The 57,671-nt window shown below is 55.8% G+C and carries 55 protein-coding genes (1 of these 55 running past the window's edge); 12 read left to right on the forward strand and 43 right to left on the reverse strand.

Translation table 11 applies throughout. From position 1 onward, the window contains the following. Positions 1-72: 72 nt before the first annotated feature. Positions 73-570 (reverse strand): MgtC/SapB family protein, encoded by a 498-nt coding sequence (locus tag AAC076_RS13515; protein WP_339846552.1) that lies wholly within the window; start codon positions 568-570, stop codon positions 73-75. Positions 571-748: 178 nt separating this feature from the next. Between AAC076_RS13515 and AAC076_RS13520 the strand changes: the two genes are divergently transcribed. Both AAC076_RS13520 and AAC076_RS13525 read left to right on the forward strand, forming a co-directional pair. Continuing rightward, positions 749-1,051 carry a hypothetical protein gene (locus AAC076_RS13520; RefSeq protein ID WP_339846554.1) on the forward strand — a complete coding sequence of 101 codons (303 nt, stop codon included), beginning with the start codon at positions 749-751 and terminating at the stop codon, positions 1,049-1,051. 118 nt (positions 1,052-1,169) lie between these two features. Continuing rightward, the gene (locus tag AAC076_RS13525) at positions 1,170-2,366 is read left to right on the forward strand and encodes a CaiB/BaiF CoA-transferase family protein (protein ID WP_339846557.1); all 1,197 of its coding nucleotides are present in this window, start codon (positions 1,170-1,172) and stop codon (positions 2,364-2,366) included. Positions 2,367-2,676: 310 nt separating this feature from the next. Here AAC076_RS13525 and AAC076_RS13530 read toward each other — a convergent pair whose 3' ends face one another. The 5 genes from AAC076_RS13530 to AAC076_RS13550 form a co-directional block, all read right to left on the reverse strand. Then, entirely contained in the window at positions 2,677-3,882 is a 1,206-nt protein-coding gene (locus AAC076_RS13530) for a pyridoxal phosphate-dependent aminotransferase (protein WP_339846558.1), read from the reverse strand. Between the two features lie 13 nt (positions 3,883-3,895). Then, the gene (locus AAC076_RS13535; RefSeq protein ID WP_339846559.1) at positions 3,896-5,305 is read right to left on the reverse strand and encodes an amidase; all 1,410 of its coding nucleotides are present in this window, start codon (positions 5,303-5,305) and stop codon (positions 3,896-3,898) included. A 44-nt stretch (positions 5,306-5,349) separates the two neighbouring features. Next, a complete protein-coding gene (locus AAC076_RS13540) occupies positions 5,350-6,294 on the reverse strand; it encodes a D-2-hydroxyacid dehydrogenase (protein ID WP_339846561.1) in 945 nt (314 codons plus the stop codon). Between the two features lie 90 nt (positions 6,295-6,384). Continuing rightward, positions 6,385-7,521 (reverse strand): isocitrate/isopropylmalate dehydrogenase family protein, encoded by a 1,137-nt coding sequence (locus AAC076_RS13545; RefSeq protein WP_339846562.1) that lies wholly within the window; start codon positions 7,519-7,521, stop codon positions 6,385-6,387. A 4-nt stretch (positions 7,522-7,525) separates the two neighbouring features. Further along, complete coding sequence (locus tag AAC076_RS13550) at positions 7,526-8,986, reverse strand: NAD-dependent succinate-semialdehyde dehydrogenase (protein WP_339846564.1); 1,461 nt, start codon at positions 8,984-8,986, stop codon at positions 7,526-7,528. 179 nt (positions 8,987-9,165) lie between these two features. Here AAC076_RS13550 and AAC076_RS13555 point away from each other — a divergent pair, with 179 nt between their 5' ends. Together AAC076_RS13555 and AAC076_RS13560 are read left to right on the forward strand one after the other, a co-directional pair. After that, entirely contained in the window at positions 9,166-9,882 is a 717-nt protein-coding gene (locus tag AAC076_RS13555; RefSeq protein ID WP_339846565.1) for a YebC/PmpR family DNA-binding transcriptional regulator, read from the forward strand. Positions 9,883-9,936: 54 nt separating this feature from the next. Beyond that, positions 9,937-11,004, forward strand: a complete 1,068-nt coding sequence (locus AAC076_RS13560; RefSeq protein ID WP_339846567.1) for an endonuclease/exonuclease/phosphatase family protein — start codon at positions 9,937-9,939, stop codon at positions 11,002-11,004. 15 nt (positions 11,005-11,019) lie between these two features. Here the strand turns inward: AAC076_RS13560 and AAC076_RS13565 are convergent, their stop codons facing one another. From AAC076_RS13565 to AAC076_RS13580, 4 genes are all read right to left on the reverse strand, one after another. After that, positions 11,020-11,775, reverse strand: coding sequence for a glutathione S-transferase family protein (locus AAC076_RS13565; protein ID WP_339846569.1), 756 nt, complete (start codon positions 11,773-11,775; stop codon positions 11,020-11,022). A gap of 40 nt (positions 11,776-11,815) precedes the next feature. Further along, the gene (locus AAC076_RS13570; protein ID WP_339846571.1) at positions 11,816-12,505 is read right to left on the reverse strand and encodes an SDR family oxidoreductase; all 690 of its coding nucleotides are present in this window, start codon (positions 12,503-12,505) and stop codon (positions 11,816-11,818) included. Between the two features lie 127 nt (positions 12,506-12,632). Beyond that, the gene (locus tag AAC076_RS13575; RefSeq protein WP_339846573.1) at positions 12,633-13,610 is read right to left on the reverse strand and encodes a nitronate monooxygenase family protein; all 978 of its coding nucleotides are present in this window, start codon (positions 13,608-13,610) and stop codon (positions 12,633-12,635) included. Between the two features lie 122 nt (positions 13,611-13,732). Next, the gene (locus tag AAC076_RS13580; protein WP_339846576.1) at positions 13,733-14,638 is read right to left on the reverse strand and encodes a mechanosensitive ion channel domain-containing protein; all 906 of its coding nucleotides are present in this window, start codon (positions 14,636-14,638) and stop codon (positions 13,733-13,735) included. A gap of 312 nt (positions 14,639-14,950) precedes the next feature. Here AAC076_RS13580 and AAC076_RS13585 point away from each other — a divergent pair, with 312 nt between their 5' ends. After that, a complete protein-coding gene (locus AAC076_RS13585; protein ID WP_339846579.1) occupies positions 14,951-16,177 on the forward strand; it encodes a carboxylate--amine ligase in 1,227 nt (408 codons plus the stop codon). Between the two features lie 59 nt (positions 16,178-16,236). Then, complete coding sequence (locus AAC076_RS13590) at positions 16,237-18,258, forward strand: hypothetical protein (protein ID WP_339846582.1); 2,022 nt, start codon at positions 16,237-16,239, stop codon at positions 18,256-18,258. Between the two features lie 45 nt (positions 18,259-18,303). Here the strand turns inward: AAC076_RS13590 and AAC076_RS13595 are convergent, their stop codons facing one another. The 11 genes from AAC076_RS13595 to ffh form a co-directional block, all read right to left on the reverse strand. After that, positions 18,304-19,290 (reverse strand): MBL fold metallo-hydrolase, encoded by a 987-nt coding sequence (locus AAC076_RS13595; RefSeq protein WP_339846584.1) that lies wholly within the window; start codon positions 19,288-19,290, stop codon positions 18,304-18,306. Between the two features lie 171 nt (positions 19,291-19,461). After that, a complete protein-coding gene (locus tag AAC076_RS13600; protein ID WP_339846587.1) occupies positions 19,462-20,046 on the reverse strand; it encodes an exopolysaccharide biosynthesis protein in 585 nt (194 codons plus the stop codon). A gap of 134 nt (positions 20,047-20,180) precedes the next feature. After that, the gene (gene thrC, locus AAC076_RS13605) at positions 20,181-21,590 is read right to left on the reverse strand and encodes a threonine synthase (protein ID WP_339846590.1); all 1,410 of its coding nucleotides are present in this window, start codon (positions 21,588-21,590) and stop codon (positions 20,181-20,183) included. Between the two features lie 103 nt (positions 21,591-21,693). Beyond that, positions 21,694-22,998, reverse strand: coding sequence for a homoserine dehydrogenase (locus AAC076_RS13610; RefSeq protein WP_339846592.1), 1,305 nt, complete (start codon positions 22,996-22,998; stop codon positions 21,694-21,696). A gap of 80 nt (positions 22,999-23,078) precedes the next feature. Then, the gene (locus tag AAC076_RS13615; RefSeq protein WP_339846693.1) at positions 23,079-23,798 is read right to left on the reverse strand and encodes a thioredoxin fold domain-containing protein; all 720 of its coding nucleotides are present in this window, start codon (positions 23,796-23,798) and stop codon (positions 23,079-23,081) included. A gap of 46 nt (positions 23,799-23,844) precedes the next feature. Next, positions 23,845-24,756, reverse strand: coding sequence for a site-specific tyrosine recombinase XerD (gene xerD, locus AAC076_RS13620; RefSeq protein WP_339846695.1), 912 nt, complete (start codon positions 24,754-24,756; stop codon positions 23,845-23,847). Positions 24,757-24,892: 136 nt separating this feature from the next. Continuing rightward, a complete protein-coding gene (rplS, locus tag AAC076_RS13625; protein WP_339846595.1) occupies positions 24,893-25,240 on the reverse strand; it encodes a 50S ribosomal protein L19 in 348 nt (115 codons plus the stop codon). A 32-nt stretch (positions 25,241-25,272) separates the two neighbouring features. Next, positions 25,273-26,022: a tRNA (guanosine(37)-N1)-methyltransferase TrmD gene (trmD, locus tag AAC076_RS13630; RefSeq protein WP_339846597.1), complete on the reverse strand. Its 750-nt coding sequence runs from the start codon at positions 26,020-26,022 to the stop codon at positions 25,273-25,275. A 3-nt stretch (positions 26,023-26,025) separates the two neighbouring features. Continuing rightward, on the reverse strand, positions 26,026-26,568 hold the full coding sequence (rimM, locus tag AAC076_RS13635) for a ribosome maturation factor RimM (RefSeq protein ID WP_339846599.1): 543 nt from the start codon (positions 26,566-26,568) through the stop codon (positions 26,026-26,028). A 1-nt stretch (position 26,569) separates the two neighbouring features. Further along, positions 26,570-26,818, reverse strand: a complete 249-nt coding sequence (rpsP, locus tag AAC076_RS13640) for a 30S ribosomal protein S16 (RefSeq protein WP_339846601.1) — start codon at positions 26,816-26,818, stop codon at positions 26,570-26,572. Between the two features lie 160 nt (positions 26,819-26,978). Then, a complete protein-coding gene (gene ffh, locus AAC076_RS13645; RefSeq protein WP_339846603.1) occupies positions 26,979-28,376 on the reverse strand; it encodes a signal recognition particle protein in 1,398 nt (465 codons plus the stop codon). A 155-nt stretch (positions 28,377-28,531) separates the two neighbouring features. Between ffh and ccsA the strand changes: the two genes are divergently transcribed. Further along, on the forward strand, positions 28,532-29,332 hold the full coding sequence (gene ccsA, locus AAC076_RS13650; RefSeq protein ID WP_339846606.1) for a cytochrome c biogenesis protein CcsA: 801 nt from the start codon (positions 28,532-28,534) through the stop codon (positions 29,330-29,332). 37 nt (positions 29,333-29,369) lie between these two features. Further along, positions 29,370-30,671, forward strand: a complete 1,302-nt coding sequence (locus AAC076_RS13655) for an HlyC/CorC family transporter (RefSeq protein WP_339846608.1) — start codon at positions 29,370-29,372, stop codon at positions 30,669-30,671. A gap of 21 nt (positions 30,672-30,692) precedes the next feature. Here AAC076_RS13655 and purT read toward each other — a convergent pair whose 3' ends face one another. The 4 genes from purT to AAC076_RS13675 are packed head-to-tail and all read right to left on the reverse strand — an operon-like array spanning position 30,693 to position 33,215. Next, positions 30,693-31,874, reverse strand: a complete 1,182-nt coding sequence (gene purT / locus AAC076_RS13660) for a formate-dependent phosphoribosylglycinamide formyltransferase (RefSeq protein WP_339846611.1) — start codon at positions 31,872-31,874, stop codon at positions 30,693-30,695. Continuing rightward, entirely contained in the window at positions 31,871-32,083 is a 213-nt protein-coding gene (locus AAC076_RS13665; protein ID WP_339846613.1) for a DUF1289 domain-containing protein, read from the reverse strand. Before AAC076_RS13665 ends, purT begins: the two co-directional genes overlap by 4 nt. Positions 32,084-32,085: 2 nt before the next feature. Next, positions 32,086-32,610, reverse strand: a complete 525-nt coding sequence (locus tag AAC076_RS13670) for a gamma carbonic anhydrase family protein (RefSeq protein ID WP_339846616.1) — start codon at positions 32,608-32,610, stop codon at positions 32,086-32,088. Continuing rightward, positions 32,610-33,215, reverse strand: coding sequence for a CoA pyrophosphatase (locus AAC076_RS13675; protein ID WP_339846618.1), 606 nt, complete (start codon positions 33,213-33,215; stop codon positions 32,610-32,612). Before AAC076_RS13675 ends, AAC076_RS13670 begins: the two co-directional genes overlap by 1 nt. A 120-nt stretch (positions 33,216-33,335) precedes the next feature. Between AAC076_RS13675 and AAC076_RS13680 the strand changes: the two genes are divergently transcribed. Both AAC076_RS13680 and AAC076_RS13685 read left to right on the forward strand, forming a co-directional pair. Further along, positions 33,336-33,893 carry an NUDIX hydrolase gene (locus AAC076_RS13680; RefSeq protein ID WP_339846698.1) on the forward strand — a complete coding sequence of 186 codons (558 nt, stop codon included), beginning with the start codon at positions 33,336-33,338 and terminating at the stop codon, positions 33,891-33,893. After that, on the forward strand, positions 33,893-34,393 hold the full coding sequence (locus AAC076_RS13685; protein WP_339846621.1) for a L,D-transpeptidase family protein: 501 nt from the start codon (positions 33,893-33,895) through the stop codon (positions 34,391-34,393). Before AAC076_RS13680 ends, AAC076_RS13685 begins: the two co-directional genes overlap by 1 nt. A 55-nt stretch (positions 34,394-34,448) precedes the next feature. Here AAC076_RS13685 and AAC076_RS13690 read toward each other — a convergent pair whose 3' ends face one another. Both AAC076_RS13690 and AAC076_RS13695 read right to left on the reverse strand, forming a co-directional pair. Further along, positions 34,449-34,760 (reverse strand): YqfO family protein, encoded by a 312-nt coding sequence (locus AAC076_RS13690; protein ID WP_339846623.1) that lies wholly within the window; start codon positions 34,758-34,760, stop codon positions 34,449-34,451. Between the two features lie 57 nt (positions 34,761-34,817). Then, on the reverse strand, positions 34,818-35,678 hold the full coding sequence (locus AAC076_RS13695; protein WP_339846625.1) for a LysR family transcriptional regulator: 861 nt from the start codon (positions 35,676-35,678) through the stop codon (positions 34,818-34,820). 106 nt (positions 35,679-35,784) lie between these two features. Between AAC076_RS13695 and AAC076_RS13700 the strand changes: the two genes are divergently transcribed. Together AAC076_RS13700 and AAC076_RS13705 are read left to right on the forward strand one after the other, a co-directional pair. Further along, on the forward strand, positions 35,785-37,269 hold the full coding sequence (locus AAC076_RS13700) for an NADH-quinone oxidoreductase subunit L (protein WP_339846627.1): 1,485 nt from the start codon (positions 35,785-35,787) through the stop codon (positions 37,267-37,269). Next, positions 37,266-39,614, forward strand: a complete 2,349-nt coding sequence (locus AAC076_RS13705) for a DUF2309 domain-containing protein (RefSeq protein ID WP_339846630.1) — start codon at positions 37,266-37,268, stop codon at positions 39,612-39,614. Before AAC076_RS13700 ends, AAC076_RS13705 begins: the two co-directional genes overlap by 4 nt. Before the next feature lie 233 nt (positions 39,615-39,847). Here AAC076_RS13705 and AAC076_RS13710 read toward each other — a convergent pair whose 3' ends face one another. From AAC076_RS13710 to AAC076_RS13785, 16 genes are all read right to left on the reverse strand, one after another. After that, positions 39,848-40,936 (reverse strand): AAA family ATPase, encoded by a 1,089-nt coding sequence (locus AAC076_RS13710; protein WP_339846633.1) that lies wholly within the window; start codon positions 40,934-40,936, stop codon positions 39,848-39,850. Then, the gene (locus AAC076_RS13715) at positions 40,933-43,200 is read right to left on the reverse strand and encodes an ATPase, T2SS/T4P/T4SS family (protein WP_339846636.1); all 2,268 of its coding nucleotides are present in this window, start codon (positions 43,198-43,200) and stop codon (positions 40,933-40,935) included. Before AAC076_RS13715 ends, AAC076_RS13710 begins: the two co-directional genes overlap by 4 nt. Before the next feature lie 180 nt (positions 43,201-43,380). Continuing rightward, positions 43,381-44,457 (reverse strand): DUF2235 domain-containing protein, encoded by a 1,077-nt coding sequence (locus AAC076_RS13720; RefSeq protein WP_339846639.1) that lies wholly within the window; start codon positions 44,455-44,457, stop codon positions 43,381-43,383. A gap of 293 nt (positions 44,458-44,750) precedes the next feature. Continuing rightward, positions 44,751-45,257, reverse strand: a complete 507-nt coding sequence (locus AAC076_RS13725; RefSeq protein WP_339846642.1) for an RDD family protein — start codon at positions 45,255-45,257, stop codon at positions 44,751-44,753. A 91-nt stretch (positions 45,258-45,348) separates the two neighbouring features. Further along, positions 45,349-46,728 (reverse strand): C13 family peptidase, encoded by a 1,380-nt coding sequence (locus AAC076_RS13730; RefSeq protein WP_339846644.1) that lies wholly within the window; start codon positions 46,726-46,728, stop codon positions 45,349-45,351. Positions 46,729-46,936: 208 nt separating this feature from the next. Continuing rightward, positions 46,937-47,083: a hypothetical protein gene (locus AAC076_RS13735; RefSeq protein ID WP_339846646.1), complete on the reverse strand. Its 147-nt coding sequence runs from the start codon at positions 47,081-47,083 to the stop codon at positions 46,937-46,939. Between the two features lie 118 nt (positions 47,084-47,201). Continuing rightward, the gene (locus tag AAC076_RS13740; RefSeq protein WP_339846649.1) at positions 47,202-47,822 is read right to left on the reverse strand and encodes a hypothetical protein; all 621 of its coding nucleotides are present in this window, start codon (positions 47,820-47,822) and stop codon (positions 47,202-47,204) included. A 122-nt stretch (positions 47,823-47,944) separates the two neighbouring features. Beyond that, positions 47,945-48,583 (reverse strand): hypothetical protein, encoded by a 639-nt coding sequence (locus tag AAC076_RS13745; RefSeq protein ID WP_339846650.1) that lies wholly within the window; start codon positions 48,581-48,583, stop codon positions 47,945-47,947. A gap of 98 nt (positions 48,584-48,681) precedes the next feature. Beyond that, the gene (locus tag AAC076_RS13750; RefSeq protein WP_339846651.1) at positions 48,682-48,843 is read right to left on the reverse strand and encodes a hypothetical protein; all 162 of its coding nucleotides are present in this window, start codon (positions 48,841-48,843) and stop codon (positions 48,682-48,684) included. Positions 48,844-49,288: 445 nt separating this feature from the next. After that, positions 49,289-50,989, reverse strand: coding sequence for a flotillin domain-containing protein (locus AAC076_RS13755; protein ID WP_339846653.1), 1,701 nt, complete (start codon positions 50,987-50,989; stop codon positions 49,289-49,291). A 36-nt stretch (positions 50,990-51,025) separates the two neighbouring features. After that, complete coding sequence (locus AAC076_RS13760) at positions 51,026-51,676, reverse strand: YqiJ family protein (protein ID WP_339846654.1); 651 nt, start codon at positions 51,674-51,676, stop codon at positions 51,026-51,028. 1 nt (position 51,677) lies between these two features. Continuing rightward, entirely contained in the window at positions 51,678-52,349 is a 672-nt protein-coding gene (locus tag AAC076_RS13765) for a PspA/IM30 family protein (protein ID WP_339846655.1), read from the reverse strand. 793 nt (positions 52,350-53,142) lie between these two features. Continuing rightward, positions 53,143-53,652 carry a hypothetical protein gene (locus AAC076_RS13770; protein WP_339846656.1) on the reverse strand — a complete coding sequence of 170 codons (510 nt, stop codon included), beginning with the start codon at positions 53,650-53,652 and terminating at the stop codon, positions 53,143-53,145. Between the two features lie 467 nt (positions 53,653-54,119). Next, positions 54,120-55,682 carry a BCCT family transporter gene (locus AAC076_RS13775; RefSeq protein WP_339846658.1) on the reverse strand — a complete coding sequence of 521 codons (1,563 nt, stop codon included), beginning with the start codon at positions 55,680-55,682 and terminating at the stop codon, positions 54,120-54,122. Positions 55,683-56,717: 1,035 nt separating this feature from the next. After that, the gene (locus AAC076_RS13780; protein WP_339846661.1) at positions 56,718-57,158 is read right to left on the reverse strand and encodes a hypothetical protein; all 441 of its coding nucleotides are present in this window, start codon (positions 57,156-57,158) and stop codon (positions 56,718-56,720) included. Positions 57,159-57,240: 82 nt separating this feature from the next. Further along, on the reverse strand, positions 57,241-57,671 hold the 3' portion of the coding sequence (locus AAC076_RS13785; protein WP_339846662.1) for a hypothetical protein. Its footprint extends 172 nt past the window's final position; only the last 431 of its 603 coding nucleotides appear in the window; its start codon lies beyond the right edge, outside the window; it ends in the stop codon at positions 57,241-57,243.

Here is a 57,671-nt window from a genome sequence, read left to right on the forward strand (position 1 = left end):
CTCGGTGCCTCGATTATAAGGCCTGGAGGTGTCTACGAAACTAGGGGCGATTCAGTACCGTTATGCCTGAAATCAACTTTCATTTGCTTTATTACCTGCCTTGGGTGCTATCAGCAACGGCAGCACGTGCAGGGTAATCAATGCCAATACCGTTGCCATGATGGCCACTATTTCCTGCCCCAGACCCACTGCAACGCCCATTGCTGCCGTCAACCACAATCCCGCCGCCGTTGTCAGGCCGCGCACATTAGCCAGGGATTCACTTTTCAGAATTGTTCCTGCTCCGAGAAAACCGACACCGGCGACCACACCCTGAATGACCCGGCTCATGGCGTCGTTCACCTCCCCGGAAGGGTCCGCGCTGAGCACGAATATCGCTGCACCCAGCGCTACAATCATGTGTGTACGAAGCCCAGCAGCCTTGCCCTGACTTTCCCGCTCAATGCCAAGTATGCCTCCCAGAATCGCAGCCATCGTCAACCGAAGACACACCCGCGTGGTCTGCTCCACGTCGTTGATATCGGAGAATTCCGCCGTGACGGTTGTGACAACGATTTCCCATGTAGACATCCTGTTACTCCTTTTTTAAACCTTCGCTCGAGACGCTACGCCCAGAATTGGCGATTGCTTTCACAATTGGAAAGCGGATAGAAGGATAGGTTCGCATCGACGGCAGGAACAACAGCGTGAAGCGTCAGTCTACACTTACCAGAAGCAGTTCCTTTTCACCGTCAAGGAGTGAACCATCATGTTAAACGAGCTGACAAAACTCAAAAAACCCATTCAAAGCAAAACAGAACAGCTGATGTCCATGGGCGGCGGCATGGTGCTGTTGCGCAAGGGTGTTACCCGTCCCGGCATTATAGGCGCTGTCAGCCTGGCGATCGGCGCTTACACCCTGTACCGGGGAGTGAAGGCGTATCGAGCCAGCCAGAATCCAGGCCACGGCGACGGCAATATGGCTACGCCTGCTGGCACGCTGACAGATCAGACAGGATCGGCTGACCAACAGACCGTCCCGGCAACGCCAGTCAAGAGCCCCTTGGGCTGACGTAGCTGGTCGCCGCCCTCACGGACGGCGACCTCTTTCGTCGAACGCTTCCCCTACCTCATCCCTCCCCCTTCGAATAGACTGACGCTCCATTCCATGCACGGATAGCGGAGCCCGCATGAACAATGCCAAACCCCTGACCGGTCTCAAGGTTGTTGAGCTCGGCACACTGATCGCAGGACCATTTGCCGCACGCATCTGCGCAGAGTTCGGTGCCGAAGTAATCAAGGTTGAGTCGCCAGACGGAGGTGATCCATTACGCAAATGGCGCAAGGTGTATGAAGGAACCTCCCTGTGGTGGTTTGTACAATCACGTAACAAGCGATCGCTGACCCTTAATCTCAAGCATCCCGAGGCATTACAGATCCTCAAGGAAGTATTGAAGGATGCGGATATTCTGATCGAGAATTTTCGGCCAGGCACGCTGGAGAAACTGGGACTGGGATGGGATGTTCTGCATGAGCTGAACCCGCGACTGGTCATGGTCCGACTCTCTGGGTTTGGCCAGACCGGGCCAATGAAAGACCAGCCCGGTTTCGGTGCTATCGGTGAATCGGTCGGTGGATTGCGCTACATCACAGGCTTTGAAGACCGGCCACCCGTGCGCACGGGCATATCCATAGGCGATTCGATCGCAGCGCTGTGGGGTGTTATTGGCGCCCTCATGGCGCTGAGGCACCGGGATATGGCAAACGGTGAAGGACAGGTGGTTGATGTGGCGTTGTATGAAGCCGTGTTCGCCATGATGGAAAGCATGGTGCCGGAGTTCGATGTAATGGGTTTTGTTCGCGAGCGCAGCGGCAACATCATGCCGGGCATTACACCATCCTCCATACATAGCTGCGCAGACGGCAAAGCCGTGCAAATCGGCGCTAATGGCGACGCCATTTTCAAACGCCTGATGCGCTGTATCAACCGACCGGACCTTGCAGAGGATCCTGAGCTGGCGGACAACGCCGGCAGAGATACCCGCCGCGACGAGATATATGGCGTCATCGACCGTTGGGCAGGTGCGTTATCCCAAGCAGAGGTTCTGGACATTCTGACCAACGCAGATGTACCGGCGAGCCGGATCTATTCAGTGGCGGACATGTTCACCGACCCGCAATTCCTGGCGCGTGACATGTTTGTCGCAGGGCAGTTACCGGATGGCAAGGAGTTCAAGATGCCTGGAATAGTCCCCAAACTGTCAGCGACACCAGGGTCAACCGAGTGGGTCGGACCGGCGCTGGGTGCGCATACAGAGGAACTGCTTTCAGGACTGGGTTACACCAGGGAAACCATTGCGCGATTGCGCATGGAGGCGGCCATATAGAACAGCCTCAGCGGCAGGCGCACCGTGATTATCTTGCACCACAGTACACCGCGCTGACCCTCTCGCCAGGCGAGCGGGGCCCACCGCGAGGCTAACTCAGCGCAAGCCGAGGAACGACAGGATTGCGAGAACGATAACGACAGCACCAACGATATATACGATGTTATTCATAAGACATGCTCCAATAAGAGAAAAAGCCACATCCGTTTACTTGTGGCTTAATCCTTGGACAGCAGAAATCGCAAAAGGTTGAAACAATTTGCGCAGCTGCGCAAAACCGGTCACATATCAGAGCCCAGACAGCATCCGATCAACTGAAATCCTGCTTGTGCATCCAGGGAATAATGCGTTCGAAAGCCTGCTCGATACTGTCCAGCGATGTCGAATAACTCAGCCGCAGCGCGTTACTGCAACTATTGCCGAAGGTCTCCCCCGGTATGGTACAAACCCCCGTTTCCTTCAATAAGCGCAGCGCAACATTGGTGCCGTTCACTCCCTCAGGCAAGGACGGAAATAGATAAAACGCGCCCTCTGGCTTGTAACCAGTCAGGTGTGGAGTCTGTTCAACCAGCTCTATCAGCCTGTCTCGGCGGCGGGTGTACTCCACCAGCATGCTGTCGATAAATTCACTCCCCCCACTCAACGCCGCCACGCCAGCCCACTGGCAAGGGGTGTTGGCCACTGTCGTGGTGAACATGTGATAGCGACGCAGTCTTTTGATTGCGCCCTGACTGGCGATGATCCAGCCAATTCGCATACCAGCCATGCTGTAGGTCTTCGAAAAGCTGCTGACCACCATCACATTATCAAGATCACTCGTGTGGCCAAGTACCGACGGATATTCCTTGCCATCGTAAATCAGGTGATCATAAACCTCGTCACTGATCACCTCGATCCCGCGATAAGCCGCCTCCTGGAGGATGGCTTCGAGAGTTTCCTTCGGATACACAGTACCGGTGGGGTTGCTCGGCGAATTGAGAATGATCGCGTAGGTGTTGGGCTGGATTGCGTCGATGACTTCCTGCGGGTCCAGCTGATGGTTTTTCTCGGCGCGCGTGGTTATTTCCGTCACCTCTCCCCCGTTCATCCTTAGCAACGGGGCGTAAAGCATGAACGCCGGATCAGGCACAATAAAGTGCCGGCCCGGAGCGGCGACCGCGGTCAGCGCAAGATAAAGCGCTTCAGTTGCTCCGGTTGTGATCATGATGTTGTCGGGAGAAAGTTCACGCTGATAGCGATTGCCGTAATACAGGGCAAGGGAGTCGAGCAGCTCCGGCAGTCCGGCATCCATCGTGTAGCCGGTCTGCCCGGCGCGCAGGGCTTCTACCGCCGCATTGACCACGTTCTCCGGGGCAGGCAGGTCGGGCTGACCGATTGACAGGTGAATGACATCCTCCATGGTCGCGGCCATGTTGACCATCTTGCGAATACCCGGAACCGGGATCGCCATCATGGCCGGGTTCCAGATCGGATCTTCGGATTCGTACAGGTCGATATCCAGAGTGCTCAGGGACATGGTGGACTCTCTCTCAGGAATTGAACAACTCAGGGCGACGGTCTGTCAGTGGCGCGGCCTGCTGGTAAGCATGCCCAGCCTGCAGTAATAGCGCGTCGTTGAAGCGTGCTCCGACCAACTGCAAGCTGATCGGCAGGCCAGCCTTGTCGAAGCCGCAAGGCACCGACAAACCCGGCTGCCCGGTCATATTGAATGGGTAGGTAAAAGGCGTCCAGGTGGGCCAACGCGTACTTGGCCAATCGCGAGGCACCTCGCGACCGGTCTCGAATGCAGTAATCGGCAGGCTGGGCGTCAACAGCAAATCGTACTTGCGGTGGAAGTTGGCCATGCGTTCACGAAGCGCCATGGATTCGTTCACTGCGCCCATGTAATCGAGCATACTCAGGCGCGCCGCTTTTTCCGCTACCTTGACCAGTTCAGGGTCCATCCGCTCACGCTTTTTGGCCCCCAGATCGCGCATGGCATTCGCGGCGCCACCATAAAACAGGTGTCCGAACGCACCCAGCGGATCGCTGAAACCGGGATCAACCCGAACTACTTCGGCGCCCAGTTCCTCGAACACCTTCGCAGCCTGAGCTACCGCAGCCTCAACTTCAGGATTGACGTCCACGTAACCCAGATTCGGGCTGTAGGCGATTTTCAGACCCTTGACACCTTTGTTCAGATTCGCCAGATAGTCGATATTCCGGCGCGGTATCGCATTGGTGTCGCGATGGTCAGGCTCGCACAGCACATTCATCATCAGTGCCGCATCTTCGACTGTCCAGGTCATCGGCCCAGCATGGGCCAGGGTGCCAAAGGGGCTTGCCGGCCAATGGGGTACCTCACCAAAGGATGGCTTGAGTCCGACTATGCCGCAAAAGCCAGCCGGTATACGGATTGACCCGCCAGCATCGGTGCCCAGCGCCAGCGGTGCCATGCCCAGCGCCACAGCCACGCCACTGCCACCACTGGATCCACCCGCGGTTTTTTCGGGATTCCAGGGATTGTTGGTTACCCCATCTACCGGATTGTCCGTAACACCTTTCCAGCCAAACTCCGGCGTGGTGGTCTTGCCAATGGGGACATATCCATGGCGAGCCAGCGCCGCAGTGGCCGGTGCCGATTTGTTCAGCGTGCTCTGCGGGTCAACTGTGTACGAGCCCTTGATGGTTGGCCACATCGGCGTCAGAAAGACGTCTTTCACTGCTACTGGCACACCATCTACCAGGCCCTGGGCTTCGCCCTTCTGATAGCGTTGCTCGGATTCGCGAGCCAGGCCAAGAGAGGTTTCCCGGTCCACCAGACAGAAGCCGTTGGTGTGCTTGTCCAGGCGCTCGATCTGGTCGAGCATCGCGCTGGCCACATCCACTGGTGACAGCGTCTTGTCTCTATATTGCTGCAAAAGCTCAACAGCGGTCATCCGCAAAATCTCGTTGGACATGTGCTTCTCCTGTCTATTCACATCTGATGATTCAGCCGCGCTGATCAGCCTTTGGAAACCTGGTTGAACAAACCCTTGCCTTGAATCCAACCCTTAAAGTTGGCCACAAACTGCTCCCCGAGCGCCTCTTGCCAGCCCTTGAAGTCACCCGCCATATGCGCTGACATCATTACGTTGGGCTCATCCCACAAGGGATGCTCCGCCGGCAATGGCTCCTCTTCAAAAACGTCCAGCGCCGCCCCTGCTATCTTGTCCCCCCGCAACGCCAGCAGCAGATCATCAGTGCGCACGATCGGACCCCGGCCGACGTTGATCAACCGGGCACCGGGCTTCATGCACGCAAAGGCCTTTTCATCGAAAAGCCCTTCAGTATCCGGAGTAAGAGGCGCGGTGATGACGACGTAATCGGATTCGCGTAGACAATCGAACAACTGATCGTTACCCAGCACCTGATCAAATCGCTCATCCTCCCGCGGGGTGCGGGCAATGCCGGTCACTCGCATACCAATCGCACGCAGCAACATGGCCACTTCGCCACCGATCGATCCTGCGCCGACAATCAATGCCTGGGTATCACGAACCATTTCGGTGTCACGGTGCTGCCACTGGTGCTTGCGCTGCAGCGCAAGATTGCCAAGGGTATCCTTGGCAAACAGCAATACAGCACCCAGAACGTATTCAGCGATACCCCTGTCGAACAAACCACGGGCATTGGTGACCGGTATATCGCTTTCGACCAGGGCGGGAAACATCAGCGCATCCACGCCTGCGCTGGTGGCATGCACCCATTTAAGTCGGGGGTCTTGCGGCCAGCAGCGTTCCAGCAAACCGGTGCGAAAATCGGTAACTACCAGCACATCTGCTTCGGGTAAAAGTGCGCGCAATGGCGCTTCATCGCTGACAGTTTCGACGCGAACGTCCGCGGGCAAACCACCGAGACCGGGAAGTTCGTTTTCGCCTTCGGCGACCAATACCAATACGAAGGTCATGACATACAACTCCAACCAGGGCGGCGGACTTTAGAAATCCGCACATAAAGCGACAGGCGAGTCAGGCAAAAAACCCTTCGCCGAGAGATCTCAATCAAGTTGCGCGATGATGCCATCCGTTACTTCGACGCATCGGCGCGTTTGCGCGTTACTGGCCAGCAAATCCCGAGCCACCGCCTGACGCAAGCGCTCGGCAGAAGGTCCAAAACCCAGCCACTCAAGCATCATCGCCGTAGTCAGCAACATTGCTGCCGGATTGGCCTTTCCCTGACCAGCAATATCCGGTGCACTGCCATGGGTCGGTTCAAAAAGGGCCGGCATCTCCCTGCTGTCCGGGTTGATGTTGCATGATGGCGCCAGACCCAGCCCGCCCGACAATACTGCCGCCAGGTCGGTCAGAATATCTCCGTGCAAATTGCTGGCCACCACCACATCAAATTCCCAGGGGCACTGCACAAACTTCATGCAAGCTGCATCAACCAATTGATGGGTAATACCAATATCGGGAAACTCACGCGCCACCTCAGCGAAAACCTCGGTATACAACTCACCCCAGGCGGGCTGAGCATTGCGCTTGGTAATCAGGCAGACCTGGGCCGCCGCGCTGCCCTTCTCGGCGCAGAAAAACTGCCTCGTATCACCGTGGGCCTGTAAGCGCTCACGAGCCCGAAGAAAGGCGTGCCTAATCAGCCGTTCGGTACCGCGGCGGGTAAAAATCTCCAACTGGGTTGCCACTTCATGGGGCGTCCCCTGCTGCAGGCGTCCACCCTGGTTCACGTATTCGCCTTCGCTGTTCTCCCGAATGACCAGCATATCGACCTGCTCGGCACGGGGGTCCGCCAGATAGCGCGGCGCCCCCGGCAACAAGCGGGCAGGCCGTTCGCAGGCCCACAGGTCCAATCCCTTGCGAAACGTCAGCAGGGGTGCCAGTGACACACCATCGGGCAATCGATAACGCTTTGCATCATCGAGGGGCCCCGGATCACCCAGGGCGCCCAACAACAGGGCATCGTAATCACAGGCACGCTGCAGCGCATCGTCCGGCATCATCTGACCATGCTTCTGATGCCAGGCGGTGCTGGGCCACTCAAGCACATCCCATTCAAGCGGCAGACCATCGCGCTCACGCAACCTGCTCAACACCCGGACTGCCTGTTCCGTCACTTCGACACCAATGCCGTCACCGGGCATCAGAGCAATACGAGAGGCTTTTGCAGTCGCATTCATCAGCTTACTCCGCGCCCATGCAGAGGTATTTCACCTCGGTATATTCGTCCAGCCCGTAGTGCGAACCTTCGCGCCCGAGGCCAGAGGCTTTAACCCCTCCAAAGGGTGCGGCCGCATTGGATACCGCACCTTCATTAACCCCGATAATGCCCGCTTCGAGCTCATCGGCAACGCGCCAGATCCGATGAATGTTTGTGCTGTAGAAATAGGCGGCCAGACCGTAGGGCGTGTCATTGGCGATCTTCAACGCCTCTTCCTCGGTATCGAACTTCATCACCGCAGCCAGAGGACCAAAGGTTTCGTCTTCGCATAGCTCCATGTCCGGTGTCACATCGGTAATCAACACGGGGTGCACATAGGCACCGTTATCTGCCTCGGGCTTGGGTCCAGCAACATGGGTAGCGCCCTTAGACAGCGCATCCTCGTAATGCCGTTTAACCTTCAGCGCCGCGTCATGGTTGATCAGTGCCGACTGGGTAACCCCTTCCTCGAAACCGTCACCGACCTTGAGCTTGCTCATCGCATCGGCCAGACGCGAAACGAACTCATCATGAATGCTGGCCTGAACCAGGAAACGGTTGGCGCAGATGCAGGTCTGCCCGGTATTGCGGAACTTGCTCATCATCGCGCCTTCGACAGCTCGGTTCAGATCGGCATCGTCGAATACGATAAAGGGCGCATTACCGCCCAGCTCGAGGGATACCTTCTGGACATTCTCGGCACACTGGGCCATCAGCTTGCTACCCACCGAGGTAGAGCCGGTAAAGCTCAGCGTGCGCACCACAGGACTGTCGGTAAAGACCTTGCCCACCATGCTGGACTTGCCGGTGACAACGTTGAAGACACCTGCCGGGATACCCGCTTCGTGAGCCAGCTCGGCAAGCGCCAGGGCGGTATAGGGCGTCGCTTCGGCCGGCTTGACGATCATCGAGCACCCGGCGGCCAGCGCTGCACCAGCCTTGCGGGTAATCATTGCGGCGGGAAAGTTCCAGGGCGTAATGGCTGCCGTGACACCGACCGGGTGACGGGTAACCACAATATGCTGACCGGGCTTGGCACCCGGAATGGTTTCGCCGTACACACGGCGAGCCTCCTCAGCAAACCAGCGAATAAAGGACGCAGCGTAAGCAACCTCCCCACGGGACTCTTCCAGCGGCTTACCCTGCTCAAGGGTCATCAGGGTCGCAATATCCTCCTTGTGCTCGAGCATCAGATCATTCCAGCGCAGCAACAGATCAGCCCGTTCGAGCGCCGTCTTCTTGCGCCAGACCTGAAAGCCTGCCTCGGCCTGGGTAATGGCATCGCCAATTTCAGCGGCGCTCAACGACGGAATGGTGCCCAGGATCTCGCCGTTCGCAGGGTTGTCCACCTTGACTGTTGCACCATCGGCGGCATCCCGCCATTGGCCTCCGATGTAGCTTTGCTGACGGAACAATCGTTTGGTTTTCAATCGGGAAAGGGACATTTTTCCTCCTGTGATTTTCTAACAGTACGTAGATAAGTCTGGTTTCAAGGTAGGCCGGTTTATCGCCAGACGCAATGCACAATGCCCGGCCGTGTTTCAAAGCACCAAAATAGGCCGTAGCTCTGACCCTGATCTGCAGGTAAAATCGCGGGTTTGAAGTCAACCAACGGGACAACTCAATGGGCCGCGCTTACCAGAACCGCAAAGAATCGATGGCCAAGACGGCCGATGCCAAGACCAAGGTTTACAGCAAATATGCTCGCGAGATCTATGTAACTGCCAAGTCGGGTGGCGTTGATCCATCTGGCAATCTGACACTGCGCGGTCTGATCGAGCGAGCGAAGAAGGATCAGGTGCCCGCCCATGTCATTGACAAGGCGATAGACAAGGCCAAGGGTGGTGGCGGCGAGGACTTCTCCGTTGCCCGCTATGAGGGTTTCGGACCGGGTAACTGCATTGTCATCGTGGAATGTCTGACCGATAACCCCAACCGCACTATCTCCGACGTGCGCAACTGCTTTACCAAGACCAAGAGCAAGATGGGTACGCCCGGCAGCGTCAGCCACATGTTCGACCATTGCGCCATCCTGTCCTTTGCATCCGACGATGAAGAGGGCGTTCTGGAAGCACTCATGATGGCAGACGTCGATGTCACCGACATCGAGAACGAGGACGGCATGATTACCGTCTTTGCCGCCAACACCGACTATGGCAAGGCCAAGCAAGCGTTGGCAGACAGCTATGGCGATATCGATTTCGCTGTCGACGAAATTCAGTTTTTGCCGCAAACGTCGGCTGCGCTAGAGGGCGATGACGTAGCGATGTTCGAAAAGTTTATCGACATGCTTAATGAACTCGACGACGTACAGAACATCTACCATAACGCGGAAATCTGAAACTTCGGTCATTGAACAGGTTTCCTCCCAGTCGTAGGGATAGGAGAGTAGGACATGTTCGACCTGGCCGTTTTTACGCTCAGCATGGTATTACTCGCGGTGACGGTGTTCGCCAGGATCCCGCTTCATAACTGGTGGCTTCGCGCCTGTGAGTTCCCGCGGGTGCAGATAGCCTCAGTGGCTGTCATCACTGCCCTGCTCTCCTTGATAACCGAGCCCCCCTGGCAGCTATACAGTCTGGCTGCCAGCCTGCTGGTGGTGGTTATACAGCTCTGGCGTATTTTCCCGTATACACCTTTTGGGCCCCTGGAGCTAAAAAACGCGGAACCAGGAAACGAAGATCGTTGCATCAAACTGTTGGTCTCGAACGTACTGACGCCCAACCGTAATGCACAAGGGCTGATCAAACAGATACTGGAGCATCAGCCCGACATTGTTCTGACACTGGAGTCAGACGATTGGTGGGGCGAGCAATTGCAGAACGCCCTGTCGGACACCTGGCCTGAAGTAGTCAGTATTCCCCTGGACAACCTCTACGGCATGCACCTTTTTTCCCGCCTGGAATTACAGGGTCTGGAAGTAAAGCGACTGATACAGGATGACATTCCCTCAATACACTGCTGGGTTATTCTCAGAAGCGGTGAGCGAGTACGTCTGCATGCGCTTCACCCCCGTCCGCCGGCACCACAGGAGAGCGATACAAGCCTATGGCGCGATGCCGAACTGCTACTCGTTGGTAAGGAAATCCGTGATCACGCTGGCCCCACGCTGTTGATTGGTGATTTGAATGATGTGGCCTGGTCTCGCACGACCCGCATGTTTACCCGCGTAAGCGGCATGCTGGATCCGCGCAGGGGCCGAGGCATGTTCTCCACTTTTCATGCAGAGCATCGTCTTCTGCGCTGGCCGCTGGATCATATTTTCGTGACCGAGCACTTTACCCTTCTGCGCATGGAGCGACTTCAGGCGTTCGGCTCCGATCATTTCCCCATTCTTGCCACACTCTGTCATCGCCCCTCACGAAGTGATGAGAACGACAAGCCCGAACCGGACGGGGGAGATAGGGAAGATGCCAAAGAAACAATAAATGCTGCCCGAACCGCTGCTCGGGCATCCGTCTGATCGATCATCGGACTCTCAAGCCCGAAAATCTTCCAGCCACTCACCAGCAAGACGAGCCTCCTGCTCGTGTGCATCGTCCCGCCACTCTTCCTGCAGCGCTGCCTCGTACCACTCGCCCATGGCGGGAAGGTCGAGCAGCAGATGCACATACTCCAGTGCAGCGCCGGACATCGGCAAATCGTAGGTCTGAATCCGGAAAGCGACCGGCGCGAAAGCCGCATCTACGGCAGTGAACTCATTACCTGCCAGAAAGGGCCCACCAAACCGCTCAAGACCCTCATTCCATAGATCATCAATACGATCAAGGTCGGCCTGCAGCTCGGGAATGATCCCTGCCATACTGACTCGCAGGCCGCAGTTCATGGTGCAGATGCTGCGCAAGTGCGAAAAACCGGCGTGCATTTCGGCAGATGCACAACGCGCCCACGCCCTTGCTGTCGCCTGCACCGGCCAAACCCGGGGATGCAGCTCAGCAAGATATTCGAAGATCGCCAGCGAATCCCAAACCACGATCTCGCCGTGCGCCAGACATGGCACCTTGCCGCTCGGAGAAAAAGTACGGTATATGGCAGGCGTAGCGTCCCCGGCAAAGGGCATCAGTCGTTCACTGAAGGGAATTTGCAACTGGTGCATCAAAACCCAGGGCCTGAGGGACCAGGAAGAATAGTTCTTGTTGGCAATATAGAGGTCTGGAATCATGCGCGGCTGCTCCATCAGAGATACTTCCATGCGTACAGGGAAAGTATGCCCGAGAAGGATCAGCCAACGCACGTACTTCTGCGTCAAGGCCAAATAGAGCCTTTCAGCAGCTTTACTCTATCGCAGGAGTCGGCCTGATAAGTACCTCGTTAACATCAACATGGTCTGGCTGGGACAGCGCGTATAGAACAGCCCGGGCAACATCCTCAGGCTGCAATGCGCGGTCCGGTGACTCGTCGAAAAAGGGCGTATCAACCATACCCGGCTCAATCAGCGTCACGCGCATGCCGCTCCCACGCACCTCCTCACGCAGCCCATAACCAATAGCCGAGACGGCCCACTTGGTCGCGCTGTACATGGATCCGGGAATAGTTACCCGACCTGCTGCGGAGCCGGTCAGCAGAATATGCCCCCGACTTTTGCGCAGCGCTGGAAGGCAAGCTTGTACAGTCAACGCGACGCCCAAAACGTTGGTCAGAAGCATATCGCGCCAGACGTCGGGATCCGCTTTGGAGAATCCGCCAGGTTCACCACCCCGTCCAGCATTGGCAAAAATAGCGTCAATCTGCCCAAACGCGTGCTCTGCTTCGCTGGCCAGCTTGAGCTGGTCATCACTGCTTTGCACATCGCAGGCAACAACGATCACGCGCTCTTCCCCGCCGAGTTCCTGCTGCAAACTGCGTAACTTGTCCTCCGAACGCGCGGCCAGCACTAGCCGATAACCAGCTCTCGAGGCTTCACGAGCGGTGGCGGCACCGATACCGGATGAGGCTCCGGTGATTAACAGGACGGGATCCGACATGCGTAGCTCCTTTCAATTCAATCAGGTCCAGCTTGGACGCCGTATCGAAGGCGCAGTTCGCATTAAACTGCACAGGAGTACTGCAAGGTATGACAGGCAGCCCGATCGGGCTGCCTGTACAGGGCAATCAAAGCATAGAATTGAGGCGCTGACGGATCAGCGCATCGGCTTCGCCCATGATGCGGTCGAGTAATTGTTGGCAAGTCGGAATATCGTGAATCAGGCCAGCGACCATACCGCAGGACCAGGCACCGATCTCCATATCGCCTTCTTTCATGATACGCGGATAGACGCCGGCAACTTCGTCGATGATGTCCTTGAACTGCAGATCCGCGCCCAGACGCTTTTCTTTCTCGATAATGCGTTCCACAGCGGCGTTGTTGAGAACGCGCTCGGTATTGCGCAGCGGCCGCATAACCAGGCGGGTATCAAGCTCGCTGGCGGCAACAATGGCCTTCTTGACGTTCTCGTGCACCGGAGCCTCCTGGGTAGCAATGAAGCGCGTACCCATGTTCATGCCTTCCGCGCCCAGCGCCATAGCCGCCACCAATGAACGACCATCGGCCATCCCGCCCGATGCAACGAACGGAATTTCCAGCTCGTCCGCTGCGCGGGGCAACAGAATCATGTTGGGGATATCGTCCTCACCGGGATGACCACCACACTCGAACCCATCCACGGAAACCGCATCGCAGCCAATTGACTGGGCCTTCAGTGCATGGCGCACCGAGGTGCATTTGTGGATCACCTTGATCCCGGCGTCCTTGAGCAACGGCATGTACTGTTCCGGGCTACGGCCAGCGGTTTCGACGTATTTGACGCCACCGTCGATAATCGACTTGATGTAGCCTGGATAATCCGGCGTGTTCAGCGAGGGCAGAAAAGTCAGATTCACGGCAAAGGGCTTGTCTGTCATATCGCGGCAGCGGGCAATTTCATTAGCCAGATCGGCAGCGCTTTTTTGCGTCAAGCCCGTGATGGTACCCAGGCCACCGGCATTGGAAACCGCCGCGGCAAGTTCCGCAAATCCCACATAGTGCATGCCGCCCTGGATAATGGGGTGCTGGATACCAAACAATTCAGTAATACGCGTTTTCACAATCAATTGCCTCTTGTGATGGAACTCCGGCACCACGCCGGGTTGAAAATACGAGTGTTGACGCTAATTTCGTACGTGCCCAATTGCAAGCCTTAGCCCGTCTGATATGGTCGGTCAGGGATTGAGATTTATCTGCTATCCATCTCGTCAATGCCGCCAGCTTCTGGCCCCTGCACTTTGGGGCTGCGCGGTTCTGGCAGAAAGTCGTGTTCGGCAAAAACATCACTGAGAATCGCCTGCTCGATAAAGCTGCGCTCCCCAGCCTTCACGGGCACCCTCACTATCAGATGGATAGCATCGGGCGCAGGCACCTGCAACGTAACTCTCGGCTCCACCGCAGGCACAGCCAGGCCTCGGTTGGAGCTCACGCGGGTCATGTAGGTCCTTACCTCTTCAAGATAAGGAGCACAATGACGATTGGCTGACTCGACGCAGTTGCGCTGTGCGGACCGCCAATCATCTCCCCGCTGGAACGGGATGCTGAAAACATGAAATCCGTAGTGATCGGTAAAGCTCTCATTGATCACAGGCTCGGACACAAACAAGGCATTGGGGATCACTATCATTCTTCCCGTGCGCTGCTGCAACGCACCAGGCCCAACCTCCAGAACCGTTGTAGCCAGCAGGCTCTGATCAATAACATCGCCTCTGAACTCCTTGATCTGAATACGATCCCCCAGGTTGAACGACTTCGATCCGCTTTTGAGCATGGAGCCGGTCAGGCACAGGATCAGTTCCTTGGTCGCCACAACAAAGGCCACCGCGATGGCAACAATGGACAATGCCAGAGTGCGCAGTTCATCACCCCAGATAATCACCAGACCGAGCAGCGTAAGGAGCAAAAAGGCATTGCGCGAGTTGACCAGCCACCGCCCGCGCAATTCCGGAGAAACTACCGTGCGCCTAATGAAGCGCGCAGTGAGCGCTCGAGCGACCAGTATCACGGCAAACAACAACGCAGTACTGATCAACAATCGCAACATCCCATCCGGGAATTCGAATCCCTCGGGTATCAGATTCACGCTTTCCAGCATTATTCACCCCACACCGAATTTATTGCAGAGAATCATCCTTGGCTGCTGAACAGCCGTCAACGTCGGTATCTGCTGCACGCTTTACCAGCCCCGCCAGGCCGCAGCGCAGCGCACACAAACCTTCAACTGCACTGCAACATGACTGCATCAGGATGACAGTTATATTTCGCTCTCAAATTAATAAGTAATAGCTTTGCCCCTTAAAACGTATGGCACGTGCGTTAGCCGAGACCTCTGCTATCGTGTATAGTCATTACACATATAAATTATACATTGAACGGGAAACGCTCCCGATCACACAGGAGGTCGCATATGAAGAAGGATCCAACCAAGGGCTTTATCGCTCTGCTCGGCTGGGCACCCAATGCCGTGGAAGCCGCAGCCACCTTCGACCGCCGCTATGTCGTAGTCGCACCTGAATGGGCCGAGGACTACTGCAAGGAAAACGATATTCCCTACGTGCCATGGAACTTCGAGCGCCTCAATGATCGGTCGATGGAGATAGCCCAGACCCTTAAGGATATGGGTGTTGACGTCTCAATCCCGCTTTTCGAAGAAACTGTGGAGTGGGCGGGTGCAATCAATTCCGTTCTGTTGGACAACCCGCGTCTTTTCGGTCAGTCGATGCTAATGCGTGACAAGTCACTGATGAAGCGCCGTGCCCAGCTGGGCGGCATCCGCGTGGGTATTTTCGAGGAAGCTCACGATCGCGGTGACGTGATGCGATTCCTCAAGCGCGTCAACCAGACGCTGTTGAAGCTGGATGGTGATCCGAACGACCCTATCCACCTCAAGGCCTTCGACAAGGCGGGCTGCCTGGGCCATCGCGTCATACGCACGCCGGATGACGTGGACGCGATTCCTGATGATGAGTTTCCGTCACTGATGGAGTCACACCTTGACGGCTGGGAGTTTGCGGTTGAGGCGTGGATTCACAATGGCAAAATCCGCTTCCTGAATATTTCAGAGTACGTGCGCCTAGGTTACTCGGTTCACGTTCCGGCCTCCCCCAAGCTGGAGGAGTATCGTCCGCAGATCGTCCAGCAGATCAAGAAGCTGATCAAGACGTTCGATATCGAGTTCGGCATGATTCACCCCGAATATTTCGTGACCAGCGACGGCGAAATGTACTTCGGTGAAGTGGCTTACCGTCCACCGGGCTTCAAGGTCTTCGAACTCCTTGAGCGGGTTTACAAAGGCTTTAATGCCTACCATGCGAGCATGTTGGTGTTTGATCCGAAATCCACCGAAGAGGAAGTGGAAGCCTACTTTCCCAAGGAGATGGAGGATGCTGACGGGTATGCAGGCTGCTTTGGTGTTTATCCGCGACGCCGTGTGGTCAGCAAACTCGAGATTCCGGCTGAGACCGAGGACCACCCCTATTTCGAGTCCCACGAACTGACTACTCCCCTTGAGGAAATGGTCACCAAGCGGACGGCATTTGGAACGCATTGGGGTTTGATCTACTTCAAGGGTGATAATGCCGATGAAATGCACAAACTGCTTGCGCGTCAGGAAGAACTCGACTTCTACGTGTAGCGCATAGCGCATCCTGTCCCTATCATGGGCGGTAATGAGAATGAGTAGGGAGTGTGTGCGTGGTTGAGCAGAATACGCAAGATCCGCCGGGCGACAGCAAACTGGGCCTGTACTTGGTTCGGTTTGATGAAGCTCTGGAGATACTGGACAGAGCTCCCGAGTTTGCCAAGCCAGGCAAGCTCGGCAGGGTATTCGATTCTGCCAAGCGCGTACTGATGGAATCAGGGGGCTGCGCAGAACTCCAGTCCCGCGCCTCCATACTGGAGTCGTCCGGCGTCTTCGCTGGATCAGATTGGGGTAGTCCGGAGACTCTGGTGCCCGCCCTTACGCCCCAGACCTTGTCCAGCGCTGATGCCCATATCCTGGTGATTGAAGCGTTGAGTGAGCTCAGATTACTTGCGGTAGCACGGGGTGAGTTAGCCCATCCGACGGTATCTTCTGAGCACGCCCATCACTTCCTCACACAAGTATTGGCAAGCAATCTTGCCATGCTCTTTTCTCCCTTGAGTGAAGCTGAACGTGAAACTCAGGGGCGTCTTGCCGTGCTGCCGCGCAACCTGCTGCAGCATCTGGCAGCCTCGATTGGCTATCAGCATGTTATTGATCAGCTGATTGGCGAAATCTGGCGCATCCTGCAACAACGTCCCATCCAGGTTGACCCGGTAAAACGGATGATTACCCAGATTGCCCTGTGCCAGGCCAATCCCGACATTGATCTGGGCAATAGCGGACAAGGCGCAGACCGTCTGGTCAGCAGCCTGTTTGGTCCGACCTATGCCTGTCGTGAAGACCCCGGTATTGAGATCTACCAGGAACGTCTCGACTACATGGACCACGCCGCGTTGCAGAGCGAAGCGACCGGCTTTGCCCGGGCAATACACGACACCGGCCTGGCATCGGCCTATCACGCCGTGCTGATGCGCCACCTGCTGAACCAGGCGGAGCATCTGCTCGCGGAAGCGATGGGATTGTCGGCAACCGGCCGAGATTGTCTACTGTGTTATCGCGATCTGGTCCTGGCATTGATCGATAAGGCTGTACACCCCGGCACCCCCCAGGCGATATACGGCCTGGCACTGATGCTTGAACGCGGCATCATGTTTCAATTGCCGGTTGCCCCAGCCATGTGGCGACAACTTGGCCTGCCCCTTTCGGACTGGTCACGGGAGCGCCTGACAATGGCTTTTGGCACTGCCGTTCCCGCTGAGGCACTTCTGCTTGAAGGCGTACTGTGCATGCTGGGCCTGCCATTGGGCGTAGGGCAAGGCAACAACCCAACGTGTCAATCGGCACGAGCATTGTCAATGTGGGCCTATAACGACCCGGATTACCTTTTGCAGATGGTCACCTGGGCGGCACGCGACGACGAGATCATCATGCACTTCGAGGGACAGCCTATTTCATCACAGGAAAGTCTGAGCGGCGTTGCTACCACTTTGCCGATCGACCTCGACGCTGTGTCACTATTGGTAGTGCCCCACCTTGATCGCATCTATGCAGAGATGGGTAGACGCTGCATCGGCCGTGAGGGCGACCCCCATCGTTGGGTCAATCCCGAATTCCATGGATGGTGGGCGGGTCGCGGCTTCCGATTGAATGTGGATGTCCCGACGGGCAATCTTGTCGATCTGGATGATTTTATCCGGCATTTCTATGCGGCCTATCATCCGTATCACAACGGCAACCAGCCTCTGATACATCCCCAACCGGCTGGCATCGCAGTGACCGATAGCGCCGCGCGCTTTATCGGCTGGCACGCAATTACCATCTTGCGGGTCAATCTGGACCAGACAGACGAAATGCGCCTGTATTTCTACAACCCCAACAATGACAGCGGTCAGAACTGGGGCGATGGTGTGGAAGTCAGTACGGCAGGTCACGGCGAGCGTTTTGGCGAAGCCTCCCTACCCTTCGCGCAGTTTCTCTCCAGACTTTACATTTTCCACTACGACCCGCTCGAGCACGGAGAACCTGCATCGGTTACCCGCGAGGAGCTTGATGAAGTGATCGGTTATATACAGCGGAGCTGGGGCGTCGGTCGCATGTCCGACGGCTACCTGGAAAGTCCCGCCGCGTCCTGACGGATGATCGGCGCCAGCAGGACTGCTGGCGCCCTCTGTGCCCTTCTACTGACCCGACCGCAGCGGTCCGAACTCTACCGGTACCCAGGAAAACGCTGCGCCGTCGCGGCGAACATGTCCCAGGCCAGGGAAAGGCAAATGCGCTCCTGCCACCCAGAAACGGTTTCGTGCAGCATCGTTGAAAACATCCTTGCGGGTAGCCAGTGCTGCCTCGCTGTCGACGTCAAACTCGATGGTCACATCCGGACGCGCAAACTGCACGGTATGACTGTGCACAATATCACCCCAGACCATCAGATCCTGCCCCTCCGATTGAAACAGATAGGCATTGTGTCCAGGGGTGTGGCCGTTTGTGGGTACCGTGCGCACGCCCGGCATCAGCTCAGTGTCACGGCCGTACTGCTGCAGTCGCTTCTGCGCCACATAGGGTTCGACGGCTGCCTGAGCCATCTTGAAAAATGGCTGCGCGCTATCCGGCATGGTCGCTGCTAATTCTTCATCCAGCCAGTAGGCAGCCTCCGCTCGGGGCACGTGCACCGTAGCGTTGGGATAGGTTGCCGAACCATCACTATTGCGCAAACCACAGGCATGGTCTGGATGCAGGTGCGTGAGCAACACCATACTGACCTGCTCGACCGCATACCCTGACGCTTGCAGATTGGTTGCAATATTACCCAGCGTCGGTCCGAAACACTGCGCAGCGCCCACATCGACCAGAATCAGCTCGGTGCCTGTGTTGACCAGATAGGCGTTGACGGCCGTCTGTACTCCGTCGTCGGCTGAAACGAACATCCGGGTAAAGAGGCTTTGCAGATTATCTGCATCAATACCCTTGAGCAGCGCCGGATCAAGATCGACATAACCGTCGTAGAGTGCGGTTACTTCAAACTCGCCCAAACTCATTCGATAGTAACCTGGCACCTGATCTTGCTGTTTGGGTACCGGCTCCGCCTGTACAAGACATGAAAAGAACGTCAGACCGGCTGCTACAGCCAGTCCAACGGAGCGAATGAAAGGGTGTTTGGGGCTCATAGAACTTCTCCGTGCCACTTTATGGTGCTCAAGCATCGGATCTTTTGCGACAGTCTGCAAGTCACAGAGACTCAGGCGCAGGACCAATTCATCGCACCAGTGTTTCGACGCGTTTCAAGTGACCGGTGCATCTGAGTGTTGATCTCTCCGTAGGCACGCCTTAATGGCGACTCACAGGATATTGACGACAGCCAGGCCGAAGGTTGCCCCGATGACACTGAACGCGATCAAAGCCAACAGGCCGTCCTGTGCAACCAGCGCGAGACCTAGTGCAGCAAGCGCCACACCCACCGCAGAAGCACTGAAGGGAACCAGCTCAAAGACCGGCATGATCATCGCTAGACAGACACACAGGGCAGCCGTGACGTAAGCGCCAGATCGTCGGACCAGGAAAAACAGCCGCGGACGGGTCATTCGGTCAATAACGCGAGCAAACGGGGTAATCCAGCGTAAAGCCTTCATGACCTGCCCCTGCTCCAGAGCGCGATCCAGCAGCCAACGGGGCAACCAGAAGTACCGCCGACCAAGCAGTAGCTGCGCTGCAATCAACATGATGAACGCTGCACTGATCGAGGTCATTCCGGGGATACCGCTCAGGGGGGACGACAACGTCAGTCCGACAATCAGGAGCAATGGACCGAAGGAGCGCTGACCAATGGATTCAACCACGATCCCGAGAGATATCTCGCCGTTCTCGGTAGCCAGGACGGCTATGTGATTGAATAACTGCTCCAGGTTCCGCAATTCCTGAACCATAAAACCCTCTAGTTGGCAGATGGAGCAGACAGATCAACTCCCAGATACTGCCTTTGATGCCATTTGAGCTGCAAGGTTCTATGGAGTGCAAAAAGAACGCGGCCGAGCGCAAGACACCCAGCCGCGCACTGGTCTCAGAGCGGGTTGCCGCGGTTACCGTGTTGCGCAACAAAGGACTGTACCGCGCTTAACTCATTGGCCAGCACCGTAAAGCGCTCGTCGCGTTCAAACAGGTCCTTGAGATGCGCCGGAAGCGCTGGCTCCACGTTTACATCAGCCTTGATAATCGCTTCGGGGAACTTGACCGGATGGGCCGTACCCAGGGTGATCATCGGCAACGACATGGACCTCCGGCATTCACGCGCGGCACGTACGCCAATCGCCGTATGCGGATCCAGCAATTCCCCAGTGGCATGGTAAACGTCGGTGATTGTGCTGCAGGTATCGTCATCGTCTACAGCGAGCGAATCGAACAGTCTGCGAGTCTCAGTCCAGCGTTCGTCTTCAACACTGAGCAGGCCGGTCTTGCGAAATTCCGACATCAGCTCCGCAACGGCAGGGCCGTTACGCCCGTGCATATCAAACAGTAGTCGTTCGAAGTTGGACGACACCATGATGTCCATCGACGGCGATAGTGACGGATGCAGCGTATCCTTGGCGTAGCGGTTACCGCTCATGAAGCGATGCAGAATATCGTTGCGATTGGTGGCAACGATCAACTGACTGATCGGCAGTCCCATATTGCGGGCCAGGTAACCTGCAAAGATATCGCCAAAGTTACCGGTGGGGACCGAGAAAGCCATGGAGCGAGCAGGACCACCGAGCTGTAATGAGGCGTGAAAGTAGTAGACGATCTGCGCCATGATGCGCGCCCAGTTGATCGAGTTGACCGCAACCAGGCGTGTGCCCTTGAGGAAACCCTGATCAGCGAAGCTGTTCTTGACCATTTCCTGGCAATCGTCAAAGTTGCCCTCCACAGCAATGTTGTGGATGTTGTCGCCCTGGATGGTGGTCATCTGCCGACGCTGCACTTCCGACACCCGATTGTGCGGATGCAGAATGAAGATATCCACGTTCTCGCAGTGCTTGCAGCCTTCGATCGCAGCCGAACCTGTATCACCAGAGGTCGCGCCCATGATCACTACCCGCTCGCCACGCTTGAGCAGAAAATGATCAAGCAACCGGCCCAGCAGTTGAAGGGCAAAGTCCTTGAACGCCAGAGTCGGGCCATGGAAAAGCTCCAGCACCCATTCGTTAGCGCCTAACTGACGCAGGGGAGCAATAGACTCATGGGCGAACACCTCGTAGGTTTCCTTGAGGATTCGCTTGAAATCGGCATCGCTGATACTGCCAGCCACGAAGGGGCGCATCACATTGAAGGCAAGTTCGTGATAGGGCAAGCCAGCCCAGGAGGCAATCTCTTCCTGGGTGAAACGCGGCAGGTTTTCCGGCACATACAAACCGCCGTCGGTCGCCAGACCGGTCAATAGCACATCTTCAAAATTCAGGGCCGGGGCCTGGCCACGGGTACTTATGTAGCGCATCGTTGCAAACCTTCGGTTCGAGCTTCAAGTCGCAAGCTTCAAGCTACAGGCAACCGAATATGCTCCGGAACACCTGTCGCTTGCGGCTTGTGGCTTGCCGCGATTAGTTCAGTTGTTCTACCCGGATCCGCATCAACGGCGAAGCCACTTCGTCGAGCGCCTCCAGAGCCTCGATGGCATCATTCATTTTCTGCTCGCGCACGCGATGCGTCATGATGATGATCGGTACCAGACCAGCCTGCTCTTCGACTTCCTTCTGCAGGATCGACTCGATGTTGATACCGCGCTCGGAAAGGATGGTCGCCACTTTGGCGAGTACACCGGGACGGTCCTTGGCCTGAATGCGCAGGTAATAAGCCGTCTCAATTGCGGACGCTGGCAGCACCGCAAGATCAGAAAGCGACTCGGCCCGGAAGGCCAGGTGCGGCACACGATTGTTCGGATCGGTGGTCAGAGCACGAACCACGTCGATCACGTCGGCAACAACCGATGACGCAGTGGGCTCCGCACCCGCGCCGGCGCCATAATACAGCGTGGAGCCAACGGCATCGCCGTTGACCATGATGGCATTCATCACACCATTCACGTTGGCGATCAGTCGGTCGGCCGGGATCAAGGTAGGATGCACACGCAGCTCCACACCGTCAGCAGTGCGTCGGGCAATACCCAGGTGCTTGATACGGTAGCCAAAAGCCTCGGCGTAGCGCACATCGGAGGTAGTCAGTTTGCTGATCCCTTCTGTGTACGCCTTGTCGAACTGCAGGGGAATACCGAACGCAATCGATGCCAGAATGGTCAGCTTGTGCGCCGCATCAATACCCTCAACATCGAAGGTCGGATCGGCCTCGGCATAGCCAAGCATCTGGGCTTCGGCCAGCACATCGTCAAAGGTGCGGCCCTTGTCGCGCATTTCGGTCAGAATGAAATTGCCGGTGCCATTGATGATGCCGGCTACCCAGTCAATCTGATTCGCCGCCAGGCCCTCACGCAATGCCTTGATGATGGGTATGCCACCGGCAACGGACGCTTCGAAAGCTACCACTACACCCTGCTTGCTGGCGGCCTCGAATATTTCGTTGCCATGTACCGCAATCAGTGCCTTGTTGGCTGTGACCACGTGCTTGCCATTGGCAATCGCCTGCATGACCACGTCAAAAGCCACGCTGTAACCACCGATCAACTCGATGATCACTTCTATTTCGGGGTTGTTGACCACTTCGAATACATCATCTGTAATCGGCGTGTCGCCGGTATCACAGGCGGGATTCAGATGCCTGGCAGCAATCTGGGCAACCTCAATGCCGCGTCCGGCGCGCCTTGAAATCTCGATCGCATTGCGCTGCAGAACGTTAAAGGTGCCACCGCCGACGGTGCCCAAACCACATATGCCTACTTTCACCGGTTTCAAACTACGGCCTCCACTTGGTCAAATAATATACGATCGCACGCGCCCTCAAGCACGAGCTCCCACTGGCCCAGCCACCAGGGTTACTGGTTAGCCAGCGCTTGCTCGGCAAGTACCTTTGCAGGCTTGTATCCCGGAACCAGCGTGCCGTTGGCCAGAAAAATAGCTGGTGTTCCCTGCACTCCAAGCTGCATACCCAGCTCATACTGCTTTGCCACTGGGTTGGTGCAGCTGGCCTGCTCGATGGTATTACCCAGCTTGGCTTCGGTCATCGCCTTTTGCGGATCCTTTGCGCACCATATTGATTCCATGGTGACTGCACTCTCCCCTGACGGCCCACTCCGCGGGAACGCCGTGTAACGCACTTCTATCCCAAGTGCGTTGAGCTCGTCCACCTCGCTGTGCAGCAAACGACAATACCCACATTCAACATCGGTGAAGATGGTGACATGAGTTTTAGGCTCTTCGGGAGAAAAAATGACCATCTCTTCACGCGGCAGCTTGTTAAGTGCATCGCCAATAGCCTTGGCTTCCGCGGCAGCAGTCAGGTTGCTCAACTTGCCATCGGTGACGTCGAACAACGCGCCCTGAACCAGGAACTTACCGTCTGCACTGGCGTATATGATGCGCCCGCTGTCCATCTGCACCTGATAAAGCCCATCAAGCGGCGACTCACTGATGCTTTGCACCTGCATCGGCAGGTTGAGCTGGTCCAGGCTGGCACGAATATCATCAGCGGGAGCTGCCATGACGATTGGCGAAGCAAGGGCGAAAAACAGGGCTGTGTAGTGATTGAGTCGCATCATAGGTCCTCTTTTAGACGGCAAAGCTTAGCATGAAACACCCGTATCACCCACGCGGATGATGGCTGGCATGGAGATCCCGCAGGCGTTGGCGCGCCACATGTGTATAAATCTGTGTAGTAGAGAGGTCACTGTGCCCCAGCAGCATCTGGACCACCCGCAGATCCGCCCCATGATTGAGCAAATGCGTTGCAAAGGCATGCCGCAATGTGTGCGGTGACAAATGAGCGCCAATCCCCGCCTGACTGGCATGCAACTTGATTCTGTGCCAAAAAGTCTGCCGAGTCATCTCCGTACCCCGGCGACTGGGAAACAACACATCTCCGGCCTGCCCCCCCAGTAGCACGGCCCTACCCTCACGAAGATAACGCTCTATCCAGCTCAAGGCCTCCTCGCCGAGTGGTACAAGACGCTCCTTGCTGCCTTTACCGGTCACCCGAATAATACCCTGCCGCAGATTCAACTGATCCAGACGCAACCCGGTCAACTCACTGACACGCAGCCCACATGCATAAAGCACCTCGAGCATGCAACGATCGCGCAGACCCAGACTGTCCTCGACATCAGGCGCCGCCAGCAGCGCCTCGACGTCCGCTTCACTAAGGGCCTTGGGTAACGGACGGCCCATCTTTGGCAACGCAACATCCAGGGTGGGGTCTTCAGCTATCAGGTTTTGCCGCAGAGCGTGCCGGTAGAAACCGCGCAAACAGGAAAGCAGCCTTGAAGTGGAGCGTGCCTGATAACCCTTGCCCAGACGCCAACCCAGATGTTCCATGAGATCCGCGCGGCTCGCCTTTAATAAAGCTGTGTTACGCGCGGCCAACCAGCCAGCCAGATGCTCAAGGTCGGTCCGATAGGCATCCAGCGTCGGCCTGGCCAGGCCACGTTCCAACCACAGGTTATCGATATAACCAGCAATCGTCCGCTGTTCGATATCGCTGATCACCGCTCTGGGCATGGGATGTTGCATGGGCGCTGAGCTGGATTTGGTCATGACGAGCTCTCGAAAAGCAGGGAATAGCAACCATCATACGCCAGACAATAAAAAAGCAGCCCGTAGGCTGCTTTTCTTTCGTACCGGAGAAGCAGGCTGATCAGCCCAGCTTTTCCTTGATACGAGCGGCACGACCAGAGAGGGCGCGCAGGTAGTACAGCTTGGCTTTACGCACGTCACCGCGACGCTTGACGCTGAGGCTGTCGATCAACGGCGAGTAGCTCTGGAAGGTACGCTCGACGCCTACACCGCTGGAGATCTTGCGCACGGTGAACGCGGAGTTCAAACCCCGGTTACGCTTACCGATAACCACGCCTTCAAAGGCCTGCAGACGCTCACGCTCGCCTTCCTTCACTCTCACCTGAACGACCACAGTGTCACCCGGTGCAAACTCGGGCAACTTCTTGCTCATCTGCTCAGCTTCGATCTGGGCAATAATGTTGGACATTTCATACTCCTGCACAAGCCGTCGGACTTGAATCAATGGTTATCGGTTTCCCGTTCGCGGATAAATTCCGCCAACAGCTGTTGCTGTTCTTTGCTCAGCGTTAGATCCTCGAGCAACTCTGGCCGACGTTGCCAGGTTCTACCCAGGGACTGCTTGAGACGCCAGCGCCGGATCAATTCATGGTTACCACTGAGCAGCACCTCCGGTACGCGCCGCTCTGCAATCTCTTCCGGCCGGGTGTAGTGCGGACAATCCAGCCACCCTTCCGAAAATGAATCTTCAACCGCTGAATCCGCATGCCCGAGCACGCCGGGAATCAGTCTGGTTATCGAGTCGAGAAGCACCATGGCTCCCAGCTCGCCCCCCGACAACACATAATCGCCAAGGGATACTTCCTCATCGACGCACATCTCTATGATGCGCTCGTCAATGCCTTCGTAGCGTCCGCATAGCAGCACAAGGCTGTCCAGCGAAGCCAGCTCCCGCACCCGCTTCTGGGTCAGTGGCTGGCCCTGGGGCGACAGATAAATCACCCGGGGCTTCGAAGGTGCCTGCGCCGTGATCGCCTCGATCGCCTCCAGCAACGGCTCGACTTTCATCAACATACCGGGGCCGCCGCCAAAAGGCCTGTCGTCCACCGTACGATGTCGATCATGGGCATGCTCACGGGGATTGCTGAAGGCAACCTCTAACTGACCACGCTTGACCGCGCGTCCAGTCACACCGTATTCGGTAAGAGCCGCAAACATTTCCGGAAACAGCGTTACAACACCGGCCCACACCGGTCAGAACTCCGGATCCCAATCAACCTGCATCACACCTGCCTGCAAATCGATGGACTTCACGTACAAATCCGGCAAGTAAGGCAGCAAACGCTCTCGCTGATCCAGACTGCCTTCGCAGGGCTTGACCACAATCACATCATTGGAGCCGGTCTCCAGCAAATGGTCGATCAGCCCCAGGAGCTCCCCCTGGACTGTCACCACCTGCAAGCCTTCCAGCTGATGCCAGTAGTACTCACCTGCATCAAGATCAGGCAGCGCATTTTCAGCCACACAAATCTCGTATCCCACCATGCCCAGCGCCTGATCCCGATCAGCCACCCCTTCCAGGTTGACAACCAGTACTCGACCCTGAACGCGACCATCAAGCACTTTGATGGAGCGGGTCTGATTATCCTTGCGGAGTATCCACTCGGGATAATCCAGCGCGTTATCCAGCGGGTCAGTGTCGGATTTGATCTTGACCGAGCCGCGAATACCGTGGACAGAGACAATCTTGCCGAGGACCACCAATGGCGATCCGGACGACTCCGGCAGGTTGCTCATATCAGGCAGAAGCCTGATTTTCCTTCAGCAGGGAAGCAACACGCTCAGACGGCTGTGCGCCCTGACCCAGCCAGTAGCTAACGCGCTCCTGGTTAACGGACAGGCGAACTTCGGCACCGCTGGCTACCGGGTTGAAGAAGCCAACGCGCTCGACGAAACGGCCATCACGGGCGTTGCGGCTGTTGGCGACAGTCAGGTGATAGAAGGGGCGCTTCTTGGAGCCACCACGAGCAAGACGAATGGTTACCATGTGGACATTGTTTCCTGTATTTGAGTAACGCTCATTGAATCAATTACGGACCACTACCTGGAATGCAGGTCTCTTGTGCCCGAAAGGTCGCGTATTCTACGGAATATCGCGGCTATTGAAAACTGTTTTCTGCAGTGCGGCCGAGTAACCGGCAATCCGCTCAGAACTTCGGCATGCCACCGCCACCGGGGGGCATCATGCCACCCCCGCCGCCCATGCCACCCATTCCGCGCATCAGCTTGGCCATTCCGCCCTTACCGCTGACCTTCTTCATCATCTTCTGCATCTGCTTGTGCTGCTTGATCACCCGTCCAATGTCCTGGATCTGGGTACCGGAACCTGCCGCAATTCGCCGCTTGCGCGAACCGCTGATAACATCCGGATTGCGCCGTTCGGCCGGCGTCATGGAGTTGATGATCGCCTCCATACGGCTGAACTGCTTTTCTGCCTCGGTCTGGGCGGTTTCCATCTGGGACGGATTGATCTTGCCCATCATCGGCAGCTTATCCATCATCGACCCTAGTCCGCCCATGCCGCGCATCTGCTGCAACTGGTCGCGGAAGTCTTCCAGGTCAAAGCCCTTACCCTTCTTGAGCTTCTTGGCGAGCTTCTCTGCCTTGTCCTTGTCGAGCTTCTGTTCAGCCTGTTCGATCAGACTGAGCACGTCACCCATGCCGAGAATACGCGAGGCAATCCGGTCCGGGTGGAAAGGCTCCAGGGCGTCGGTCTTTTCGCCTACACCCAGAAATTTGATCGGCTTGCCCGTGATGTGTCGCACCGATAATGCTGCACCACCACGTGAGTCACCATCGACCTTGGTCAGTATCACACCGGTCAGCGGCAACGCCTCGTTGAACGCCTGGGCAGTGAGGGCCGCATCCTGACCGGTCATCGCGTCGACCACGAACAGCGTCTCGGCCGGCTTGGCTGCCGCATGCACCGCACGGATCTCGTCCATCATGTCTGCATCAATAGCCAGACGACCGGCAGTATCGATGATCAGCACATCCATAAAGCGATTGCGCGCCTCGCGCATGGCCGCCTCGACGATATCTACCGGCTTCTGTCCGGCATCGGAGGGGAAGAAGTTGACGCCAACTTCCGCCGCCAGCGTCTCAAGCTGCTTGATGGCGGCCGGACGATAGACGTCGGCACTGACCACCATGACCTTCTTCTTCTGACGTTCACGCAGCGTCTTGCCCAGCTTGGCAACAGACGTCGTCTTACCCGCGCCCTGCAGACCCGCCATCAGGATCACCGCCGGCGGTGTTACCGCCAGATTAAGGCCTTCGGCCTCACCCATGACGGCTTCAAGCTCGGCCTTGATGATTTTGACGAATACCTGGCCCGGCGACAGACTGCGGGACACCTCCTGACCCACGGCACGCTCGCGCACCTGATCAACGAAGGCCTTGACCACCGGAAGCGCTACATCCGCTTCAAGCAACGCCATGCGTACTTCACGCAAGGTGTCCTTGATATTTTCTTCGGTAAGCTTGGCCCGCCCCGTCACACCACGCAAACTGTGGGAAAGGCGTTCGGTAAGATTGTCGAACATGCTGAATCTCCTATGCTTCCCGTAAACCGGACAGACGGGTAAAGCGATCAAGCGCCGCAGTATACCCTGCGGCGATTGTGGATGACAGGGAGCGCTTTAACAGCGACGCGGCTTGTGCCACACTTCGATTCCTACGAGTCTCATTGCAAGGAAGTATGACAACCCTCATCTTCAGCCTGCTGGCCACCCTCCTGTACCTCGGTGGTAGCATTTACCAAATGCACAGCCTGGCCAAACGCCTGGCAGTGAATGCCAACCTGCTGCGCGCTATCGGCCTGCTGGCTTTGTTAGTGCATGGCGGCAGCCTTTACCTGCAACTAATCACCGAGACCGGACTGGCCCTGGGCTTTTTCAACGCAGCCTCATTGGTGGCGTGGCTTGTTATCGCCGTCACTCTAGTGTCCAGCTTTCGTGCGCCGGTGCTGAGCCTCCTGCTTGGCCTCTATCCGCTTGCCGTGATTACAGTACTTCTGGCATGGCTATTTCCGGGGCACGGCAGCTTGTTGGTGACCGGTGAAGGGATGCTGGTCGCGCACATACTGCTGTCAATCCTGGCCTACGGGATACTGACTATTGCCGCCTTTCAGGCCGGATTGCTGGGCATCCAGAACTACCAGCTAAAGCACAAGCACCCGACTCGCTTTATCCGCACCTTTCCGCCCTTGCAAACCATGGAACGCCTGCTGTTTCAGTTCCTGTTCTGCGGCGAGCTGCTGCTGACCCTGGCGCTTGTCACCGGGTTCGTTTTCCTCGACAACATGTTTGCCCAGGATGTCGCGCACAAGACGCTTCTTTCCTGTCTGGCCTGGGTAGTATTTGGTGTGCTGCTGTGGGGCCGATATTTTCGCGGCTGGCGCGGCAGCAACGCTATCCGCTGGACCCTCGCCGGCTTTCTACTGCTGGCCCTGGCCTATTTCGGCAGCAAGCTGGTCAGCGAATTCTTCCTGGCCGCGTGATCATACTCCTTTCTTCTAATGTCCTTGAGGTCACCTCTTGAACGACTCCCCTACCACCTTCCTGCTCATCAGTCTGGCCGTGCTGATAGTGCTTTCGGCATTCTTTTCCAGCTCCGAAACCAGCATGATGAGCCTCAATCGCTATCGTCTCAAACATCTGACCAAGGAAGGCCACAGAGGCGCTCGCCGGGCGTCACGCCTGCTTGAGCGCCCCGATCGACTGCTCGGCACTATTCTGGTCGGCAATAATATCGTCAACATTCTCGCCGCCTCGATCGCAACGGTCCTGGCAGTGGAGTTTTTCGGTGAGGCCGGCATCGCCATCGCCACCATCGGCCTGACCATCATTATTCTGATTTTCGGCGAAATCACGCCCAAGACTCTGGCCGCCGTGCGGCCCGAACTGATCGCCTTCCCGGTGAGCATCATCCTGCAGGTGCTGCAGAAAATCCTTTATCCGATCGTTTGGGTATGCAGCAGCATCAGCAACGTTCTGCTGCGACTGATGGGGATCAATCTCTCGGCCAACAATGACCAGCTGAGCGTCGAGGAGCTGCGCACCGTCGTGCGTGAAGCGGGCCTGGGAATTACCCGTAGTCGCCAGAACATGCTCCTGGGCATCCTTGACCTTGAGAAGATGACCGTCAACGACATCATGATCCCGCGCAACGAAGCCATCGGTATCGATCTGGAGGACAGCCTGCCCAGTATCAACAGTCAACTGCGCACCTGTCACCATACGCGCCTGCCGGTGTTTCAGGGCGATATCAACAATGTGACCGGCATAGTTCACATGCGCTCGATAGCGCGCCTGCTAACCCGAGGCGACCTGACCAAGGAAACTCTGGTCCACGCTTGCAAGGAACCCTATTTCGTACCCGAAAGCACACCCCTGCACACGCAGCTCTTCAACTTCCAGAAGCAAAAGCGGCGCATCGCGATCGTGGTGGACGAATATGGTGATGTGATTGGCCTGGTTACGCTTGAAGATATCCTGGAAGAAATCGTCGGGGAGTTCACCAGCGACATGCTCCTGCCCAGCCAGGACATCCACCCTCAGGATGATGGGCGCTTCGTAATAGAAGGCAGCACGGCTATTCGTGCGATCAACCGCCAGCTGAAATGGAAGTTGCCCGCCGACGGCCCCAAGACCCTCAATGGCCTGATCACCGAGCAACTGGAAAGCATTCCGGAAACCAGTGTGTGTCTGACCATAGGACACTACCGCATGGAAATCCTGCAAACCAAGGACAACATGGTCAAGAGTGTACGGGTATGGGATCGCAACCTGGACCTGCAGGGTCCGTTACCGGAAACAGAGCCGGACCCCGAGGACTGATGGCAAGGTACGGCAACGCCCTCAGAGTCGAACGTTGATAGCGCCAATAACCGCCATGGCCTTTTGCCGCGCCCGCTCCACATCTTCGGCTAGCGCAAGCGCCACGCCCATACGGCGCTGACCGCTGACTTCCGGTTTACCGAAAAGACGTAGCTGAGTATCCGGCTGCACCAGCGCGTCATGCAGGTTGGAAAAGCTCACCGAGCTGGATTCTCCTTCAACCATCAACACTGCCGAGGCTGAGGCACCCAGCTGCCGTACCGATGGTACGGGCAGCCCCAGGATGGCCCGCGCATGCAACGCAAATTGCGAAAGGTCCTGGGAAATCATTGTCACCATGCCGGTATCATGGGGCCTGGGCGAGACCTCACTGAACCACACCTGGTCACCCCGAACGAAAAGCTCCACCCCAAACACACCACGACCGCCAAGCGCCTCGGTCACAGACTGGGCAATGCGTTTGGACTCGACCAGCGCAGCTTCGCTCATAGCCTGGGGCTGCCAGGATTCCTGATAATCACCGCCAGCCTGCCGATGACCGATCGGATCACAGAAAACCGTTCCGTCAACATGCCTGACCGTCAGCAGGGTGATCTCATAATCAAACTCAACCAGGCCCTCGACGATAACCCGACCGCCGCCGGCCCGCCCACCCGATTGGGCATAATCCCAGGCGGCCTGCACTGCATCTGGCTCCCGAACCAGACTCTGACCCTTGCCCGACGAGCTCATGACCGGCTTGACCACGCAGGGCAAACCCACTTCGTCGATAGCCGCAAGGTATTCATCCTTGGTGCCAGCAAAGCGGTAGGCTGACGTCGGCAAGCCAAGTTCCTCGGCTGCCAGACGGCGGATACCTTCACGGTCCATGGTCAACCAGGCAGCGCGAGCGGTCGGAATAACGTTGTAGCCTTCATTTTCCATTTCACGCAGCGTTTGAGTTGCAATGGCCTCGATCTCCGGCACGATATAATCCGGCTGCTCAAGCTCGATAACAGCACGCAAGGCCGCACCGTCGAGCATGCTGATGATGTGACTGCGATGGGCTACCTGCATCGCAGGCGCCTGGGCGTATCGGTCCACTGCGATTGTTTCGCAGCCCAGACGCTGGAGCTCTATAACCAACTCCTTACCCAGCTCCCCGGCCCCTAGCAGCAATACTCGAATAGCACCCTGAGTCCCCGGCGTTCCTATTTGGCTCATGTCTGAAATCCATTGTCTTGATTGGTAGAAAACCACAAACCCTGGGCGCGGGCCCTTGCCTGACAGCGGCCCAGCACTTCGCGGCGCTGGGGCTCGGTCATCCGGGTCCACTGGGTAATTTCCAGGCCGCTACGCTGACAGCCTGTGCATATGTCGTGCTCGTCCAGCGCGCAAACACCGATGCACGGAGAAGTCACCAGACCAGACATGTTCAGTCTTCCTGGGGTTTCAGGTCGCGCTGATAGCGCTGGGCGTTGTGCACATAATGGGCGGCGCTGGCTTCGAGCATTTTTTTCTGCTGCTCATTCAGTTCGCGCACCACCTTGCCAGGCGAGCCGACTACCAGAGAGCCGTCAGGGATTTCCTTGCCCTCGCCTATCAGGGTATTGGCGCCAATGATGCAGTGCTTGCCGATTTTTGCTCCGTTGAGCACCACAGCACCAATACCCACCAGGCTGTAATCACCCACGGTACAACCATGCAGCATGGCATTATGGCCAACGGTCACGCCCTTGCCCAACGTCAGGGGGTAACCCATGTCGGTGTGCATGACCGCGCCATCTTGAACATTGCTGTGCTCGCCGATAAGAATCAGCTCGTTGTCACCACGCAGCACCGCGCCGAACCAGACATTGGCACCGGCTTCGAGCCGCACCTTGCCGACTACCGCGGCAGAGTCGGCAATCCAGGCGTCATCCGCCATTTCCACGCGGTCAGTACCCAAGCTGTATTTCATCATCTCTCCTGTTTACGATCTGTGTCGTAAGGGGTGTGCAGTTCTATTTCGGCATCAAATGCGATATTGACGAACTCGGCCAGCATCAGGGCGGTCAAGCCCCAGATCTTGTGACCTTCGTAGCGATAGCTGGGGACGTACCAGCTGCGGCCTTCGTAATCGATTCTATGGGTCATCTCTCGACGATCCTCCAGAAAGAAACTCACCGGTACCCGAAATACGGTCTCAATCTCCCCGGCGTTAGGCACCAGATCAAACACATCAGGTACGATTCCGACATAAGGGGTTACCTTTATGCCAAAGCGCGACACCAGTGAACCCATCGGGCCAACCACATCCACGAGCTCCGGCAACAGACCGATCTCCTCGTGGGTTTCGCGTAACGCCGTGTATTGCAGATCCACATCGCCAGGATCACGCCGCCCACCGGGGAACGCAACCTCACCAGAGTGGGTAGACAGGCGCTGGGAGCGAACAGTCAGAATAATCTCCGGCCGATCCTGTACGCAGGTGACCGGAATCAGTACACCGGCCTCCGGCAACCCCGCCCCTTCGATCTCCCGCGGACGGTGTTCGCCCACCCGCAGGCGCATCTTGTCCAGCATTCAGTTCACCTCTGTGGTTTTCAACAATGATGTCATGATCACTTACGTAGAACCAGTTGCCCAACGGGCAAATGCGCCGCAAGATAGGACAAAACAGATTGAGCAATGAGACAGCACAGCATGAAGTTTTGTAGCGATTGCGGTCAGCAGGTAAGTCAGCGCATCCCGGAAGGCGACAACCGATCCAGATACGTATGCAACCATTGCGAGACCATCCATTACCAGAACCCGCGCATCGTCGCCGGATGCCTGGTGATCCATGAGGAACAGGTGCTCCTGTGTCGCCGAGCGATCGAACCTCGGGTCGGGTACTGGACCTTGCCCGCCGGCTACATGGAGAACGGCGAGACCACGGAAGAGGCTGCTCTGCGCGAGACCTGGGAAGAAGCACAGGCCCGCGTCAGTGAACAGGAACTCTACATGCTGTTCAATCTGCCGCACATCAATCAGGTCTACATGTTCTTCCGTGGCAATCTGATTGATCGTGCCTTTGCCGCCGGCGAAGAAAGTCTGGAAGTCAGACTCTTTAACGAGTCAGAAATTCCGTGGGAAGAGCTGGCCTTTCCCACGGTAGGCAAAACGCTCAAGCAGTATTTCCATGATCGTCAGCATAGTTACTATCCGATTCGCATGCGCGACATTGTCTACCGCCCCGGGCAAACACGTCGGGTGAGTTGATGCGCTCTTTCGTGTACCTGCTGGTGGCGCTCTTGGGGCCCTTTCTGCTCACGGTCCAGGCCGGTGCGGCAGAGCCGGCTATCGACAAGGTGCTGATACACAAGCATGAACGCAAACTGGAAGTTATCAGCGAAGAAAGCGTCATTCGCACCTACCGTGTCGCGCTGGGTCGTCAGCCAGTAGGGCACAAACAGGAGGTGGGTGATCAGCGCACGCCGGAAGGCTTCTATACCATAGACTGGCGTCACAAAAGCGCCGATTACAACCTCAGCATGCACCTGGATTATCCCAACCTGAAAGATCAGACTTCAGCGTACAAGCGGGGAGTCGATCCGGGCGGCATGATCATGATCCACGGCACCCCCATAGACGAGGAATATCCCGAGTGGTATTTCGAAGGGCTTGACTGGACCAACGGCTGCATAGCGCTCACCAACCCGGAGATGCGCGAGCTCTGGGATCTGGTGCCCGATGGCACACTGGTAGAAATCAGGCCCTGAAGACGCCAGCCGCTAGAGCGCTTCGCGAGCCCTTGATCTGCCCTTTTCCAGTAAGCTAGAGCTCCGCCAGCAGCCAGCAATCAAACGCCGGTTCCTCGTATGGATGAGCCTTTCTGAGCGCGGCAACCGCCATCCGGATTGAGTCGTCAGCGCAGACCATTTCGACCCTGAACTCCTCAACTGTCTCAAGCGCACCGGACTCGCCGATAAACGGCTGACTGCCCGGCATTGGCCGAAACTGCCCTATACCCCTGGTTTGCCAAGAGCAATGCTCGTAATCGCCTATCCGGCCAGCGCCAGCCTGGAATATCGCGCTTTTCACGGACTCGAGGTGAGACTCAGGCACGAAGAAACAGAGTTTGTACATTGCTCATTCCTATCAAGTGCCTTTTTGCCGGCAGTCATGAAGTCGCATTAAAAGGCATCACTGGTACCGGTTTAACAGCACGTCCAATAACTTGGGCTGGAAAATGCGTTCAACAGTGATGGCGTAAAATCGCTCATCCACCCGGCTCAACGCCTCACGCTCGACCAGAATACCATTGGCCAGCTCGTCCCTCACAACAACCCTGGGCAGCACAGCAAAGGCCTGGCTGTCCCTGGCCATGAGTCGCAACATGGCCATGTCGTCTACCTCCGCCTTGAGCCTTGGGGTCAAGCCATGACGTAAACAGAAAGCATCGAACTCACCGCGAATGCCATGCTTGCGGCTGGGTAGCACCCAGGGGTGCTGGTCGAAGCTGGCGGTTGCCAGCGCAGGGGGGCAGACAATAGTTACCGGCTGGCGAGACAAAAGCTGAATCTGCCATACCGCACTGTCGTTAACATCAATATTGACGTTGGTCAGAACCACATCCAGCTGATGCCGGGTAAGGTCATCAAGCAGCTTGTTCTGGTTATCCGAAATCAGCGCAATGCTCGCCCCCGGATCCTGCATCGCCGGATCAATGAACTCCTCGATGAAGTTCCGTGACATGTGACTGGTAGTGCCAATACGCAAGCGCTTGTTGGACGAGCTGATTCCTTGGCGCAGGAGCACTTCAAGTTCTTCGCCACGATGAAAAATGTCTTCGGCAAAACGCACCGCCTGCTGGCCGGCCTCGGTGAGCACCAGTTTACGACCGCTGCGGTTGAAAAGCTGGCAATCGAGACCATCCTCCAGACTACGAATCTGGGTCGACAGGGCCGATTGGGAAATATGTAACTGCTCGGCAGTGCGCGTCAGATTACCGGACGCCGCAACCTGCCAGAAGTAGTAGAGATGACGGTAATTAAGCCGGCTCATGTGCGCACCAACGTTCTTAAAAATAGAACGTTAGCATTCCTATTATGAATTTCACAGAACGAACTGATCCGTCGATACTCCTTTCAGACCACCGGAGGATATGCGTATGGCCTTTTCAATTGTTCTGACAACCCTTGTACCGCTCGTTTACATGGCAGCCATGTTGCGATTCTGGCGCAGTACCAGCGCGCTCGTTGCGTTTATACTTGCCTTGGCGGCCGCCATCATGGCTGGGTTCGATGCAGTCACGCTGGCACTGTCACCCGTGCAGATAATCATGTTGCTGCTGGTCACCGGACTCGGCTGGATCGTCGCCAGATTCAGCGAGCACTATCTGGCCGGCGACCCGTGCCAACCTCGTTTTTACCGTTGGCTGAATGCTCTGCTGGCCAGCGTCACACTGGTGGTAGTGGCAGATAACCTGGCCCTGTTCTGGCTGGCCTGGGTCGGTATCAGTCTGAGCCTGCACCAGTTGCTCCTGTTTTACCCCGAGCGGCCCAGGGCAGCGCTGGCAGCTCACAAGAAATTCGTCTTCGCGCGGATTGCCGATCTGGCGCTACTGCTCGCCATCGTCTTGTTTTACTGGCAGTACCAGACGCTATCCATCAAGGCCCTGGGTGATATTTGGCAAGTCGGAGGGCCGCTGCCCCTCTCGATTCAGATTGCCGCTTGCCTGATTGTTCTGGTCGCCGTGCTCAAATGCGCCCAGATGCCTTTCCATGGGTGGTTGATCCAGGTCGTGGAGGCACCAACGCCAGTGTCCGCCCTGCTCCATGCGGGCGTGGTGAACCTGGGTGGCTTTCTGTTGCTCCGCCTGTCCGGTCTGCTGCAACTCGCATCAGTAGCTTCTGGCATGCTACTGATAATCGCTGGAACAAGCCTGGTCCTGGCGGCGCTGATTGCTATCACCCGAATCAGCATCAAGGTCAATCTTGCCTGGTCGACCGTGGCGCAGATGGCGCTCATGCTCGTGCAGATAAGCCTGGGGCTCTATGCATTGGCGGTGCTCCATCTGCTGGCCCACTCGTGCTACAAGGCCTATGCGTTCCTCAACTCGGGCAGCCAGGTACAACATTTCGTCACAGCCAGCGCAGCCCCTGGCGGTGGAGCCAAGTTCCGTACAGCCGTGCTGGGCACCCTGGTGGCTTTTGCCAGTTACCTTTACCTGGCGGCCTTCTTCGAACTGCCTGTCAGTACGCCTGAATGGCTCTTACTGGCTCTCTACAGCATTGGCTTTGGCAGCCTCTGGCGCCGTCGCGGCTGGTTGCTTTCAACAGGAATGGTAGTAGTTCTGGTGAGTCTGCACCTGAGCCTCAAGACCGCTATCGAGTCCTATCTGGTGCTTGAGGGCAGCACCGTGGAGACCGGGGCGCTGATCTGGACAGCCCTGGTCATCATGGCACTTGCTGCGGGTGGCTGGCTGATGCGTTTTGGTCGTAACAGCGCCCTGCGTCAGAGCCTTTCTCGCCAACTGTACGCAGGCCTGTACCTGGATGAGTGGGCCACGCGCCTCACATTGGCAGTCTGGCCGGCGCGCTTGCCGAAACCTTTCACACTGAAGACCCAAGTAGCCAAGGAGATACAACCATGAACCTTCCAGCGCAAAAGCACACTGTGCCTTTTTTAGTGATAGCTGCGGCGGATGCGGCTTGCGATCGGATTGCACCTACCTGGCCACTCGATCAACTGATCGCAGTCAATCCCTGGTGGTCCATGCGTCAGCACCCGATGCCGGTAATCGCTGGCGAACTCTCCTGGCTTGCAGGCGTAAGTTGCTTCCTTTCCCCAACACAATACCGGGCGCAAGATATCCCCAGTGACATAGTCGCGAAAGTGCTCGCAGAACAGGCAATGGATCTTTCTGTAGCCGAGTTTACCTCCGCCAATCCGGCACGCCCTGCCACCTGGCGGAATCTGGATCAATTGTTTGACCAGCATAGGGATCTCACCCGGCAGATCAGTTGGCAGGAGGAGATCATCCATCAGTTGAGCCAATTTGCCGGACGCTACTTTGTTGATCGGCAGAGCGACTTTTATCAGGCCTGGCTACACAATGTACGCAGGGATCACGGACTGTCGATACTGATGGCCGAGCCAGGACTGGTCGGGCAATTCAGTCAGCTCCCGAATTCGGCGGAAGCTCTTCTGGAAATCGCGCTGGACGAGATGCAGGTACCATCGCAATGGCACACTGAATATTGTCATTCCCTGCTACTTAGCTTTAACGGTTGGGCAAGCACAGCGGCCTACCAATCCTGGCAAGCGGCATTGAACAACAACAGTGACGGCACCATGCGCGAGTTGCTCGCAGCCCGGCTGGCCTGGGAGCTAGTCCTGTGGCGCCAGCTAGGCTCACGCCATCCGAACGTAGCCGTCACCTGGGCGCAGCAGCTTGCCCAGGCGCAGCAGCAACGCCTGGCGCACAGGACGTACGCGAACCATCTGCACTGCTGGCAACTGGCAAGCGAACGCGTGTTTCAGCAGACACTGGACAGCAAGCTCAGCGCACCCTGCCCATCCGGGTCTGCATCGAAAGAAGAGGACTCTACTCCGATCCTGCAGGCGGTTTTCTGTATCGATACCCGATCCGAAGTCATGCGCCGGGCCCTTGAAACCCAGCATCCAGGAATTCAGACCCTTGGCTTTGCTGGCTTCTTCGGTTTGCCGCTGGCTTACCGCAGTGGCGCGTACAACCGTCCACAGCTACCCGGATTGCTGGCGCCGCGCCTGCAGGTAAGCGATGCAGACAAGCACTATGACGAGTCGACGGGCGCAACCCTGAGCAGCCGCTGGCTCGGCCTTGCCAAATCGACCAGCGGCGCTTTCAGCCTGGTCGAATCCTCTGGACTGGCATACGGATTCGGATTGCTGCGCAACACCTTCGGCTGGCGCTCAAAGGCGAACGCGGTCAGCCCCGCGCAACAGTTACAAATTCGCCAGGATGGGCAACCCCTGTCCAAGAAGGCCATGGCCGAGCTGGCTTCGGGCGTGCTCAACGCCATGGGGCTTGGCAGGAATCTAGCCAAGCAAATACTGCTGGTCGGACACGGGGCTGACTGCCAGAACAACCCGCATGCAGCCGGCCTGGACTGCGGCGCCTGTGGCGGGCAAAGCGGTGAAGTCAACGTGCGCATACTGGCGCAGATACTCAACGACACCGAGGTCAGACAATTGCTTGCCGCTAGCGGTTTACCCATACCCTCGGTATGTGAGTTCTTTCCAGCGGTACACAACACCACCACCGACGAGATCCGCGTTCTTACCGGCAAGCCGGAAGGCCAGACCCTGCAATGGCTGGCGGCAGCCCAGGCGCTGTGCGCGCAAGAGCGGTCCCTTCAACTGGACATCGCTGGGCAGCCTGCGGTAAGTGCCGTCGCCCGGCGGGCACGGGACTGGTCCCAGGTGCGGCCTGAATGGGGTCTGGCCAATAACGCCTGCTTCATTGTCGCGCCGCGGGTGCGTACCCGGCATCTTAATCTGCAGGGCCGCAGCTTCCTTCACGATTACCAGTGGCAAGACGATCCCGAGTCGACTCTACTCACCCAGATTCTCACTGCACCCATGCTCGTGACCAACTGGATCAACATGCAATACAACGCCTCGGTCACCGAGCCACATCTTTACGGCGCGGGCAACAAAACCCTGCACAACGTGGTGGGAGGCAATCTGGGGGTATTTGAGGGAAACGGGGGCGATCTGCGGATAGGACTCCCCCTGCAATCTGTGCACAACGGCGAGAAGTGGATGCACCAGCCATTGCGGCTAAGTGTCTATGTTGACGCCCCACGCGAAGCCATCGCCCGCATAGTTGCAGCCCATGATGATGTGCGCTGGCTGGTAGACAACCAGTGGTTGTATTTATTCCAGCTGACAGATGCCGGTAGTTGCCGGTTCTTCGAGAACCAGTGGGCCGATACATGGAAGCCAATGAGGTAGTAGCCCACCACCGCTGCTGTTTCATGGATTTCCTTCACCCACTTGGACAGATCCTTGTTTTCTGCAACGAGCGCCAGCAGCTCGTTGCAGAAAAACGGAACAGGCTTGCCAGCGAAGCTCAGAATCAACCAGCTGGCCACTCCTGCCATTGGGGCTTTGCACTTTATTCCCGTCAAGCGCTGATAGGTAAAGCCAAATCGTACTGCTCAGCACTCATTGCTTGAATTCGATCTCTAAAGAAGGTGACGCTGAGCGTAAAGCGCCCGCCAGTGTGCACCCTTGCGCTGAGCTACTTCGGTATCGAAATAATGCCTTAGACGCCGACGGTCCTCAGGCTTGTCCTTGAGCGCCGAGCCCAGCAGGAAATGCACCAGATTCCTGTCGGACATCTGTCCTTCGGTGTAGTAGAAAGCGTGCACGCTCATTGCATGGGCCACTGCCACTGCTTCAGCAGTAGACATCGCCGCACCCGCCAGGCGGTCAGTACTGCGCCCGGCGACTGTCTGGCCATTACGTAGCTCATGGAAGACCGTGACCAGCACTTCCAACACCGAGGGATCTGGTTTGAAGGTGATTCCTGCCTTGGCATTCAATTTTTCGGTCTGTCGAAGAACCACGTCAATCTCATCGCTGAGTCGCGCGATCGGCTTGACGATCTCGAAATTCATCCTGCGCTTCAAGGCAGCGCTCATTCGGTTGACCCCCTCATCAACACTGTTGGAGGTCGCGATGATATTGAAACCCTCGCTCGCGTAGATCACGCCATCTTCCCCGGGTAGCTCAGGAATACTGATTACCCGGTCTGATAAAATGGAGAGCACCGAGTCCTGAAGGGTCTGGGGGCAGCGCGCAATTTCTTCGAACCGCAGTAGCTTACCGTCGCGCATGGCGCGCAGCAGCGGGCTGGGCACCAGAGCGGCCAGGCAGGGCCCTTGTTCCCGAAGCAGTGCCTCATTCCAGGTATATAGCAGCTGGTTCAGGCTATTGACGGCGCCCCCCTGGATCATGAGTGACGAATCGCCTGAGGCGGCAGCGGCGATCAGCTCCGACAGCAGAGACTTGGCCGTGCCGGGCTCTCCTACCAGCAGCGCCCCACGATTGGTACACAGGGCAATAACCACGCGCGTAATCACTTCAGGCTCGCAAACAAACTTGCGTTCAATACCCAGTTGCTTGTCGCCCTCGACGAACTTGCCCACTGCCACCGGAGACATGCGCCAGCCCGGCGGGACAGGATGCTCGTCCAGTTCCGTGAGCCGCTCAAGCTCATCGTGGTATTCGGCTTCCGCTGGCAGCCTCTGTTTGTTGGCATATTTGCTCATGAACCTTCCCTCCGACCTCCACGTGTCTCCGGCGCCATGCGCTCCTCGGGTAGAATGCGCGGCAACTCAGACATCGGTATGGTACCGGCTATAACATGGTCAAGAGCGCTGTCGCGCATGGTACTTAACCCCGCGTCCAGCGCCAGCCAGCGCATCTCTCCAATAGGTGGCTGGCGAGAAATCGCATTGCGGATATCCTGGTTCACGTGCATGTACTCGACCACAGCTACTCGGCCTCGAGTGCCTTTGCCGTTGCAGGCGGTACAACCGGTACCCGCATAGCAGCGAAATCCTGCGGGAGCACCCTCGGGGAACAATTCCGCCATGATGACCGGGTCAGGCTTCGCTTCCTCGCGGCATTCCTTGCATATCCGCTTGGCTAGCCGTTGGGCAATAACAGCAAGCAATTCGCTGGCTATGGAATTGGGATGAATACCCAGGTCATAAAGCCGCTGGAGCGAGTCGACAGCGTCATTGCAATGCAAGGTAGAGAGTACAACGTGACCCGTTTGCGAGGCTCTGATTGCCTCAAGCGCGGTTTCCTGGTCTCGTATCTCACCCACCAGAATCACATCAGGATCCTGACGTACAAAGGCCCGCATCGCGTTGGCAAAACTGAATCCGATGTCAGGCCTTACGCGGGTCTGCTGGATATTATCGATGGAGTATTCGATCGGATCTTCAACGGTAATGACCTTGCGTTGGCCGTTATCCGCTAACTCCTGAAGGCCCGCATACAGGGTTGTAGACTTGCCGGAGCCGGTCGGGCCAACAACCAGAACCAGGCCGGCGGGATTATTGAGCAGTCGTCGATAGTGACCAGCAGTCTTGCCCGACATACCCAGTTCTTGCATCGTCATCGCACGCCCCGTCTGGCGCAGCAATCGGATCACCACATGCTCACCGTGCAACGCAGGCTGCGTTTGAACCCGTAGATCGTAGGACGCCTCTCCAAATCTGAGCATTGAGCGTCCACCCTGGGGGAGACGTCGCTCGGCAATGTTGAGCTCGGCTCTGAGTTTGATCACGTTGACGATTCCGAGCAGCTCACCCGGAGTCAACTGATAGTGGTTGAGGTCATGCAACTCGCCGTCGATACGCAAGCGAATGCGAATACGCTGGTCGTACCGCTCAAGGTGGATGTCGCTTGCCTGGTTGGTCACTCCTTCAAGCAGGATGCCCTCGTAGATAGACACCAGATAAGGACTGATCCGATTGTGCGCATCTTCCTCAATTGCGGCGTCCTGATCGGCCTTTGCCACCTCGGCGAGGTGCGTTCGCGCCAGCATGTCGCCTCGCAGGGTAATGGCAAGATGAGACCAAAGACGCTGAAAATCCGCCGGCGTGACCAGCAGGAGGCGAACGGAATGTCCGTCGGTGAGCTTTTCAATCGCATCCAGGCACGCATCCGGATCATCGCTGGCAACGACCAGCTCATTTCCATCCATGTAGGTGGGGATCAGTCTGTGCTTATCAAGAAAGGTACGTGAAAAGCCGGCTAGAAGCCGTGTGTCCAGGCTGGGCAGCAGCTTTTCCAGTTCAATGAATGTGACGCCGCGCTTCTGCTCTGCGAGCTGACGATAGAGAGCGGCATCTTCGAAATCGACGAGTCGGTGCAGCACCCTCATCAGCGGCTTGCCATTGGCGAGAGCTTGCTCCCGAGCCAAGGCTACTGTCTTTTCGTCGGCCGCCCCAAGATCGATCAGAACATCTGCAGTGCTGCGTCGAAAGTCGACCCATCCCAGTATACCAATCCGCACCAGGCGACCATCACGGCGCTGGTAATGCACAAGCGAGGGCGCACGCCCTGCCTCCGGCTCGAGGTTGAACAGCGCGCCTCCCTCTTGCAATGAAGCAAGAAGAGCGGCCGGCTCCGGCAGGAAGGTTCCACTGAGTATGCAGCTGCAGGCGGGCTCGAGTTGAAATCCACCCTGAGCATCCCCGACGGTGATATCCACATTCCTGATATTGAATCTGGCCAGATTGGTCGCAGCTATATCTGCAATCGCGGGTACCTTTTCGAGCACATGGACAGTGCTAAAAAGATGGGACAATGCGGCAGGGACGTAGCCGGATCCAGCACCGATGTACAGGACGGTCTGGTCTCTTTCCAACGGCGGCAGGGCCTCGAGCATCTGCTGCAAGGCCGCACGGGTGGGAATGCTGTGACCCGATATATGCTCAGCCAGATCGGCTGAAGCGATGAAAGCCTCTCGCGGAATGGCCGCCAGCACAGCCTGGATTCTGGGGTTATCTGTACTCAAAGGTCTCTCCGCCAAGCTGTGCCAGGTGGGGCCGGGCCATGGAGGGCCTGGCGCAGCCTGTCACTAAAGAAGATGCATACCTTCAAGATAACCGGATATTTCTTCCCGAACCCGGACACAGATCATGCTTTTGGCTGTTAAGCCATTGCGGCGGAGCATCCGTTTGCATATCCAGCAAAGCTAATCCTTAGCCGGAACAGTGCCAGGGTCTGACGGAGGCGACTGGCCGGCCTCACTCAGGGTCAGAGGCCGGTAGTTAAGCTGGTCGTCCTGCCAGCGCTGCCACACGCTGTGATCAACCGAGACATTGACCGCTGAGCGCCCTGATCTGTCCTGGTTATATTTGCGCACGAACCGGCCGTCCCCCCCGTCACTACGCAATTTCTTGAACCAGGCATAGGTCCCTTTCAGAAAATCCTGGAAAGAATCTTTTGGTTCGGCTTTCCAAGCATCCGGGGCTACCGTGAATGGCTCGAGCTTTAGTCCGGCTGTCTTTGCTTTACCCAGCATCCACTGTAAAGAGATGTCGGCAAGAGAATCATCCGAGCCATAGCCACCCCCTACATTTGCATGGGCACCAATAAACCAGCGCTGCTCGACCTCGATATTTTTCGGTTTTTGCTTGCCGTCCTCACTGGTCCACAGGGGTACGTCATAGGCTGCCCGATGCTCATCCAATGCCACCGCGTGATAGGCACGATCGACAATGCTCGACAGCGCGGTGTCATGCCAGGCGTACTTGCCCCTTTCGGAAATAACCGTGCCCGGCACACCCAGTGCTCCGACGGTATCCCACACGCCGATAAAATGGATCCTGGGCGTGCGGCTGAATGTCTGCCGGAACGTTTGGCAAGTCTCGGAGTCAGGGGCATGGCTGTCATCGCGGTAGATCTTTTCAGCCTTTTCCAGCAGACAGGGTGTGACGATATGTAGAAGACCACATTTGCGGATCAGACCCACGAGGCTTCGTGCGGTATAGGCGCCGCGACTGAAGCCGAATATCCAGATCTCGTCTCCCTCGCTATAGCGCTTTGCCAGCCACTCGTAACCCTCAAGCAGATTACGACTCAAGCCATAGCCAAAAACGCCACCACCGATGCGCTCCCACTTCGAAGTACCCACGCCGGGATCATAGAAAAACCGTTGCTGCATAGCGCCGTCGTAATCCTGGATATGCCGTGTAATCCGATACACGTTGGTCTGGTCTTCCGGATCGTTCCAGGTGCCGTCAAACAGCAATATCAATCTCTGTGTCATGGTGTCCTTTCCATTTTTTGACGCGGGCGCAAAGAAGATCCCTCAGCGCGCCAGGCCCGCGAATGCAGCGCTCTTTGCACTATAGGCAATATCTGGCTGGGGGGTAAATCATTACAAGGTCAGGCTTATTGCCAGACAGTGAGGAACAAACGGCTGTGGCTGCGACGAGTGGACTCAGCCGATTTGCTGATTAACCAGAGGAGAGAGGCTATTGACGGCAAGTGCACGGCGGCACAAAGCAGTCTTGACCAAAGAATATCGCTTGTTCGATGGAACTCACTGCTTAGCAGAAATTACAGTGGATTTGGAATCTGCCCGATGAATCGAACAGTCGTAGTACGTGCGAACTTGTCATGCACCGATTGCTTTCGCTTATCAACCAGAGCCCAGGCGAAAGCGAAGACACCAAGATAGTAAGGCAGGAGAAATAGCGCGTAGCCAAAGTATCTGATTGCGAACTGCCAGAATCGCGGCTTCTGCTGGGTATGTTCATCCACGATGACGGCTTCCATTACTTTCAACCCCAGCGTGCGGGAGAACGCCAACCAACAACCGATGAAATACAGGGCGGTCCCAAGCGATGATATGGCCATCACAACAGTACCCCAGGTTTCCGAACCGGTTTTAATATTGCCTGGGAAAAGTCCATTCCGTGCTATCCAGAACATTCCGACCAAGATCAGACAGAGTACCGCGCTGACAAGACAGTCGATGATAAAAGCTGCTGCCTTGTCCAGGGCACCTACATATTGGTATGGATTTCCATTGCTATCAAATCGAGTATTTCTGCTGTAGTTCATCTTCTTAAAGCTCATCGACTGAGATTGAGTAATACGCCGATATCCTTTACCGCTCTATGCTTTCTTGAACTGACCACGCACAGGCACATCACTAATCTTGCCCGGACATTCCCTGCTTTAGCCAAAGCCTCAGATCTTCACCGAGATGAAACTGGGGATAGGACCAGCGCTCTTCTTCCATCCCGATTTCTTCTTCCCAAAGGCGGATCTGCTGATTGATCTGCTCAGACATGGCATCAGGATCGGTCAGATCCAGACCAACGCTCTGGTACAAAGCTTTGCTGAACCAGGTCATTTCCGAGTCATCGCCACAACCGAAGGATGTTCGATCTTCGCGTGCCGAGGTCAGGATCAAGGTATTCGAGTCTTTGATCTGATTAAGCCAATGGCCCGAGTAGCACGCGGAAACCACCAGAACCTTGCGACGCGCATTAAGCGGCTCCAGCATTGTGACGAAATCTTCAGGGGACAGATTGGGCAGGTCAAGGCCAGGTTGCTGCAACAGCAGCTGTCCGTCTTGCCCTCCATGGGTGACCAGATGAATAACTAGCAGGTCTTGCTCGGAATCCATCTTCGCATCCAACGCCTCAAGGGCATGTCTGATCGAGGGGCGGGTCGCCAGCGGATAGATTTCGTAGTCGCGGTGATTGAGCAGCATGATGGAACGATTTTCCACATCGAAGTGCGCCTGCAATCCCGCTTTCGCAACCTGAATGTCGCGCAGAAAAACCGACTCAGTGCCATCCCCGCCCACCGCCAGAAAGTAGGCGTCGGTCAGACCAGGGCGCTCTGATGCGAGATTGTCGATCTGCTCATCAAGGCGCTGTCGATCTTCAGCCAGTATCTTCTCGGTCAGCGGAGCAGCATGCTCCGGCGGGGAGGCATCCTGCCCATCAATAAGCACACCGCGATCCCAGGTGCCGGAAAAACTGTCTGCATCCGAGCTTCCCTCCGGGTATGTATAGGTGCCCTCACCATGGTAATACCAATCAAGAAAAGGTCCCTCGTAGGTGCCATATTCGGTAATGTGCTGGCCCTGCAGCGGCGCACCCTCTAGAAACTCAGCCTCATAGACGCTGTCGTTGACTTCGAAGCGGCCCAGTCCATGGAAGTCGTCGTTCTGGAATGCCCCCACGTAGCGGCTATCTTCATCTTCCCAAATACCCTGCCCCGCCATGAGACCCTTATCAAACTCGCCTTCGTAATGCCAACCGGCAGGGGACTCAAGCTCACCCTGTCCTTGCCAGTAACCTGCCTGGAATTGACCACGATAAATCAAACCACTGGGGAAGCGCTGAACACCCTCGCCATGGAATAGCCCCTCCTGGAACTCGCCCGTATAGGTACTGCCATCGGGTAGTTTCGCATCAGGCGGCAGAAACTGAGATACCTCGCAGGCAGAGATGAGCGCAAAAGCAAGCAGGGCTAGCAGCAATCTCAAATAGCGCAATCGCAATAAAGCAGAGGTCATTGTTTACCCGCAGTGATAGGAACATGGATTGGTTTCACAGTCTGATACAGAGTGCCTCGCAGCAGATTGCTACATCCAAGGGTAGCTGCCAAGCACTCAGCGTAGGCAACGACGTATTGCCGTTCAATAAACCGGCTGACGCCCAAGGTAGTCCAAAAGCAATCTTTCCCCGAACTCTTCACCGGCAAAAGCGAGCTCGCGATTGATTTCAGGCAATTAACGTCTTTTCCTTCTGAAATGCGGCCATCGCCACCTCACCCGCGCCAATGTCATGCAAAAAGCGTTCTGCAACTGCTAGATGGGCAGGCGCAATCTGAGGCTCAGTGGCGGGTACGGGCGCGGCAACCTGGCTCATGCTACACCCGTTAATTACAAAGAAAATCGCGAAAACAAATACCAGATGCAGCCGGCATGACATATGCGGATCCTCAGTCATTGCATTACCTTCCCTCTATTGAGAAGAATTGGATGAGCTACTGTGAAGGGCGCGCATAAGATGGTGGTTTTTCTGTCTTGGCGGGCTTACCCCAGGCTCTCTGCTCAGCCAACTGATTATGGGTCGGGAAGAATGTCATGTTCGGGTACATTTCTTTCATGACAGCAGTAGTAGGCCCGTAATTGTCGTTCACCTCTTTTACTTCCCAGGCAAACTGGATGGAGTTATACCCGGGGGTACTGGTAGAAACCGCAAAGTAATCGCCAATGTAATAGGCAGCTCCAGGAACCGTCGTCACACTGTCGATCAATCCAAGTGGGGAAGACTTTTTGCTGAGCACCACTCCGTCGGAGTCAGTGAATATAATTTCCGTAAAGGAGCAGGTCGTAGGATTAAGCTTGATTACCTGAATCGGCTGGTCGCGTTCAAAACGAATAGTATATTTTTTGCCGTCTACACAAGAAAAGACAGAACCCATCGTCTGGTGACCATCCAGACCAAGCCATGCCTTCTGGGCATCAATCTTGAATTTGCCGTAAAGATACGACTCCTTCCCTGTTAGAACCTCCCCTGGGGTGATCGGCTTGGACCATGAGGCACAGCCTGAAAGGCCGACAAGGCTGATTGCAATCAAACTACGGAACAATGAGTTGTACATTTATCGCCGGACTCCTAGGTACATTGATCTATTTTTATAAAAGCAAATTAAGCATCAATTGATTACATCACTTGAGTGACTATGTCGCGCATTATTGCTACACCCGAGGCACCTAGAAGAGCTTAATATATGGGGAGATAAACCGACGGCATATCCCAATAAACGCTACTGTTTCCGCCAATATCTTTTTTCACATAACCGGGCTCAACACCCATGAAAATGTCCGTGCTAGCCAAGCCCGGATATCGCTGCCTGAGCACCTTGGAGTCGCTTTCATAGGACTCAGTAAAGTCGACTTGAACACCAGTTACCGTCAGTCCCATCCTGTCCGTAGCGGAAAAAACGAATGAACCGATATAAGTCGCTTTTCCCGGCTCAATTATAAAATTGATACTGAACGGTTGCGTTTGCCCGACGTTTGCATATCCGCTTTGGACTGCCCAGTTGGCAATTTCGTATTTACCCGGTGGCAACTCGACTACCTGCAAAGATCCTTTTTTGTCGGAAAAATCACTTTTGGGAGGAATAGGAATAAGCATCATGCCAACACCGGCTTCAAAATACCCTCGTTGATCGTTATACAGACCACGATAGTAAACTCTATAGCCAGAGAGCGGCCCCCTGTACTCGATTGAACCGACAAGCAATCCATTACTGGAATCGCTCGATATAGCGTAATTTTCTGCCACATTGGCCGTCGGTGACGCACAGCCCGAAAATAAAATTATCGTCAGACACACCAAAGCTTTCTTATTGATCATATGTAATCCACAGCTTGGGTAGAGAAGTTTGTTGCAGTCCATTAACCCGCAACAGCATGCGAGTACTTCGGTATCAACCCCTGGCATATCGGCGAACTTCAGCACGCACGAATGATGCGAGAGGCGTCCGGGTCGTTATTGTTAATCAGCACCGAAGCGCGAATGACACTGCCTCTACTCTTCTCCAGTTCCACCGCTAGCGCGTCGGCAAAAGTGGTTTTCCCTGCCCCGTCGATCCCATCGATTGCAACCTGAGTCACAAACGGCCCTTTTATTTCCCTGACCGTTTGGGCGAGCTGAATCAGGATTGAGGAACGGCATGATGCGGGCATTCTACGAGTCTCGCTTCGCATGGAGAGTCGAGCTAAAAAGCTGGAAAGCGGCATAAAGGAATATGACTGCGCCCACGGTCTCTCCTATAACCGAGAGAATCCAGCGCGCGCCTTCAGGGATCGCTCTAAGAAGCTCGTTGAAAAACTCACAGGCAAGGACGTGCTTGGCTCTTGTGGAAGAGCAGTCGCTCAGATACGTCGTTCTCGTAGATGCTGAAGTAATCGCATTGCTGAACAGGATAACGGCCAAAAACAGAAAAACTGTCGCGATTACCAACCGTAAAGCCGGGGAGTACTCAACAACCCCCCTCGGAGAATTTATACGCACTGCATCATTCCTGGCACGGCGGAACCCCCTTTATTCATGTCCTTCTCAAGGGGCAACAGACCCTTGCGACTCAGGCGTACTCGAACCGGTCGGGGCTGACGAAGGCCTGGCGGGCTTTTCCGACTCCTGCTTATCAAACACCTTCCCGTCGATAATCGAGCGCGGGTCCATGTGCTCAAGCCCCACCTCCTTGAGGATGGAATCTAGCAGGGGCACATTGGCGCGGTGTTTCAGCATGGCATTGACCAATTGGTCCGACAGGTTTGAGCTGCTGCCCTGGTTACTGCCTTCCCCTGCGCCGCCACCGTTAAAACCGGGGGCGCCACTGATGTCGAAAATCTTGATACTGTCGATTTTCTCAGCTGGCTTCATCGCTTGTTCCATGATCCTGGGCAGTTGGGCGATCATCTCCATCTTCTCGGCAAACGCTACCTGTTCAGGACTCAGCAGGTTCTTCGCCTCGTTGAGCTGCCGTGCCCCTTCGGCTTCGGCTTCGGCTTTGACCTTGATTGCACCCGCTTCAGCATCGGCAGTCACCCGAATAGCATCGGCATCGTCAGATGCTGCAGCCTTGCGCGCTTCCGCCTCGACTGTAACGCCAATAGCTTCGCGCTCGGCACTTTCCTGCGCCTTGATAACCACGATGCGCTTTTCCCGTTCGGCGCGAGCGGTCTCGCGCACGGTAATCACGCCCTCTTCCTTGGCGACCGCTTGTGCCCGGGCGTCATCCGCCTCGGCTGCAGCCCTTGACTCGTCCTTGGACTTTTCAGCAACAGCAATTTTCTGGTCCTGGCTGGAAAGCTCAAGGCGTTTGCTTTTCTCGATGTCGCGATTCTGGGTTTCTTCTTCCATGGCAATACGGGCCAGCTCGACAGCACGATTGGCAGTAATATCCGCCTCTTCCGCTTCGCGACGGCGTTCGGCAGCCACACGCGCAATGTCGGACTGCTGACTGGCACGGCGGTTCTCGATCTGTTGAGTCTGCTCCAGCCGTGCGAACTCCTCGTCCTGCTGGATGCCGAGCTTGCGCTTGGCGGCATCGGTCGATTTCATCTGAATCTCGACCATGGTTTCCTGTTCAATGTCGTTGCGTATCTTGCGTCGTGATTCGAGCTGCTCGGTCAACTTGGTCAGACCCTCGGCGTCGAATGCATTCTCGGCATTGAAGAACTCCTTGGCGGTCTGATCCAGCCCGGTCAGGGAAACAGACTCGAGCTCAAGGCCGTTCTTGAACAGATCCTCCGCGCAGCTGGTCTGCACCTCCTGCACAAAGGACACGCGCTCCTCATGCAACTGTTCCATGGTCATGCCCGCAGCCACTGAGCGTAATACATCCACGAACTTGCCTTCGATCAGCTCCTTGAGTTCCTCAGGACGCTGGGTCCGTGCGCCGAGTGTCTGCGCAGCCGTCGCGATGGACTCGTTATCCGGTTTGACCCGCACATAGAACTCGGCGGTGACATCCACACGCAACCGATCCTTGGTGATCAGCGCCTGGTCATTTGAACGCCTTACCTCCAACCGCAGGGTGTTCATGTTCACATAGATGATTTCATGCAGTACGGGAAGCACCATCGCGCCACCGTCCTTGATGATCTTTTCCCCACCAAAACCGGTCCGTACGAAGGCCCGTTCCTTGTTAGCGCGGGTGTAAAGCCGCGCCAGGATAATCCCGATAACCACAAGGGCTACAAAACTGATCCCGGCGACAATCAGTATAAAAGCGAGGTTGCTTGCATTTCCCATTGCTCATTTCCTTGTTTTTTATTCGTTATCCAGTCTTCAGGCAGCGCCTTTTATGACCACAAACTGATTACCTTCCCGCCTCACTATCAGCAGGGGAATGCCCGGCCCGAAGGGACCGTGACCCTCCTCAGCGAAGACCATCACGTAATGTGTCTGGCCATGTTGATCACGCACTCGCGCTTCGGCTGCCTGGCCTGTGCTCGACTGACCGATAGTGACCACCGCTTCCCGGCCGATGAGCGTTTCAAGGGATATGGATGAGGTTTCGTTCTTGGGCATGATGACTTCCAGCCCCGCTGCCCCCCAGCGGGTGAACGGCAGTGCCACGAGAAAGGCCAAGGGCACCGACAACAGCACAGGCAGTATCACACCGAACACGCTACTCATGACAAAATTCAAGGCCAGACCCACGCAGCCAAAAGCGCTCAGCAAGATCACCAGCAGCATCAGAATGGGAACCTTGCCTACCTTCAGCCAGCCCAGCAGTCGAGACAGCGCCGAGTTAGACCCCGCATCCGCGACTTCAAAATCTGTACTGACCTCAAATTGGGGTATGAGGGAATCGAGCATATTGCCCAGACCGAAGCCCAGCACGGCGCCAACACCCTCAAACAACCCGATGATCAGCATCAATGCCAGCGCTGTGGAAAAAGGAATATTGGCGTCTGTCAGCAGGAGATCGAGCACCTCAGCTTTCCTTTTTCAGCGCCGCTAGGCGCTCAGCCACTCGATTCTTGCGATGCAGCTCTTCCAGCTCCGCCCGTGACGAAGCATCGGCCGTCTCCGCCGCGGTAGGTAGACCGGTGACAGATGCCTTGACCCTGGCAACGGCGCCGCCTGCCTTCTCCACACGACGCTCAACTGAAGATCCGGGAGCAACGCCGCCAGCCTCCCCCGATAGCTGTCCCTTATCCTGACGCTTGCGGTCGCGGATCAACTGCAGGTCACGTTCCATTTCATCGCGCTTGGAACGCAGCCCTGCCAAATAATGGGCGAGCTTCTGCTCCTCCTCCTGGGTAGTGGCAACCAGGCCTTCGATAATGGGCAAGCGGTCCTCTATGCCCACCAGCTCCCCTGCACCTGCTTCGGCAAGATCTTCACGACCTTGCACCAAGGCAGTCTGAATCTGGGCCTTAAGATTGGCAGCACGATCATTAAGCGACGACAGCTCACGGTTGGCATTGTGCCTATTGGCCTGCTTACGTCCGATTTCGGCGCGCACCTCATCAATCGCGCCATCCACCTCTTCAATCGCCTGACGGGCTACCACCTCCGGTGCAGCATTTTCAGCCGCATCAACCACAGTGGTAAAAGTACCGCCAACCAGACGGGCCACCCGGCCCAGTAATGACTCGCTCATTGGTGTATCTCCTTATGGGGGTCATCCATTTATTGTTTTCGTTAACAAGACGAGCACCCGACCCTGTTCCCGGATATATGGAAGCATTGCGTTAGAACAAGTTTGAAAGGAGTGCAGGCGGTCCTTGCCTGAAGGCGGGATAAGACTTGCACTCCTTTGCATGAGTCGAGATTAATCCACAGAGCTACAGGGCGTCCAAGAAAATTTGCGCTCGCGGTAATTTGCTTGCGACTAACAACGTTCCGGCATGTGCAGAGATGCTGGTTACTGGACCAGCCCCTGCTCCCGAGCCATGGCCATCGCTGCCTGAGGGCCTGTCCAGAGGGAGGGCAAGATGATGAGCGACACAGCAATAGCCGTCGGCACAATAAACTGCCTCTTTCGGTCGGGCCGGGCAAAGAATTTTATATGCCCAGTGCCACGACAGTTAGCGTAAAAAAGGCGAATCACACTATCCTTTATTGTTGCCGAGCGATGTTCCGGAATGTAATCAAATACATCCGCTCTGGTGATACCAACAGAGACTGGACACGGTCATGTGAGAAGGCGCGATCAATATTTATCTGAGCCTAGCCTGATTACCTACTCCGTTTATAATTCAATGGTAGTTATCGATGCGTATGCTCTTAAGGGGGAAGTCTAGCGCCCTGAATCGCCCATAACTCATACTCGCATTGCGAAATTCGGCTAACAAGAAACGCTCGCCAGAAATTGCAAAATCCCGCCGAAGCGGGATCGATAAATGCTCATAGGCGGATAGCGGCAATTGCCACCGCGATATTATCAAACCCCGTTAACCGGCTGCTCCGGATTTCCCAAACAACAGTCTTGTGAATCGTTCTCGACCCAGTTCTTCGGCAATAACAGCAAGCGTATTGTACAGGGCAAGGAAAGTTAGCAGTTGAATGTGAGTACCCCAGAACCGGGCCCAATGGATCTCCTCAGCCAACTTGTCGAGTCCGACGACAAAGGATCCTTCACTGCGAGCCAGCGGTATCACTTCCTCCAAAAACTGAAACAGCAGCGCCACAAGGGCATAGACAATGGTTCGTCCGACTATGAGCGCTATCCTGGATTTGTTGTCGAAGTGGTGCCAGATAGGAAGCGCATCCGCGATGAGTACAGATTTTCCAATAATCAAAGCACCGAGAATCGCGGCAGCGTAGGTGAGTGCACCAATGCCGCTCTCTAGAGACATTAAATTTCTTGTTAATACGATCACACAAAAAACCACCATGAAGAATAATGTCGGGGCCAACATTTCCAGAAATTCTTTCTTTACGAATGAATATATCTTTCTCACTGGTCAAGACCTCCATAGTAAAAAGTTTTCTTATGAGCACCATATAACAGGATTAGTGGGCTACGAAGAAAATTATAAGTGTTAATTGTCAGTACCTACTCAATTTATCTTCACTTTTAACTCGAAGCATTGAGGTCAACTTAACATTGGGCTCAACCAAACTCTCCGAGAGAGGTTCAGAAAGTCCTTTAGCGATGCTGTGCACTCATTGATTATCGCAGACCGGGCCTGGTCGTTCAGTTATCGTCTGATTCTGCCAGTTCTGACAATCGAAAAAATTGGCCCCAAATGAACATCAATGGAAAATCTTCATCTGACCCCGTTTTCCCCTCTGAAGGCGGGAGAAGACTCGCATTCCTTTGCGTGATTCGAGATTAATCCACAGAGCTACAGGGCGTCCAAGAAAATTTGCGCTCGAAGTAATTTGCTTGCGACTAACAACGTTCCGGCATGTGCAGGGATGCCGGTTACTGGATCAGCCCCTGCTCCCGAGCCATGGCCATCGCTGCCTGAGGGCCTGTCCAGAGGGAGGGCAAGATGATAAGCGACACAGGAATAGCCGTCAGCACGATAAACTGCTGCAACACACCGATCTGCCCTGCCCCCATGTACAGCAGAATGGCCGCCATCAAGGCCATTGCCCCACCCCAGAAAACCCGAAGCCAGGGGCTAGGCTCGTCGTGACCCGCACCTACCATCGCGATCGAATAACTCATGGAATCGCCAGTGGTGGCGACAAAAATAGTCGTCAGAAGCAGGATCGCCGCTGCCATCCAGGTACCACCAGGAAGTGCCTGTGCCACCGTCAATGTCGCCACGTCAAAACGGAAGCTATTCAGCGCCTCGGTAAGATCAAAGGTGCCGTTTAGCTGATGATAAATCCCGGACCCCCCAAGCAGAGTAAACCAGATCGTTGTAGCAATCGGCGCCAAGACAGCCACTGCAAGGATAACTTCTCGTACGGTTCGACCTCGGGAAATCCGCGCTACAAAAACGGCCATCAAGGGTGTATAGCCAATAAACCAGGCAAAGAAAAAAACAGTCCACCACTTCATCCACCATGCAGGGGCTGTCTCTGCGGTCATCGTCGCCATGGCAAAAAACGAAGTGGCGTATTCACCCATTGACTGGGTATAGCTATTCACCAAAAACAAGGTCGGACCAAAGATGAAGATAACCGCAGCTATGGCGAGTGCCAGGAGCACATTGAAACGACTGAGCAATTGAATACCCTTGTGCAAACCGGTCATTGCGGAGGTCATATACACACCCGCGAGAACAAGCAGCACCGTCAACTGGGTTCCAAATCCATCAGTCACACCAAAGAGTTCGTGCAGGCCAAAGCTCATTTGGGTGGCCAGAAACCCGATAGGGCCAACGGTTCCAGCAACAACGGCAATCACGCAGAAAGCATCGATCACGCCACCAAGACGGCCCTGAATCAATCTTTCACCCAAAACAGGATAGAGCAGCGTTCGTGGCTGGAGGGGCTTACCCTGATCGTAATGAGCACGGCTCAACACCAACGCTGTAAGTGAGCCCAACACTGCCCAGGCAAGAAATCCCCAGTGGGTGAATGATTGGGCTAAGGCAGGCGCAACTGCGGCAGAAGTCCCCGCTTCAGTATCGAATGCAGGCGGCGTGACTACAAAATGGTAAACAGGCTCACCAGCAGCGAAAAAAACACCGCCGCCCGCCAGCAACGTACACATGATCATCGACAACCAACGAAAACGCCCTATCTCGGGGACATCCAACCCGCCTATGCGAGCTGCTCCAGCTCTGCTGAGCGCAACACCAACCGCTATAAAAAACGTCAATAATAGAAGTACCTGGAAAAAGGAACCCAGATAAGCTGCGGTCCAGGAAAAGCCTTGGCCAATTAAGCCTGCCACATATTCACTATCGACAACGGATGCGCCAACAAATAACAGAATGAAGCCAACAGTGAGCAACAACACCACCGGATCACTGCTGCTACGCACATCAACCGACTTGGTTCGCGGAACTGATTCAGATTGTGAAGTCATGAAAGCTGCCTCTTTCGGTCGGGCTGGGTGAGGAATTTCATATGCCCAATGCCACGACAGTTAGCGTAAAAAAGGCGACCCACACTACCCTTCATTGTTGCCGAGGGATATTCCGGAATGTAATCAAATACGTCCGACCTGGTGATACCAACAGAGACGGGACAAGGTCATGCGAGAAGGCGCGATCAATATTTATCTGAGCCGAGTCTGATTACCTGAGTTCTACCCCGTAACTGCGGAAATGTTTGGAAGCCCGGCAGGATCGGCTGATGGACTGACGCCGGACCGGGAATGGACTTAAAAGGTTTAATATACACATAGCTACCAGCCCCACCACCGCTCAACCTTAAGAATGCCACGCCAAATACCCCCGAGAATAGATGGAAACAGTTGAGGAAATAGCAACGCTATTAAGGCAAATACAATGATACAGACGACCAGATAACTACTGCTTAAGAACCCATCATAAAAGTAGGCCAGCTGCTTGTTGACTCCAAACCAGATCAACGCTGCGGTGGGAACAGAGAATATTAAAGACGCAAAGAGACCTATCAATCGCGATTCAAGAGAGCCTCTTTGGCTACGATTTCTTGTCATTTTGAGCCACTACTCCTTTTATATAACCCCCAGCAGTCGTCCCGATTTGTAACCGCGGCTCAGCGGTTGCTGTGCAGCCGATTGTTAAAGGATTAGCAACCACCATCACCCCCACCAGAGTCTCCGCCGCCAAGGAAACCACCGGACGATCCGTTTCCGCCTGATGAGGATGAGCACCCTTTGATTCTAGTTGCTATCCAGATTATGAAGGCCAGCAAAACGAAGCCGAAGATGAATGGAGCAAGGAAACCGGTGATTATGGAGTCTGAGGTCAAATCAATGACCTGCCATAGCCCCCAAAGAACAGATGCATAGCCTAAAAACCATTTCATAAACCCATCCCTACGTGGATCTGCATTGAAGGTTTTTAACGCCAGGGCTCAGCGGCCGTTTTGGGGGCGCAACCGCGCCGGAAAAACGGTCCGGTGCAGCCCCTTGTTAAGCATTGGTTCTCGAAAGCCGGACGATATCCTGGTACATTGCCGTAAAATCACCATAGATATCCTTATCCGCCTCATACAGGTTTTGATTACCTGCCACAAACTGCAAATCCGGCAATAGCTCAGAGATTATCGGCTGAACGCTTTCAGGTTCTTTTCGCAGTTTCTCTAAGACAAGGCCGATAAAACAACTCGCAGCATCCGACGACTCATAAAGCTCGAAATCCTGGCGAATGACATAGTCTCGAAGCCCAAAAATGTAGTATTGGAAGGCTCCGCGAGGCATAAATCGAATTTCGTCCGTTCGCTCTATTACATTTTTCCTAAATGCGGGCTGCATTTCCTCATTGGTCTTTCCGTAAAAGGTCTTGTATGCATATTTGGCATCAAGATCTTTCTCGTACCCAGCCCACTCTTCTTCCGTCGGAATCCGTTTCATAGTCTATTGGGCTTAACGCCTGGCACACGTGCCGATTTGTAGCCGCTGACCGGCGGAAAAGCGGTCACTGTGCTGCCGCTTGTTAGTCGTCTTGAAACTCTGATCTCAGCCATTCGAGCTCAGAGAGGATTATTTTTTCTAGGTTTTTGATGACCCATTCACCTCCAGCCGACAGCAGAATCCCGCACGCATATGGGAATATCATCTCTCGAATCTGTGAAAAGTGGCCAGTAATTCTCTCTTTTTTCGTTAAGTCATGCAGGACTTTAGTATGCCAGGATTCCCGTGGCTGATAATATTCAATATCGTCTATCGCTTGTTCAAATACCCAGTCAATGTCGTTGATATCTAGGTTTGGATTCGACTCGAAGAGCTCATGAATTATTCTTGTCGCTTTGTCGGTCTCTTTTGATTCAATATGTATGAAGGCCAAGAAGGCTAAAGCTTCCTTTTTTGTACCCCATGCCCCACTATTTTCCGAATAGAACATGTCAAACGCAAAGCTGCCCAAAA

The organism is uncultured Halopseudomonas sp., from assembly GCF_963977355.1.
In the GTDB taxonomy this organism is placed as follows: Bacteria; Pseudomonadota; Gammaproteobacteria; order Pseudomonadales; family Pseudomonadaceae; genus Halopseudomonas.

Bases quoted from the DNA above. Each gene is read 5' to 3' on its own strand.
- AAC076_RS13585 (WP_339846579.1), top strand. From the start codon at position 14,951: ATGAAGAAGGATCCAACCAAGGGCTTTATCGCTCTGCTCGGCTGGGCA.
- AAC076_RS13560 (WP_339846567.1), top strand. From the start codon at position 9,937: ATGTTCGACCTGGCCGTTTTTACGCTCAGCATGGTATTACTCGCGGTG.
- AAC076_RS13570 (WP_339846571.1), bottom strand. From the start codon at position 12,505: ATGTCGGATCCCGTCCTGTTAATCACCGGAGCCTCATCCGGTATCGGT.
- AAC076_RS13740 (WP_339846649.1), bottom strand. From the start codon at position 47,822: ATGTACAACTCATTGTTCCGTAGTTTGATTGCAATCAGCCTTGTCGGC.
- AAC076_RS13700 (WP_339846627.1), top strand. From the start codon at position 35,785: ATGGCCTTTTCAATTGTTCTGACAACCCTTGTACCGCTCGTTTACATG.
- AAC076_RS13615 (WP_339846693.1), bottom strand. From the start codon at position 23,798: ATGCGACTCAATCACTACACAGCCCTGTTTTTCGCCCTTGCTTCGCCA.
- AAC076_RS13535 (WP_339846559.1), bottom strand. From the start codon at position 5,305: ATGTCCAACGAGATTTTGCGGATGACCGCTGTTGAGCTTTTGCAGCAA.
- AAC076_RS13515 (WP_339846552.1), bottom strand. From the start codon at position 570: ATGTCTACATGGGAAATCGTTGTCACAACCGTCACGGCGGAATTCTCC.
- ccsA (WP_339846606.1), top strand. From the start codon at position 28,532: ATGACAACCCTCATCTTCAGCCTGCTGGCCACCCTCCTGTACCTCGGT.
- AAC076_RS13580 (WP_339846576.1), bottom strand. From the start codon at position 14,638: ATGCTGGAAAGCGTGAATCTGATACCCGAGGGATTCGAATTCCCGGAT.
- AAC076_RS13665 (WP_339846613.1), bottom strand. From the start codon at position 32,083: ATGTCTGGTCTGGTGACTTCTCCGTGCATCGGTGTTTGCGCGCTGGAC.
- AAC076_RS13555 (WP_339846565.1), top strand. From the start codon at position 9,166: ATGGGCCGCGCTTACCAGAACCGCAAAGAATCGATGGCCAAGACGGCC.
- AAC076_RS13685 (WP_339846621.1), top strand. From the start codon at position 33,893: ATGCGCTCTTTCGTGTACCTGCTGGTGGCGCTCTTGGGGCCCTTTCTG.
- thrC (WP_339846590.1), bottom strand. From the start codon at position 21,590: ATGCGCTACATAAGTACCCGTGGCCAGGCCCCGGCCCTGAATTTTGAA.
- AAC076_RS13745 (WP_339846650.1), bottom strand. From the start codon at position 48,583: ATGATCAATAAGAAAGCTTTGGTGTGTCTGACGATAATTTTATTTTCG.
- ffh (WP_339846603.1), bottom strand. From the start codon at position 28,376: ATGTTCGACAATCTTACCGAACGCCTTTCCCACAGTTTGCGTGGTGTG.
- AAC076_RS13680 (WP_339846698.1), top strand. From the start codon at position 33,336: ATGAAGTTTTGTAGCGATTGCGGTCAGCAGGTAAGTCAGCGCATCCCG.
- AAC076_RS13530 (WP_339846558.1), bottom strand. From the start codon at position 3,882: ATGTCCCTGAGCACTCTGGATATCGACCTGTACGAATCCGAAGATCCG.
- AAC076_RS13520 (WP_339846554.1), top strand. From the start codon at position 749: ATGTTAAACGAGCTGACAAAACTCAAAAAACCCATTCAAAGCAAAACA.
- AAC076_RS13595 (WP_339846584.1), bottom strand. From the start codon at position 19,290: ATGAGCCCCAAACACCCTTTCATTCGCTCCGTTGGACTGGCTGTAGCA.
- rplS (WP_339846595.1), bottom strand. From the start codon at position 25,240: ATGTCCAACATTATTGCCCAGATCGAAGCTGAGCAGATGAGCAAGAAG.
- AAC076_RS13710 (WP_339846633.1), bottom strand. From the start codon at position 40,936: ATGAGCAAATATGCCAACAAACAGAGGCTGCCAGCGGAAGCCGAATAC.
- rpsP (WP_339846601.1), bottom strand. From the start codon at position 26,818: ATGGTAACCATTCGTCTTGCTCGTGGTGGCTCCAAGAAGCGCCCCTTC.
- AAC076_RS13730 (WP_339846644.1), bottom strand. From the start codon at position 46,728: ATGACCTCTGCTTTATTGCGATTGCGCTATTTGAGATTGCTGCTAGCC.
- AAC076_RS13540 (WP_339846561.1), bottom strand. From the start codon at position 6,294: ATGACCTTCGTATTGGTATTGGTCGCCGAAGGCGAAAACGAACTTCCC.
- AAC076_RS13755 (WP_339846653.1), bottom strand. From the start codon at position 50,989: ATGGGAAATGCAAGCAACCTCGCTTTTATACTGATTGTCGCCGGGATC.
- AAC076_RS13550 (WP_339846564.1), bottom strand. From the start codon at position 8,986: ATGTCCCTTTCCCGATTGAAAACCAAACGATTGTTCCGTCAGCAAAGC.
- AAC076_RS13780 (WP_339846661.1), bottom strand. From the start codon at position 57,158: ATGAAACGGATTCCGACGGAAGAAGAGTGGGCTGGGTACGAGAAAGAT.
- AAC076_RS13670 (WP_339846616.1), bottom strand. From the start codon at position 32,610: ATGAAATACAGCTTGGGTACTGACCGCGTGGAAATGGCGGATGACGCC.
- AAC076_RS13765 (WP_339846655.1), bottom strand. From the start codon at position 52,349: ATGAGCGAGTCATTACTGGGCCGGGTGGCCCGTCTGGTTGGCGGTACT.
- AAC076_RS13705 (WP_339846630.1), top strand. From the start codon at position 37,266: ATGAACCTTCCAGCGCAAAAGCACACTGTGCCTTTTTTAGTGATAGCT.
- AAC076_RS13695 (WP_339846625.1), bottom strand. From the start codon at position 35,678: ATGAGCCGGCTTAATTACCGTCATCTCTACTACTTCTGGCAGGTTGCG.
- AAC076_RS13735 (WP_339846646.1), bottom strand. From the start codon at position 47,083: ATGAGCCAGGTTGCCGCGCCCGTACCCGCCACTGAGCCTCAGATTGCG.
- xerD (WP_339846695.1), bottom strand. From the start codon at position 24,756: ATGCCCAGAGCGGTGATCAGCGATATCGAACAGCGGACGATTGCTGGT.
- AAC076_RS13725 (WP_339846642.1), bottom strand. From the start codon at position 45,257: ATGAACTACAGCAGAAATACTCGATTTGATAGCAATGGAAATCCATAC.
- AAC076_RS13675 (WP_339846618.1), bottom strand. From the start codon at position 33,215: ATGCTGGACAAGATGCGCCTGCGGGTGGGCGAACACCGTCCGCGGGAG.
- AAC076_RS13690 (WP_339846623.1), bottom strand. From the start codon at position 34,760: ATGTACAAACTCTGTTTCTTCGTGCCTGAGTCTCACCTCGAGTCCGTG.
- AAC076_RS13720 (WP_339846639.1), bottom strand. From the start codon at position 44,457: ATGACACAGAGATTGATATTGCTGTTTGACGGCACCTGGAACGATCCG.
- AAC076_RS13775 (WP_339846658.1), bottom strand. From the start codon at position 55,682: ATGACTTCACAATCTGAATCAGTTCCGCGAACCAAGTCGGTTGATGTG.
- AAC076_RS13600 (WP_339846587.1), bottom strand. From the start codon at position 20,046: ATGGTTCAGGAATTGCGGAACCTGGAGCAGTTATTCAATCACATAGCC.
- rimM (WP_339846599.1), bottom strand. From the start codon at position 26,568: ATGAGCAACCTGCCGGAGTCGTCCGGATCGCCATTGGTGGTCCTCGGC.
- purT (WP_339846611.1), bottom strand. From the start codon at position 31,874: ATGAGCCAAATAGGAACGCCGGGGACTCAGGGTGCTATTCGAGTATTG.
- AAC076_RS13545 (WP_339846562.1), bottom strand. From the start codon at position 7,521: ATGAATGCGACTGCAAAAGCCTCTCGTATTGCTCTGATGCCCGGTGAC.
- AAC076_RS13525 (WP_339846557.1), top strand. From the start codon at position 1,170: ATGAACAATGCCAAACCCCTGACCGGTCTCAAGGTTGTTGAGCTCGGC.